The 50,317-nt window shown below is 65.6% G+C and carries 49 protein-coding genes (1 of these 49 running past the window's edge); 12 read left to right on the top strand and 37 right to left on the bottom strand.

Going from position 1 to position 50,317, the window contains the following annotated elements:
* A partial coding sequence (locus CXR02_RS17410; protein WP_146072562.1) for an HNH endonuclease signature motif containing protein occupies positions 1-836 on the top strand: 836 nt, incomplete at its 5' end.
* Between the two features lie 28 nt (positions 837-864).
* Here the strand turns inward: CXR02_RS17410 and CXR02_RS17405 are convergent.
* The gene (locus CXR02_RS17405) at positions 865-2,004 is read right to left on the bottom strand and encodes a helix-turn-helix transcriptional regulator (RefSeq protein WP_104063123.1); all 1,140 of its coding nucleotides are present in this window, start codon (positions 2,002-2,004) and stop codon (positions 865-867) included.
* A 209-nt stretch (positions 2,005-2,213) separates the two neighbouring features.
* Here CXR02_RS17405 and CXR02_RS17400 point away from each other — a divergent pair, with 209 nt between their 5' ends.
* A complete protein-coding gene (locus CXR02_RS17400; RefSeq protein WP_104063122.1) occupies positions 2,214-2,495 on the top strand; it encodes a hypothetical protein in 282 nt (93 codons plus the stop codon).
* A gap of 134 nt (positions 2,496-2,629) precedes the next feature.
* Here CXR02_RS17400 and CXR02_RS17395 read toward each other — a convergent pair whose 3' ends face one another.
* From CXR02_RS17395 to truB, 10 genes are all read right to left on the bottom strand, one after another.
* Entirely contained in the window at positions 2,630-3,091 is a 462-nt protein-coding gene (locus CXR02_RS17395; protein ID WP_104063121.1) for a DUF1579 family protein, read from the bottom strand.
* Between the two features lie 31 nt (positions 3,092-3,122).
* A complete protein-coding gene (locus tag CXR02_RS17390) occupies positions 3,123-4,466 on the bottom strand; it encodes a pitrilysin family protein (protein ID WP_056348420.1) in 1,344 nt (447 codons plus the stop codon).
* A gap of 124 nt (positions 4,467-4,590) precedes the next feature.
* Positions 4,591-6,843 carry a polyribonucleotide nucleotidyltransferase gene (locus CXR02_RS17385; RefSeq protein ID WP_104063132.1) on the bottom strand — a complete coding sequence of 751 codons (2,253 nt, stop codon included), beginning with the start codon at positions 6,841-6,843 and terminating at the stop codon, positions 4,591-4,593.
* Between the two features lie 249 nt (positions 6,844-7,092).
* On the bottom strand, positions 7,093-7,362 hold the full coding sequence (rpsO, locus tag CXR02_RS17380; protein ID WP_104063120.1) for a 30S ribosomal protein S15: 270 nt from the start codon (positions 7,360-7,362) through the stop codon (positions 7,093-7,095).
* A gap of 242 nt (positions 7,363-7,604) precedes the next feature.
* On the bottom strand, positions 7,605-8,840 hold the full coding sequence (kynU, locus tag CXR02_RS17375) for a kynureninase (protein WP_219816443.1): 1,236 nt from the start codon (positions 8,838-8,840) through the stop codon (positions 7,605-7,607).
* A 20-nt stretch (positions 8,841-8,860) separates the two neighbouring features.
* Positions 8,861-9,715, bottom strand: a complete 855-nt coding sequence (gene kynA / locus CXR02_RS17370) for a tryptophan 2,3-dioxygenase (RefSeq protein WP_104063119.1) — start codon at positions 9,713-9,715, stop codon at positions 8,861-8,863.
* A 40-nt stretch (positions 9,716-9,755) separates the two neighbouring features.
* Positions 9,756-10,739 (bottom strand): bifunctional riboflavin kinase/FAD synthetase, encoded by a 984-nt coding sequence (locus tag CXR02_RS17365; RefSeq protein ID WP_104063118.1) that lies wholly within the window; start codon positions 10,737-10,739, stop codon positions 9,756-9,758.
* Between the two features lie 185 nt (positions 10,740-10,924).
* A complete protein-coding gene (locus CXR02_RS17360) occupies positions 10,925-11,395 on the bottom strand; it encodes a hypothetical protein (protein ID WP_104063117.1) in 471 nt (156 codons plus the stop codon).
* 1 nt (position 11,396) lies between these two features.
* Positions 11,397-11,750 carry a hypothetical protein gene (locus CXR02_RS17355; protein WP_104063116.1) on the bottom strand — a complete coding sequence of 118 codons (354 nt, stop codon included), beginning with the start codon at positions 11,748-11,750 and terminating at the stop codon, positions 11,397-11,399.
* 2 nt (positions 11,751-11,752) lie between these two features.
* Positions 11,753-12,736 (bottom strand): tRNA pseudouridine(55) synthase TruB, encoded by a 984-nt coding sequence (gene truB, locus CXR02_RS17350; RefSeq protein WP_181037279.1) that lies wholly within the window; start codon positions 12,734-12,736, stop codon positions 11,753-11,755.
* 69 nt (positions 12,737-12,805) lie between these two features.
* Here truB and CXR02_RS17345 point away from each other — a divergent pair, with 69 nt between their 5' ends.
* Positions 12,806-13,969, top strand: a complete 1,164-nt coding sequence (locus tag CXR02_RS17345; RefSeq protein WP_181037278.1) for a pyridoxal phosphate-dependent aminotransferase — start codon at positions 12,806-12,808, stop codon at positions 13,967-13,969.
* Positions 13,970-13,979: 10 nt separating this feature from the next.
* Here the strand turns inward: CXR02_RS17345 and trxA are convergent, their stop codons facing one another.
* Both trxA and CXR02_RS17335 read right to left on the bottom strand, forming a co-directional pair.
* On the bottom strand, positions 13,980-14,417 hold the full coding sequence (trxA, locus tag CXR02_RS17340; protein WP_104063114.1) for a thioredoxin: 438 nt from the start codon (positions 14,415-14,417) through the stop codon (positions 13,980-13,982).
* Positions 14,418-14,427: 10 nt separating this feature from the next.
* On the bottom strand, positions 14,428-14,913 hold the full coding sequence (locus CXR02_RS17335) for a nucleoside deaminase (protein ID WP_104063113.1): 486 nt from the start codon (positions 14,911-14,913) through the stop codon (positions 14,428-14,430).
* A gap of 181 nt (positions 14,914-15,094) precedes the next feature.
* Here CXR02_RS17335 and CXR02_RS17330 point away from each other — a divergent pair, with 181 nt between their 5' ends.
* Positions 15,095-16,192 carry a ScyD/ScyE family protein gene (locus tag CXR02_RS17330; protein WP_104063112.1) on the top strand — a complete coding sequence of 366 codons (1,098 nt, stop codon included), beginning with the start codon at positions 15,095-15,097 and terminating at the stop codon, positions 16,190-16,192.
* 74 nt (positions 16,193-16,266) lie between these two features.
* On the opposite strand, the gene rbfA is transcribed toward CXR02_RS17330, so the two are convergent.
* The 5 genes from rbfA to rimP form a co-directional block, all read right to left on the bottom strand.
* Entirely contained in the window at positions 16,267-16,776 is a 510-nt protein-coding gene (rbfA, locus tag CXR02_RS17325; protein ID WP_104063111.1) for a 30S ribosome-binding factor RbfA, read from the bottom strand.
* A gap of 296 nt (positions 16,777-17,072) precedes the next feature.
* Complete coding sequence (gene infB, locus CXR02_RS17320) at positions 17,073-19,994, bottom strand: translation initiation factor IF-2 (RefSeq protein WP_104063110.1); 2,922 nt, start codon at positions 19,992-19,994, stop codon at positions 17,073-17,075.
* 152 nt (positions 19,995-20,146) lie between these two features.
* Complete coding sequence (locus CXR02_RS17315) at positions 20,147-20,524, bottom strand: YlxR family protein (protein ID WP_104063109.1); 378 nt, start codon at positions 20,522-20,524, stop codon at positions 20,147-20,149.
* Positions 20,525-20,693: 169 nt separating this feature from the next.
* Positions 20,694-21,674, bottom strand: coding sequence for a transcription termination factor NusA (gene nusA / locus CXR02_RS17310; protein WP_058929500.1), 981 nt, complete (start codon positions 21,672-21,674; stop codon positions 20,694-20,696).
* A complete protein-coding gene (rimP, locus tag CXR02_RS17305; protein WP_104063108.1) occupies positions 21,674-22,288 on the bottom strand; it encodes a ribosome maturation factor RimP in 615 nt (204 codons plus the stop codon). Before rimP ends, nusA begins: the two co-directional genes overlap by 1 nt.
* Positions 22,289-22,394: 106 nt before the next feature.
* Here rimP and CXR02_RS17300 point away from each other — a divergent pair, with 106 nt between their 5' ends.
* From CXR02_RS17300 to CXR02_RS17290, 3 genes are read left to right on the top strand one after another with little or no spacing between them, the layout of a single operon-like run.
* Positions 22,395-23,555 carry a DUF4439 domain-containing protein gene (locus tag CXR02_RS17300; protein WP_104063107.1) on the top strand — a complete coding sequence of 387 codons (1,161 nt, stop codon included), beginning with the start codon at positions 22,395-22,397 and terminating at the stop codon, positions 23,553-23,555.
* Positions 23,556-23,606: 51 nt separating this feature from the next.
* Entirely contained in the window at positions 23,607-24,335 is a 729-nt protein-coding gene (locus tag CXR02_RS17295) for a VIT family protein (RefSeq protein WP_104063106.1), read from the top strand.
* A complete protein-coding gene (locus CXR02_RS17290; RefSeq protein WP_104063105.1) occupies positions 24,332-25,363 on the top strand; it encodes an aminoglycoside phosphotransferase family protein in 1,032 nt (343 codons plus the stop codon). Before CXR02_RS17295 ends, CXR02_RS17290 begins: the two co-directional genes overlap by 4 nt.
* A 366-nt stretch (positions 25,364-25,729) precedes the next feature.
* Here CXR02_RS17290 and CXR02_RS17280 read toward each other — a convergent pair whose 3' ends face one another.
* Both CXR02_RS17280 and CXR02_RS17275 read right to left on the bottom strand, forming a co-directional pair.
* Complete coding sequence (locus tag CXR02_RS17280; RefSeq protein WP_104063104.1) at positions 25,730-26,524, bottom strand: TSUP family transporter; 795 nt, start codon at positions 26,522-26,524, stop codon at positions 25,730-25,732.
* A gap of 9 nt (positions 26,525-26,533) precedes the next feature.
* Positions 26,534-28,342 (bottom strand): proline--tRNA ligase, encoded by a 1,809-nt coding sequence (locus tag CXR02_RS17275; protein ID WP_104063103.1) that lies wholly within the window; start codon positions 28,340-28,342, stop codon positions 26,534-26,536.
* A gap of 412 nt (positions 28,343-28,754) precedes the next feature.
* Here CXR02_RS17275 and CXR02_RS17270 point away from each other — a divergent pair, with 412 nt between their 5' ends.
* The 3 genes from CXR02_RS17270 (at position 28,755) to CXR02_RS17260 (ending at position 30,948) form a co-directional block, all read left to right on the top strand.
* Complete coding sequence (locus CXR02_RS17270) at positions 28,755-29,543, top strand: ABC transporter ATP-binding protein (RefSeq protein WP_104063102.1); 789 nt, start codon at positions 28,755-28,757, stop codon at positions 29,541-29,543.
* Positions 29,544-29,551: 8 nt separating this feature from the next.
* On the top strand, positions 29,552-30,295 hold the full coding sequence (locus CXR02_RS17265) for an ABC transporter permease (RefSeq protein ID WP_104063129.1): 744 nt from the start codon (positions 29,552-29,554) through the stop codon (positions 30,293-30,295).
* 101 nt (positions 30,296-30,396) lie between these two features.
* Positions 30,397-30,948, top strand: coding sequence for a TetR family transcriptional regulator (locus tag CXR02_RS17260; protein ID WP_258061066.1), 552 nt, complete (start codon positions 30,397-30,399; stop codon positions 30,946-30,948).
* Between the two features lie 53 nt (positions 30,949-31,001).
* Here the strand turns inward: CXR02_RS17260 and CXR02_RS17255 are convergent, their stop codons facing one another.
* The 9 genes from CXR02_RS17255 to CXR02_RS17215 all read right to left on the bottom strand — a co-directional run bounded on the left by CXR02_RS17255 (position 31,002) and on the right by CXR02_RS17215 (position 38,762).
* A complete protein-coding gene (locus tag CXR02_RS17255) occupies positions 31,002-31,892 on the bottom strand; it encodes a GNAT family N-acetyltransferase (RefSeq protein ID WP_104063100.1) in 891 nt (296 codons plus the stop codon).
* The gene (gene ispG, locus CXR02_RS17250; protein WP_104063099.1) at positions 31,855-33,021 is read right to left on the bottom strand and encodes a flavodoxin-dependent (E)-4-hydroxy-3-methylbut-2-enyl-diphosphate synthase; all 1,167 of its coding nucleotides are present in this window, start codon (positions 33,019-33,021) and stop codon (positions 31,855-31,857) included. Before ispG ends, CXR02_RS17255 begins: the two co-directional genes overlap by 38 nt.
* Positions 33,022-33,067: 46 nt before the next feature.
* Positions 33,068-33,361, bottom strand: coding sequence for a YciI family protein (locus CXR02_RS17245; protein WP_104063098.1), 294 nt, complete (start codon positions 33,359-33,361; stop codon positions 33,068-33,070).
* A 55-nt stretch (positions 33,362-33,416) separates the two neighbouring features.
* Positions 33,417-33,941, bottom strand: a complete 525-nt coding sequence (locus CXR02_RS17240; protein ID WP_104063097.1) for a hypothetical protein — start codon at positions 33,939-33,941, stop codon at positions 33,417-33,419.
* The gene (locus tag CXR02_RS17235) at positions 33,938-34,603 is read right to left on the bottom strand and encodes a helix-turn-helix domain-containing protein (protein WP_104063096.1); all 666 of its coding nucleotides are present in this window, start codon (positions 34,601-34,603) and stop codon (positions 33,938-33,940) included. The genes CXR02_RS17240 and CXR02_RS17235 overlap by 4 nt, the downstream gene beginning before the upstream one ends.
* An 87-nt stretch (positions 34,604-34,690) precedes the next feature.
* Positions 34,691-35,386: a hypothetical protein gene (locus CXR02_RS17230; RefSeq protein WP_104063095.1), complete on the bottom strand. Its 696-nt coding sequence runs from the start codon at positions 35,384-35,386 to the stop codon at positions 34,691-34,693.
* 48 nt (positions 35,387-35,434) lie between these two features.
* Positions 35,435-36,766 (bottom strand): RIP metalloprotease, encoded by a 1,332-nt coding sequence (locus tag CXR02_RS17225; protein WP_104063094.1) that lies wholly within the window; start codon positions 36,764-36,766, stop codon positions 35,435-35,437.
* An 18-nt stretch (positions 36,767-36,784) separates the two neighbouring features.
* The gene (gene dxr, locus CXR02_RS17220; RefSeq protein WP_104063093.1) at positions 36,785-37,969 is read right to left on the bottom strand and encodes a 1-deoxy-D-xylulose-5-phosphate reductoisomerase; all 1,185 of its coding nucleotides are present in this window, start codon (positions 37,967-37,969) and stop codon (positions 36,785-36,787) included.
* A 46-nt stretch (positions 37,970-38,015) separates the two neighbouring features.
* A complete protein-coding gene (locus tag CXR02_RS17215; protein ID WP_258061061.1) occupies positions 38,016-38,762 on the bottom strand; it encodes a sulfite exporter TauE/SafE family protein in 747 nt (248 codons plus the stop codon).
* A gap of 46 nt (positions 38,763-38,808) precedes the next feature.
* Between CXR02_RS17215 and CXR02_RS17210 the strand changes: the two genes are divergently transcribed.
* Complete coding sequence (locus CXR02_RS17210; RefSeq protein ID WP_104063092.1) at positions 38,809-40,275, top strand: lipase maturation factor family protein; 1,467 nt, start codon at positions 38,809-38,811, stop codon at positions 40,273-40,275.
* A gap of 78 nt (positions 40,276-40,353) precedes the next feature.
* On the opposite strand, the gene CXR02_RS17205 is transcribed toward CXR02_RS17210, so the two are convergent.
* The 7 genes from CXR02_RS17205 to CXR02_RS17175 all read right to left on the bottom strand — a co-directional run bounded on the left by CXR02_RS17205 (position 40,354) and on the right by CXR02_RS17175 (position 48,461).
* Positions 40,354-41,193: a CoA ester lyase gene (locus CXR02_RS17205; RefSeq protein ID WP_104063091.1), complete on the bottom strand. Its 840-nt coding sequence runs from the start codon at positions 41,191-41,193 to the stop codon at positions 40,354-40,356.
* Entirely contained in the window at positions 41,190-41,804 is a 615-nt protein-coding gene (locus CXR02_RS17200) for a MaoC family dehydratase (protein WP_258061060.1), read from the bottom strand. The genes CXR02_RS17205 and CXR02_RS17200 overlap by 4 nt, the downstream gene beginning before the upstream one ends.
* The gene (locus tag CXR02_RS17195) at positions 41,801-42,568 is read right to left on the bottom strand and encodes a CoA transferase subunit B (RefSeq protein ID WP_104063090.1); all 768 of its coding nucleotides are present in this window, start codon (positions 42,566-42,568) and stop codon (positions 41,801-41,803) included. Before CXR02_RS17195 ends, CXR02_RS17200 begins: the two co-directional genes overlap by 4 nt.
* A gap of 2 nt (positions 42,569-42,570) precedes the next feature.
* Complete coding sequence (locus CXR02_RS17190; protein WP_104063089.1) at positions 42,571-43,365, bottom strand: CoA transferase subunit A; 795 nt, start codon at positions 43,363-43,365, stop codon at positions 42,571-42,573.
* 104 nt (positions 43,366-43,469) lie between these two features.
* Positions 43,470-44,633 (bottom strand): acyl-CoA dehydrogenase family protein, encoded by a 1,164-nt coding sequence (locus CXR02_RS17185; RefSeq protein WP_104063088.1) that lies wholly within the window; start codon positions 44,631-44,633, stop codon positions 43,470-43,472.
* Between the two features lie 2 nt (positions 44,634-44,635).
* Positions 44,636-46,846, bottom strand: a complete 2,211-nt coding sequence (locus tag CXR02_RS17180) for a biotin carboxylase N-terminal domain-containing protein (RefSeq protein WP_104063087.1) — start codon at positions 46,844-46,846, stop codon at positions 44,636-44,638.
* Between the two features lie 7 nt (positions 46,847-46,853).
* The gene (locus tag CXR02_RS17175; protein ID WP_104063086.1) at positions 46,854-48,461 is read right to left on the bottom strand and encodes a carboxyl transferase domain-containing protein; all 1,608 of its coding nucleotides are present in this window, start codon (positions 48,459-48,461) and stop codon (positions 46,854-46,856) included.
* 161 nt (positions 48,462-48,622) lie between these two features.
* On the opposite strand from CXR02_RS17175, the gene CXR02_RS17170 reads away from it, so the two are divergent.
* On the top strand, positions 48,623-49,339 hold the full coding sequence (locus tag CXR02_RS17170; RefSeq protein WP_104063085.1) for a TetR/AcrR family transcriptional regulator: 717 nt from the start codon (positions 48,623-48,625) through the stop codon (positions 49,337-49,339).
* 214 nt (positions 49,340-49,553) lie between these two features.
* Here CXR02_RS17170 and CXR02_RS17165 read toward each other — a convergent pair whose 3' ends face one another.
* A protein-coding gene (locus CXR02_RS17165) for a dihydrolipoamide acetyltransferase family protein (protein WP_258061059.1) crosses the window boundary here: on the bottom strand, positions 49,554-50,317 show its 3' portion. It continues 646 nt past the right edge of the window; the window shows 764 of its 1,410 coding nt (coding positions 647-1,410); the start codon falls outside the window, past its right edge; the stop codon is at positions 49,554-49,556.

Raw genomic sequence — 50,317 nt, 5'->3', positions numbered from 1 at the left:
ACGGCATGGCCTGGCTCTCCGCCTACCTCCCGGCGGACACCGCCGCGGGGATCTGGAACCGGACCACCTCTGCGGCCCGTGCCCTCCAAGGGCCTCATGAGGACCGGAACCTCAGCCAGCTCCGCGCTGACACCGTCGCCGCCTGGCTCCTCGGCGGCACAGATAATGCGGCCGGGGATGCAAATGGGAATGACCGTGTTCCGTCACCGCGGGCACAGGTCCTCGTTACCGTCCCGGTGTTCTCGCTGCTGGGTGTCACGGACGAGCCGGCCATGTTGGATGGGTACGGCCCGATCCCGCCGTCCATGGCCCGGAAGCTCATCGTCGACGGCGCCGAATCCTTCCACCGCGTCCTGATCGATCCCCGCGACGGCGCACCCCTCGAGATCGGGCGGACCAGCTACCGGCTCACCAAAGCCCAACGCCAATGGCTACGACTACGGGACGGGAGATGCCCGTTCCCCGGCTGCAGCAACCACTCCCTCGACAACGAAGCAGACCACCTCCTCGCCTGGGCCCACGGCGGCACCACCGGGATCAGTAACCTCGGCCAGCCATGCCGCAAGCACCACAGACTCAGACACATCACCGGTTGGAAACCCACCACCGCCACCAAGAATGAACCACCAAGCTGGATATCACCCACCGGACGCCACTACCAAAGCGAACACCCCGACTGGGAACCAACCCACTGGCCAGCCAACATCCCCATGCCCGGCGCCGGCACCACCACCGGTTCGGTGTTGGACGCGGACCTGGACTTGGAACTCGAGCTGGACTTGGACCTGGACCTGGACCTGGACCTGGACCTGGACACAAGCCTGCCACCTGCATGAAGCTGAATGGAGGTGAATCGCGTTTCGGTTACTGGGCCGTTCCCATCGCCAGGGCCAACAACGTCGCTCGGCTATGGACGCCGCATGTCTCGAAAATCTGCTTGAACTGATCCTGGACGGTATAGGCCCCGATCCCCAAGGCGTCAGCCATGGCGTTAGTGTCGGCGCCACTGGCGGCAAGCTCAAACAATTCCCGCTGGCGCGTTGTCAGCCCGAAGCTCCGGGCGAACATATCAAACCTCGCCGCCGGAGGGCAGGCCTGGATGGTGACGGCCAATGGCGGAATGGCCGCCGTGCCGGTGGAGTCCATCCGGCTGGCCTGGAGGAGGGCCCACTGGCCCGACCCTATGTACACGCGGGCGGACGCAGGATGACGATCCACGCCCGCCTCACGCGCCAGCAACTGGGCAGCGACGTTGAGGACCTCGGCCGGTACGCGTTGAAAGGGACGCGGGCCGGCCTGGAGCAATCCAAGCCACTCCTCCACCGAAGCGGTTCCACCCACCACCGCCATATCCGCATCCAGAGTCAGCACAGCATGCTGAGGCAAGTCCGGCCCAGGACGTTCGCCGACGGCTGACGCCCGCTTACGGACCACCTCGTGTCCTACGGGGTCGCGTCCGTCAGACACCTCCAGGAGAAATTGCCGGGCTATCGAACGACGAAGGGCGGGCATGACCTCACGCGTCACGGCAGCGACGTATCCCACTTCGTCGGCAGTAAAGGGACTTTCCTGCGCCGTTCGCCAGAGGTCAAGCCAACCCCAGCAGCCGTGTTTGTCCGCCAGCACTGCGAACAGGACATCGGTCACTCCGTAGCGCTTCATCAGGCCATCCCATAGGAGGCTCCGTGATGGATCGCCGGCCGTTTCGCGCAGCAGCGTCGTCACCGGCGACGGGCTGATCGCCAACTGCGTCCACCGACCTGCCGGCGTCAGATACTTGAGGCGGATCAGCAACGGCAGCTCGTCCGGGCACGGTATCCGGGCCATGGGCGACATGCCCGTCGCCGTCAGCGGATCTGAGAGCGGCCACACGAAAGCACTGAACGGAAGCACCCGGCCCAACTCAGCGAGCACGGCAGTGCGTAACGCGTGGTGATCCGGGGCGGAGTCGCCGATGAGCCGGATCCGTTCAAGGCTCCTGTTCCAGGGCCCGCCGGAGGTCATTCCCCCAGTATGCCCTCTGTGGACAGCACCGGGGTTGTCTACCAAAACCCCAGATTTCTGGGATACCGGCCACATCGGCAGGCAGTTAACGTGACAGTACGCGACCCAGCGGACCCGTGCAGGCTGTCCCAGGACAGGAGCCATGGGTTGGACAGCACGGAGGCAAATAAGTGCGATCAACTAACACGATGAGCTAAGGAGAATCAGCAATGTACACACTGCAAATCGAACATGGCATTAAGGACTTTGGCATGTGGAAAGAAGCCTTCGACCGGGATCCGGTGGACCGCGCGGCCTCCGGAGTCGTCGGCCACCGGATTTCCCAGCCTGTGGATGATTCCCACTACGTGGTGGTGGAACTTGATTTCAACGAACGGGGCCAAGCTGAGAAGTTGCTGGCGAACCTGAAAAGTAAGGTGTGGAATTCGCCGTCCGCAGCACCAGCCTTGAACGGCGCACCGCGGACGAGGATTCTGGAATCAGCCGGCTGACGGTCGGAATTCTGCACGGGCCCCAAGTGTCCGTTCGCGCAGAAGCAGCGGTCTTAACTGTCCTCTCGCGCCAAAACGTGCAGTGCCCCAAGTGTCCGTTCGCGCGGCAGGTGAGACGAAGAGTCGGGATGGGGTCAGACGCGGCGGCACTCGGAGGTCATGAACGGGACAAAGTCCTGGCCGTCGCCGAGGCGCAACTCGGCGGTGTGGATCAGCACGTCGTTGTCCACACGGAAACTATGGCGGGCAGTCCCCCGGTCACTGTGGCGCTCGACGCGCAACACACCGTCAACCCACGTGCAGCGGGCCGGAGCTCCCGGCGGCTGGCCCATGCTGTCCACGTGGTACCAGAGGATGTCGTTGTGGTCGCGGTCGACAGTAAATACGCCGTGGCCTTCAAAGTGCGTGCCATCGGCTTCGGTGTGTCTGTAACTTTGCACGACGGCGTAGCCCCCGGCAGCCCTGGTGTAACTGATTTCCGCCGAGGCCGTGCGCTTGGGCCCCCAGGCCGACGCGTCCAGCCAGGTGGTGCCGCGCCAATGTCCCAGGAAGTTCTCCAGGACGGCGTGCACCGTGCCCGGCTGCGGAAAGTTCATAGGTTCATTATGGCGGGCGCAGGCCTGCCGGTCAGAGACCGAAGGTTTCGGTCTCCTCGAATGGACCCACCACGGTGACAGTCCGCGGGGCGGCTGCCAGTTCCCTGGCAAGCTCCTGGACCTCCTGCGCGGTGACCGCCTTGATCTGGCGCAGGGTCTCGTCGATGTCCTGGTATTCACCGGACACGAGTTCAGCGCGGCCCAGGCGGGACATGCGGGAACCTGTGTCCTCCAGTGCCAGGACAATTCCGCCGCACAGCTGGCCCACGGCCTTGCGCAGTTCGTCGTCGGAGATCCCGCCTTCGGCAAGCTTGTCCAGCTCCAGCCCCAGCAGGTCCAGCACCTGGCGGACCTTGGACGGAGTGCACCCTGCGTACATCCCGAAGTAGCCGGCGTCCGCGTAGGAGGAGGCAAAGGAGTACGTGGAGTACACCAGGCCACGCTTTTCGCGGATTTCCTGGAACAGCCGCGAGGACATCCCGCCGCCCAGGACAGCGTTGAGGACGCTCATGACGTAGCGGCGTTCATCGGTGGCCACAATCGTGGGGCAGCCCATGATGATGTTCGCCTGTTCCACCGCACGCTTGACCACATGCAGCCCGGCTGTGCCTGTGATGTCCGCCCGCTCGGTGGAGCGGCGATCCACAGGGGCGGCATCCGGCTCAAGTGACCACCCGGCAGTGTGGAGGGCGTCCACCACAAGGCTGCAGACGACGTCGTGCTCCAGGCCCCCGGCGGCGGTGATGACCAGCTCATCCGGGCGGTAGTAACGGCGGTAGTGCTCCCACACGGAGTCGCGGGCGACGGCGCGGATCGCGGCGGGCGTACCGCCGATAGGGCGGCCCAGCGGGTGGGTGCCCAGGACGGCAGCCACAAAGTTTTCATGCGCAACGTCCGTGGGGTCATCGCTGTCCATGGCGATTTCCTCCAGGATGACGTCGCGCTCCTGCTCCATCTCGGCCGGATCCAGGACGGCACCGGTGATCATGTCGGCAATGACGTCGATGGCCATGGGCAGGTCCGTGTCCAGCACCCGCGCGAAATAGCACGTGCTCTCCTTGGCCGTGGCGGCGTTGGACTCCCCGCCCACCTCGTCAAAGGCCGAGGCGATTTCCAGGGCGGTGCGGCGCTTGGTTCCTTTGAACAGGAGGTGCTCCAGGAAGTGCGTGGAGCCGTGCTGGCCCGGGGCTTCATCGCGTGACCCGACGCCCACCCAGAAACCGATGGTCGCCGAACGCTGGCCCGGCATCGCTTCGGTGAGCACCCGCACGCCGCCCGGCAGCACTGAACGCCGGACTACGGAGCCGCCGTCGGAGCCGTGGACCAGGGTGTCGCCGGGCTGGTTCTGCTCAAGCGGCAGGGGTACAACAGTCATTGAAGCCTTTCAGGAGCGGCAGCCGGATCTGGCTGCCATCGTAACAGCGGCGGGGCCGGTGGATCATCCACCGGCCCCGCCGATTCATGCTGTGTGGAGCAGGATGCTACTCCGCGTCAGTGGACTACTCCGCTTCGGCAGCGCCCTCTGGGGCGGAAGCGTCAACGAGCTCGACGCCCTCTTCTTCAGCCACTACGGGGGACAGCGACAGCTTTCCACGGTCATCGATCTTGGTGATTTCCACCTGGATCTTCTGGCCGACGGAAACCACGTCATCAACGTTGTCCACGCGCTTGCCGTTGGCCAGCTTGCGCAGCTCCGAGATGTGCAGCAGGCCGTCCTTGCCCGGAGTCAGGGAAATGAAGGCACCGAAGGTGGTGGTCTTAACGACCGTACCCAGGTAACGCTCGCCAATTTCCGGGATCTGCGGGTTGGCAATGGCGTTGATCGCGGAACGTGCTGCGTCAGCAGACGGACCGTTTGTGGCGCCAATGTAGACCGTGCCGTCGTCCTCGATGGAGATGTCCGCGCCGGTGTCTTCCTGGATCTGGTTGATCATTTTGCCCTTGGGCCCAATGACCTCGCCGATCTTGTCAACCGGGATCTTGACCGCGATGACGCGCGGCGCGAACTCGGAGAGCTCATCCGGGGTGTCGATCGCGGAGTTCAGGACGTCCAGGATGTGCAGGCGGGCTTCGCGGGCCTGCTTCAGTGCTGCTGCCAGCACGGAAGCGGGGATGCCGTCGAGCTTCGTGTCCAGCTGGATGGCCGTAACGAATTCGGCGGTGCCGGCAACCTTGAAGTCCATGTCGCCGAAGGCATCTTCGGCACCGAGGATATCGGTCAGGGCTGCGTAGCGGGTCTGGCCGTCAACCTGGTCGGAGACCAGGCCCATGGCGATACCAGCAACAGCTGCCTTCAGCGGCACACCTGCATTGAGCAGGGACAGCGTCGAAGCGCAGACGGAACCCATCGACGTCGAACCGTTGGAGCTGAGAGCCTCAGACACCTGGCGGATCGCGTAGGGGAATTCCTCGCGGGACGGCAGCACCGGCATGATGGCGCGCTCTGCGAGGGCACCGTGGCCGATTTCGCGGCGCTTGGGCGAACCCACGCGGCCGGTCTCACCGGTGGAGTACGGCGGGAAGTTGTAGTTGTGCATGTAGCGCTTGCGCGTGACGGGCGACAGCGAATCGATCTGCTGTTCCATCTTGAGCATGTTCAGCGTGGTGACACCCATGATCTGGGTTTCGCCGCGCTCGAAGATTGCCGAGCCGTGCACGCGGGGCAGAACCTCAACCTCGGCGGTGAGCTGGCGGATGTCCGTCAGGCCACGGCCGTCGATGCGGATCTGGTCCTTGAGGATGCGCTGGCGCACGACCTGCTTGGTGACGGAGCGGAATGCTGCGGACAGCTCCTTGTCGCGGCCTTCGAACTGGCCGGCCAGGGAAGAAGTGACTTCGTCCTTGAGCGCATCCGTTGCAACGTCGCGTTCCTGCTTGTCAGCGATCTGGAAGACAGCGGCCAGCTTTTCAGCGGCAGCTGACTCAACAGCGGCGTAGACGTCATCCTGGTAGTCCAGGAAGACCGGGAACTCAACGGTGGGCTTGGCAGCGCGTGCGGCCAGGTCAGCCTGGGCCTCGCAGAGTGCCTTGATGAACGGCTTGGCAGCCTCGAGGCCCTCGGAGACAACCTCTTCGGTGGGAGCGGTGGCGCCCTGTTCCTTGATGAGGTTCCAGGAGTTGTCGGTTGCTTCGGCTTCGACCATCATGATGGCGACGTCGTCGTTCTTGACGCGGCCGGCAACGACCATGTTGAAGACGGCGTTCTCGAGCTGGGAGTGCTTCGGGAACGCAACCCACTGCGAACCGTGCTCGTCCGCGATCAGAGCAACGCGGACGCCGCCGATCGGGCCGGAGAACGGCAGGCCGGAGAGCTGGGTGGACATGGAGGAGGCGTTGATGGCCACCACGTCGTAGAGCTCGTCAGGGTTGATGGCCAGGACGGTCACCACGATCTGGACCTCGTTGCGCAGGCCCTTGACGAAGGCCGGACGCAGCGGGCGGTCCATGAGGCGGCAGGCCAGGATGGCCTCGGTGGACGGGCGGCCTTCACGGCGGAAGAACGAGCCCGGGATACGGCCGGCGGCGTACATGCGCTCTTCAACGTCAACCGTCAGCGGGAAGAAGTCGAAGCCTTCGCGCGGGTGCTTGCCTGCGGTGGTGGCGGACAGCAGCGCGGTGTCTTCGTCGATGTACACCATGGCTGCGCCGGCTGCCTGCTTGGCAAGACGGCCGGTTTCAAAGCGGATTACACGCTTGCCAAAGCGGCCGTTATCAATGACTGCTTCTGAGAACTGGATTTCGGGACCCTCCAAGAGAGTCACCTCCGTTTCTTGTTTCACGGAGCCCAGCCGCATCAACCCAGCCCAGCATCTGTCTACTGGCCTGCACTGCACCCGGTCATCGATCGAGACCCACGGGCCGAGGGCTACATTCTTCGAAGCCGTTCCCGGGGATCACTACCGAGGACCGCGAATGCGTGATGCGGTTGATCCTCCTGTTTAATTTTCGTCTGAAGAAGGGCGGCCCTTTCCGTCACGGAAGGGGCCGCCCCTTAAAGCTGACTAGCGGCGCAGGCCGAGACGCTCGATGAGCGCACGGTAGCGGGTGATGTCAGTGTTCTTGAGGTAGGTGAGCATACGCTTGCGACGACCAACCATGGCCAGCAGACCGCGCTGGGTGTGGTAATCGTGCTTGTGCACCTTCATGTGCTCAGTCAGATCCTTGATCCGCTGAGTCAGGACTGCAACCTGGACCTCCGGCGAACCGGTGTCGCCCTCGGACGTTGCGAAATCCTGGATGATGGACTGCTTTACAGCGGCTTCAAGTGCCACAATAACTCCTAGAGATGTGCCGTGAGGCCCGAATCAGTACTTCACTGCCGGGTCTGCCCGCGCGGGAATCCCCCGGAAACCAGGGTCTTTCCACACATGGCAGGAACCAGCCGCCACGGACTGCAGCCGGAACCAACCCTTAGTTTACCGGCCCCGCCGCAATCTTGTCGAAACAGCCCCCGCCGTCGCCAAGCCCCGTCACCAAATGCCGTCACCAAAAGCCGTCAGCAAAACGTGGCGGCTCAGCGGCGCAGCTGATCCCGAATGGCGGCCATCCCCCGGAACAGCTCAGCGAAGCTGGTGCTCAAGGGCGACAGCCCCACGCGGATCCCGTGTGGCGCGCGGAAGTCCGGGATGACGTCCTGTTCCCACAGCGCCGCCGTCACGTTCCGGAACGCCGGATGATCCAGGGTGATGTGGCTCCCGCGGAGCTCCGGATCGCGCGGCGATGCCAGCTCCACCCCCGCCGGCTCCAGCCATGCCTCATACAGCTGCACGGCGTAGGCGGTGAGTTTCAGGGACTTCTCCCGGATGGCAGCCATGCCGGCCTCTTCGATGAGGTCAACGGTTCCGCGCATGGCCAGCATCCCGAAGATGGCCGGCGTTCCGCTGAGGAAACTCCGGATCCCGGGCGCCGGCTCGTAGCCCGCTGCCATCTCGAACGCGTCCTTGCGTCCCATCCAGCCCCAGATCGGCTGCTGCAGTCCGGGCAGGTGCCGGCGGTTGATGTAGGCGAACGCCGGCGAGCCCGGTCCCCCGTTGAGGTACTTGTAGGTGCAGCCCGCGGCAAAATCCACGTCTGCCCCGTCCAGGTCCAGCTCCACCGAGCCGGCGGAGTGGCACAGGTCCCAGACCACCAGCGCCCCCGCGCTGTGTGCAACTTCCGTGATGCCCGGAAGGTCGGCCAGGAAGCCTGAGCGGTAGGCCACGTGGCTCAAAAGTACGACGGCGGTGGCCGGGCCGGTTGCGTCCCGCACCTGTTCGACGGTGACCCCGGACGCAGGATCGGCTTCGATCCACCGCAGGGTGAGTCCCTCCTCGCGGGCGATACCCTCGACCAGGTAGCGGTCCGTGGGGAAGTTATCCGTGTCCAGGACGATCTCTGTGCGGGCGGGGTCAGCCACGGTGGCCAGCGCGGCGCGGATCAGTTTGTAGAGCACCACCGTGGTGGAGTCGGCGATGACGGTCTGGCCCGGGGCTGCGCCGAGGACAGCGCGGCCCAGCTGATCGCCGATGGTCTGGGGCAGGTCCAGCCATTCCTCATCCCAGCCACGGATGAGCCGGCCGCCCCAGCCTTCCCCGATAAAGGTGCTGATGTCCCGTTGCGTCCGCTTCAGCGGGCGGCCCAGGGAATTGCCGTCGAGGTAGGAAAGGTCCGTGTCCGTCCCGATGAAGAGGCCGCGGTAGCGCGCCAACGGGTCGCCTGCATCCAGTTGCGCGGCCTGCTCAAGGAGGTCGGCGGCGTCGTGATTCTCCATGTTCGCGTCCATTGCGCTGCTCACTGGCCGATCTCCGTCCGTACCGCGAACAGTTCCGGGAAGAAGGTGAGCTCAAGGGCCTTTTGCAGGAAGGCAGCGCCGCTGGATCCCCCGGTTCCCGATTTCATCCCGATGGTCCGCTGGACGGTTCGCAGGTGCCGGAACCGCCAGAGCTGGAAATTATCCTCTAGGTCCACCAGTTCCTCGCACGCCTCGTAGGCACCCCAGTTAGCGCCGGCGTTTTCGTAGATGTGCTTGAACAGCGGCACCAGCTCAGGGCAGAACTCGTGGGCACGGGTGACGTCCCGCTCCAGGACGGACTGTGGCACGTCGAAGCCCTGCCGGGCCAGGTAGGCAAGGAACTCGTCGTAGATGCTGGGCGCCTTAAGCACGTCCTCCAGCATGGCGTGCGCTTCCGGGTCAGATTCGAAGACCGGCAGCATTTTGCGGTTTTTGTTGCCGAGGATAAACTCCACGGCCCGGTATTGGCTGGACTGGAATCCGGAGGAGTTGCCCAGGAACCCGCGGAACTGTGAGTACTCCGTGGGCGTCAGCGTGGCCAGGACGGACCATTGCTCCGTCAGGGTTTTTTGGATGTGCTTGACCCGGGCGATGCCCTTGAGCGCGGAGCCGAGATCGTCTGCGCGCAGCCACGCCGCGGCGCTGCGGAGCTCGTGCAGCACCAGCTTCAGCCACAGCTCGGTGGTCTGGTGCTGGATGATGAACAGCAGCTCGTCGTGGTGTTCGGGCGTGCTGACAGGTCGCTGTGCACTGAGCAGGGTGGGCAGCTGGAGGTAGGACGCGTAGCTCATCCGGGAACTGAAATCGCGGACTATGCCTTTGTCCAGTTTGCGGGTGTTCTTCTCGACGGCCACGGTGCTGCCTCTCTGGGTGTTTGGTGCGGGTGGGACCGGGTCAGCGCCGCACCAGGAGATCGTGGGCCTGAATAACGTCCAGACGCATCTGGTCAACAAGCGCCTCCGGCCCACGGTATGCCACCATGCCGCGGAGCCTGGCCACAAATTCGACCACTACTGTCTGGCCGTACAGATCGAAATCCTCCACGGCCTCGTGCGGACGGTCAATCACATGGGCTTCGACCTGACGGCTGACGCCGTCGAACGTGGGATTGGACCCCACCGAGATGGCCGCCGGCCAGCGAGTGCCGGCCTGGTCCACCAGCCAGCCGGCGTAGATGCCGTCCGCGGGGATGAACCCGGTGGCCTCGTGGGCAAGGTTTGCGGTGGGGAACCCGAGTACGCGGCCGCGGGCAGCACCGTGGACAACCTCGCCGCGCATACGGTGTGGTCGTCCCAGCACCGCGGCGGCGGTGGCGACGTCGCCTTCCTGCAATGCTTCACGCACCCAGGTGGAGGAGCAGCGGCGGTCGGTGCCGTCGTCGTCATGCAGCGGGTAGCCTTCCGAACCGAATTCGCTGATGACCTGGACGTCGAAGTCGAACTTTTCGCCGAGTTGCTTCATGGTGTCAAGGTCACCGGAGTTGCCGCGGCCGAACCGGGAATCGTGTCCGATCACCACGTGGCTGGCGTGCAGGCTGTCCACCAGGACCTGGCCCACAAATTCCTCAGGGGTGAGGCTGGCCAGGTTCAGCGAGTACTTCATCACCAAAATGGCATCCAGGCCCAGCTCCCCCAGCGCCACCAGTTTGTCCTGCAGGCCCATGATCATTTCGGGCGCGGACTCCGGGCGGTGGATCAGGGCCGGGTGCGGGTCAAAGGTGACGGCAACGGCCTTCGTCCCGTTGAAGCGGGCCGAGCGGATTAGCTCGGAAAGCACTTGCTGGTGCCCGCGATGGACGCCGTCGAAGTTGCCAAAAGTGACAACGGAGGGACCAAAGTCCGCCGGGACCTCGGACGGATCGTTCCAGATGTAGACCATCACCCTCGCCTTTTACTGCCTAAAACTGACATCTCTCCGAACGCACCGGCGCCGGAACTCTCTAAGATTACCCGCATTCAGTACTGCTGCCGGACGGCGCCGGGCCAAACGGAGGGCACGCGCGGACGTGTCCGGAGGCCCGACCGCGGCGGCCGATCGCTGGTGCTGTTTGCTGCTGGTGCGGTCTACCGTTGGTTCGGCCGGCGCCGGTACAGCCACACCAGTCCCAGGACAGGCAGCAGCAGCGGAATAAACGCGTACCCCCGGCCAAAAAGGGACCAGACGGTCTCATGCGGGAACGCCACAGAATCAAACACACTCAACGCCCCCACCACCAGCACTCCGACGAGCTCCACCAGGACGGCGGCCAGCGAGATCTTGAACCAGGTGCGGCCGGGCTTGGCCAGGGACACCGTTGCCACCACGTAGACCAGCGCCGCGAACGCGGAAAGCAGGTAGGCGAGCGGGGCTTCGGAGAACTTGGTCAGGATCTGGTAACCGGCGCGTGCGGTGGCCGAAATGGCAAACACTGCATAGACGGCGATGAGCAGGCGTCCGGGGCCGGTGTTCCGAGTGTCCTTGACGCCGGCCTTGGCATCTGCCTTGGCCCGGGCGGCTTCGGAACGAGGTGCTTTCACGTTGCGTGCTTCTTCCATTTCAGTACCAGATCTGGTTCATGCGGGCGGCCATCACCAAGGCCGTGACACCGACGGCGGCGAGGACAAAGTTGCTCCAGCGGGTCCGTTCCAGGATGGACCAGTACACGGCTGCCGGCGGCAGGAGCATCGCCGTGGCCAGGTATCCCCAGAATTCCCAGGCTTCCCCAGCAATCGGTTCGCCCGCGATCACCCGCACGATCGAACCCACCAGGTAAACCAACAGTGCCAGCTCGACGGCGGCAACGGACAGGATGGTGAGATCGTTGGGGGCTTTTTTCAGGATGCCGGCACCGAGGCAGATTCCGCTGGAGATCACGCCGACCACCATGATGATGTAGAAATAGGCGTCCATGCCTAGGCGTCCCCGCCCGCAGCATCTTCAGGCACAACATTCTCGGGCACAGCATTCCGGGGCGCAGTCTTTTCGGAAGCACCGTTGCCCGGCGCGAATACCAGGACAGGCTTGGCAAAGTTTCCGGAGTCCGCCAGGAGCGCCACGAGGCTGCCGTCCGGCGCGAACGCTGCCGCGGGGTGCTCGGTGGTGGCAGCCGCGGGATCTCCTGCTTCCGATCCCGCCGCGATCCGGCGTCCGAAGGAAATCTCGGTGGCCTCCTCGGCTGTGAGTTCGCGGTTGGGCATCAGTGCCCGGGCAGCCTGGGACATCTCCAGGACATTCAGCTCCTCGGCCAGCTGTTCCAACGTCCGGGCCTGGTCCAGCGAGTAGGGGCCAACGTGGGTCCGGCGGAGGGCGGTCAGGTGGCCGCCCACTCTCAGTCCGTCGCCGAGGTCACGGGCGAGGGCGCGGATGTAGGTACCGGATGAGCACTCAACGGTGACATCAATGTCCACGACGTCGCCGCCCGCTTCCCGGTTGATGGCGTGAACTTCGAAACGGTGGATGGTGACCGGGCGCGCCGCGAGCTTTACCTCTTCACCGGAGCGGACCCGGGCGTAGGCGCGTTCACCGTTGACTTTAATGGCGCTGACGCTGCTGGGCACCTGCTGGATTTCACCCGTGAGGGCGGCGACGCCGTCGTGAATTGCTTCATCGGCGACGGCGGCGGCGCTGACGGCGGCAATCACGTCACCTTCGGCGTCGTCCGTGATGGTGGACTGGCCCAGCCGGATGGTTGCCGTGTACGTCTTGGACGTGCCCACGATGTAGGTCAGGAGCCGGGTGGCCTTGTTGATGCCGACCACCAGGACGCCGGTAGCCATGGGATCAAGGGTGCCGGCGTGCCCCACTTTCCGGGTCCCGGCGAGACGCCGCATCCGACCAACCACATCATGGCTGGTCCATCCCTGCGGTTTGTCCACTATCACCAGTCCAGAAAGCACGCTTCCCAGTATATCGGCGCTGGCGACGGTCCCCGCCCAGGTGTGCGGGTGGCGGCTAGGATGGCATCCATGCCTGAGCTTGCGGCGCACGCGCGCGACGTCCCCGTCAACCAGATCCGCGAAATCACCGAGGCCGCCTGGCATACTCCCGGGGCCATCGTCCTGAGCATCGGCGAGCCGGGCTTCGCGCTCCCCCGCCACATCCTGGAAGCCGGCATGGCGTGCCTCGACCGGGACGAAACGAACTACACCCCCAACGCCGGCATCCCGGCCCTCCGTGAAGCGTTCGCCACCCGGTTCCGTGAACGCGCCGGACTCAACACCAGCCTCGGTGCCGAGCGCGTCTACGTGGTGGACGGAGCGCAACAGGGCCTGCACTTCGCCATGAGCCTCCTGCTCTCCCCCGGCGACGAGATCCTGATCCCGAACCCCGGCTACCCCACGTTCGCCATGACCAGCCGGCTCCTTAATGCCGTGCCGGTGGGCTACCCGCTGTATCCCGAGCATGACTTCCAGCCGCGGATCCAGGACATTGAAGCGCTCATCACGGACCGGACCCGGGTGCTCATCCTGAATTCCCCGTCCAACCCGCTGGGCGCCGTCCTCGGCGAGGACCTGACCCGGCAACTTGTGGACCTGGCCCGCAAGCGCGATCTCTGGATCATTTCCGACGAATGCTACGAGGCCTTCACTTACGACGTTCCCCACGTCAGCCCGGCCCGGTTCGACAGCGGCGTGCCCGGCGAGGCTCGCGTGTTCACGTCGCTGACTCTCTCGAAGACGTACGGCCTCACCGGCCTGAGGATCGGCGCCCTGGTTTGTCCGCCGGGGCTGGAGCAGAAGATGAACAACGTGATGGAAGCGATTGTCTCCTGCGTTGCCTCGCCGTCGCAGTATGCAGCGCTCGCGGCACTGACAGGCCCGCAGGACTACGTCCGACACGCCCATGACCACTACCGGGCCAACCGGGACGCGGCCTCAGCAGTACTGGAGGCCAAGGGAATCCCGTACCTGAGTGCACAGGGAGCCTTTTATCTGTGGGCCAACGTCTCCCATGTCAGCGACGGGGACGTCCGCAGCTGGGTCCGCAGGTTCCTGGCCGATTCCGGCGTTGCGCTTGCGCCGGGAACTGCCTTTGGCTCGATCGGCGAGGGTTGGGTACGGATCGCGCTGTGCGGTACCCGCAACGACTTGGTGGAGGGTATCGGCAGGCTGCCGAAGCGGGTCGGGTAATCCCGGAAGCCTAGGCGTGGCTGGCGCCCAGCACCCCGTCCACCCAGGACCGTAAAACCGCAGCAGGTGCCGCCCCGGCCTGTCTGGCCAGTACCCTTCCGCCGTCGATGATCATCAATGTGGGGATGGCCTGGATATCGAACCGGCTGGATAGTCGCGGGGACTGGTCAACGTCAACCTTGACCAGCTTGATCCGGCCGGCCCGTTCAGTGGCCAACGTGTCCAGAACCGGACTCACCATCCGACACGGGCCACACCATTCTGCCCAGAAGTCAACCAGCACGGGAACCGGCGACTGCTCAGCCACCACCGCGAAGTCATCGTCCGCAGCGGCTGTAATCCAGGGAAGGCCCTTCTTGCAGTTTCCGCACCGCGGCCGGCCGGACGCTGCGGCCGGGACGCGATTGGTCTTTCCACAGGTCGGGCATTTGATCAGTCCAGTTTCCATAAGGAGCGGCTCAGTATCTCTTTCGCGTCGCGTTGCTACGCCACGCGTCAAACGGAGCGTCCGACGCCGGAATGGCGGTATGGGCGACAGGCAGAAGTTCCGGACGGGTGCCGTTGAAATACTCGTAGAACACGGCGTCGTCGAAACCGGCCGCGGTTGCACCATGGCGGTCGGCCGCAAAATAGACGCGATCAATCCGCGCCCACAGCGCGGCTGACAAGCACAGCGGGCACGGCTCGCAGCTGGCGTAGAGCACGGCGCCGCTCAGGTCGAACGTGGCGCCTGCGGCCGCCGCAGTGCGGATTGCCACCACTTCGGCATGCGCGGTGGGGTCGTTGTCCCGGGTGACCCGGTTGGTGCCTTCATGGACCCGGCCATCCGGGGTCACCACCAGCGCACCGAACGGCCCGCCGCCGTCGGAGACGTTCCGGACAGCCAGCTCAATGGCCTGTTCCAGGTATCGGGTGGCCTCGTGGTTGTCGCTCGCCTGCGTCATAACTAGATCCTAGCCATGACCCAGGTTTTCGGTTCAAAATAGGGGGCACATTAGGGGGCAATGCTGTCGACGTCATTGCTTTCGCGGGACTAACCTAGCGCCGGGGGGCAGTTCGGATCGCTTTGACTTGGTCTCAGGCCAGGCCCCGGCGACGGGGTGCACGTCAACTCCGGAGGATCCAATGAACAAGAAGTTTCCGATCGTCGCGTGCCTGGCAGCAGCGGCGATGATCATCCCCGTCGCGCCCGCCACGGCTACGCAGAAACCGTCCGGTCCCGAAACCCTGGCGGAGCACCTGATGACGCCGTTGAGCCTGGCCTTGGGTCCTGGCAAGAGCGTCCTCGTCACGCAGAACTTTGCGGGCACGCTGGACCGCGTCGAGGATGACGGGCAAACGACAAACGTTTACACGAATGCGGGCTGGGACGTTGGCGGTGTTGAGACACGGGGCGCGACCACGTTTTTCGTCGAAAGCGTCGGGGGAGGCGGCGGAGATCCCACAGCGCTGGCCGGCTATTTGAAGTCAATTGACAGGCGCGGGCAGGTCAGGACCATTGTGGACCTCGCGACCTACGAGCGTCAGAACAACCCGGACGGATTCCAGGACTATGGCTTCGGGTCCGACGTGACCGACGAGTGCCTGGCCCAAATTACGGCGCCGTTCCCGCCGGCACAATACTCCGGGGCGGTCGACTCACACCCCTATGCCACAGCGGTTCACGGCAATACCGTCTTCGTGGCCGACGCCGGGATGAATGCCATCCTCAAGGTCAACGCCGCCACCGGGGAGACTTCCACCCTCGCGGTCCTGCCTCCGCGTCCGGCGGAAGCCACTGCAGAGGCTGCCGCGGCTGTTGGCTTCCCGTCCTGCGTTGTCGGACACGACTACGCATTTGAACCGGTGCCCACCGATGTAGAGATCGGCCCCGACGGCTGGCTGTACGTCTCGTCGCTGCCGGGCGGTCCGGAGGATCCTTCCCTGGGCCACCGCGGCGCCATTTTCCGGGTCAATCCATGGACGGGGGCGATCCACCTGTGGGCCGATGAGATCCTGAGCCCCACGGGCATCGCCGTATCCGGCAGTGGGGACGTCTACGCAGCGTCGATGTTCGGCAATGAGATCGTCAGGATCGACGCCTGGACCCGCGAACAGTCACAGTTCCTGGCCGTCGACGGTCCTGCCGCGGTGGAACTGAGAGGGAAAACCCTCTATGCCACAGCCGGCTTCAGCTTCGCTGACCTCACCGCTGGAACGGTCCTCAAGGCCAGTATCCAGTAGGAAACTCAGGAAACATCCCGCAGACGAAAAAGACCCGGACCCCAACTTCGGGTTCGGGCCTTCTTCGCGTGAAGCTACTTGTTGGCGTCTTCGTCGAGGTCTTCGTCGTCGGTGAGGTCAATATCTTCTTCGTCGAAGTCGTCCTCATCGATCTCCACATCGGCGGGAATGTCGCTCTTGTACGGATCGGCCTCGCCGGCGTGCTTGGCGTTTTCTGCCAGCGCAGCCACCTCGGCGTCGCGCTTCTTGGCGGCCCGGAGCAGGTCCTCCAGGTTTGAGGCAACGACGGGGATCTGGTCCGCCACAAATTCCAGCGTCGGCGTCAGGCGGACAGTCACGTTGCGCCCCACCTCCTGGCGGAGCACACCCTTGGCCTTCTCCAGGCCTTTGGCAGCATCGGCCTGCACAGCCTGGTCGCCGAAAACTGTGTAGTAGATCGTGGCATGCTGCAGATCATTGGTCACCCGGGCATCGGTAACAGTAATGCCCTCCAGCCGAGGATCCTTAACCTTCCGGCCCAAGGCCTCAGCAACAACAACCTTAATCCGCTGCGCCAACTTGGCAGCCCGTGCGGGATCAGCCATTTCCACTCCTAAAAATTTGGGATGTACGACGTCGGCCACTTGGGCTGCGTCGCACGCTTCAGTTATCTGCCACGCACTAAAGGCGAGTCTACGATGGACTCCCGCTGGGTTTTCCGGCAGCCTGGGTGGCATCCAAGGTGGTAGCCGAGGGTCCCGATGCGAGCTTGCGAGCATTGGGAAGGCTGACACCGCTATCGGAGCCGGACGGTTTGCGATCGAAGATCGAAAACCGTCCGGCGAAGGGGCGGGGCCGCCGGGAAAACCCAACGACCCCGACCCTGTGGAACTAGAACGACTTAGACGCGCGGCTTTTCGCGCATCTCGAAGGTTTCGATGATGTCGCCCTCGGTGATGTCGTTGAACGAACCAAGACCGATACCACACTCGAAGTCCGTGCGGACCTCCGTGGCGTCGTCCTTGAAGCGCTTGAGCGTCTCAACGGTGAGGTTCTCACCGATGATCTTGCCGTCGCGGCTGATGCGGGCCTTCGTGTTGCGTCGGATGATGCCCGAGCGAACGATGGAACCGGCGATGTTTCCGAACTTGGAAGAGCGGAAGACTTCGCGGACCTCGGCGGTGCCCAGCTGGACCTCTTCGTACTCCGGCTTGAGCATGCCCTTGAGGGCCATCTCGATGTCATCGATTGCTGCGTAGATGACGGAGTAGAAGCGCATGTCCACGCCTTCGCGGTCTGCCAGTTCAGCAACCCGCTCGGCAGGCTTGACGTTGAAGCCGATGATAACGGCGCTGTCGACCGTTGCCAGGTTGACGTCGTTCTGCGTGATGGCACCAACGCCGCGGTGGATGACGCGCAGCTGCACGCCTTCGCCGACGTCGATCTTGAGCAGTGCGTCTTCCAGGGCTTCCACGGCACCGGACACGTCACCCTTGAGGATGAGGTTGAGGGTGTCGATCTTGCCGTCGGCCACGGCCTGGTCGAAGTCTTCCAGGCTGATGCGCTTGCGGCGCTTGGCGAGGGCGGCGTTGCGGTCGGCTGCTTCACGCTTCTCGGCGATCTGGCGGGCGGTGCGCTCGTCAGCGGTCACAAAGAAGGTGTCGCCGGCGCGCGGCACGTTGGACAGACCCAGAACCTGCACGGGGCGGGACGGGCCGGCCTCGGTCAGGACACTGCCGTCGTCGTCGAACATGGCGCGGACGCGGCCGTGAGCCGTACCGGCCACGATCGTGTCACCGACACGCAGGGTGCCGGACTGCACCAGGACGGTGGCCACGGAACCGCGGCCCTTGTCCAGGTTGGCTTCGATCGCGATACCGCGGGCGTCCTTGTTCGGGTTGGCGCGCATGTCCAGGGCAGCGTCCGCGGTGAGCAGGACAGCCTCGAGCAGCTCGTCAATGTTGAGGTTCTGGCGGGCAGAGACCTCCACGAACATGGTGTCGCCACCGTATTCTTCGGGAACCAGGCCGTACTCGGTCAGCTGGCCGCGGACCTTCTCCGGGTTGGCGCCTTCCTTATCGATCTTGTTCACAGCCACCACGATCGGCACATTTGCTGCCTGCGCGTGGTTGAGTGCCTCAACGGTCTGCGGCATTACGCCGTCGTCCGCTGCGACCACCAGGATGGCGATGTCGGTGACCTTCGCACCACGGGCACGCATGGCGGTGAACGCTTCGTGGCCCGGAGTATCGATGAAGGTGATCTTACGATCGATGTCTTCGTGGGTGTGCGTGACCTGGTAAGCACCGATGTGCTGCGTGATGCCGCCGTGCTCGCCCGCCATAACGTCGGACTTGCGGATGGCATCGAGCAGGCGGGTTTTACCGTGGTCAACGTGGCCCATAACGGTGACAACCGGAGGACGTGCCTCAAGGTCTTCGTCGCCTTCGGCTTCGAGTTCTGCTTCGAAGTCGATGTCGAAGCCGGAGAGCAGCTCGCGCTCCTCGTCCTCCGGCGACACAACCTGGAGCTTGTAGCCAAGCTCCTCGCCGAGCAGTGCGAAGGTTTCCTCATCCAGCGACTGCGTGGCCGTGGCCATTTCGCCGAGGTGGAAGAGGACCGTCACCAGTGCTGCGGGGTTTGCCTCGATCTTGTCGGCAAAGTCCGTAATGGACGAGCCACGGCGAAGCCGGACTACGGTGTTGCCGTCGCCGCGGGGTACGCTCACGCCACCCAGCGACGGAGCACTCATCTGCTCGAGTTCCTGGCGCTTGGCACGCTTCGACTTGCGCTGCTTGCCGCGGCCTGCGCCGCCCTTACCGAAAGCACCCTGGGTGCCACCGCGACCGCGGCCACCCTTGCCGAAGCCACCGCCGGCCGGAGCGCCGCCACCGGCACCCGGTGCGCCCCCGGTGCCTGGAGCGCCACCCGGACGTCCGGGACCACGGGCACCGCCACCGGGACGGCCTGCACCAGCGGGTGCGGGACGCTCAGTGCGGTTGGGCATCATGCCCGGAGTAGGACGGTTTCCACCAGCACCCGCGGAACGCGGACCACCAGCGCCGCCGGCGCCTGCTGCGGGACGCGGACCACCCGGACGGGGGCCACCGGCACCGGCTGCGGGACGCGGACCACCGGGACGGGGGCCGCCTGCACCGGCTGCGGGGCGCGGACCACCGGGACGGTCGCCGTCGGGACGGCCACCGGCGCGGGGCATGCCCTGCGAAGGAGCGAACGGGTTGTTACCCGGACGGGGAGCACGCTCTCCGTCGCCACCGCGGCCGCGGGGCATGCCCTGGGACGTGGCGAACGGGTTGTTGCCCGGACGGGGACCGCCGGGACGCGGTGCGGAGCCGCCCTGCGAACCACCCTGTGTTGATCCGCCAGAGCGGGTCGGTGCGACCGGGGCTTCAGCCTTCGGTGCCGGACGGGCACCGGGCTTGGCGCCGGTGGACGGTGCGCTTGCGGCCGGGGCTGACGCAACCGGTGCTGCGGCAGGTGCTGCCGGAGCTGCGGAAACGGCAGCGGGTGCAGCCGGAGCCGCAGCAGCTGGTGCCGCCGGGGCTGAGGGAGCTGCGGGGCCCGGAGCAGGTGCTGCGGGTCGTGTGTCGGCCGACGGGGCAGGCGCCTTGGGCGCGGCTGCCGGAGCTGCGGTCTTGGCAGCTGCGTCGGGGTAGGCGTTGCGGAGTTTCCGCACTACCGGGGCCTCAATGGTTGAAGAGGCGGAGCGAACGAATTCGCCCAGTTCCTGCAGTTTGGTTACTGCATCTTTGGAAGTAATACCGAGCTCTTTAGCAAGCTCGTGTACGCGGACCTTGGCCACATTTCTCCTGTCTCGGTCCGCACCGAGCCAGGCACGAACCGTCTACTTCTTACTGCGGGCCCCAGCCGCGGTTGCAACTACAGGGCCCATTGCAGAGCGCAACAAAGTTGTCATCGTTGCGCACTCATCGCTGGGAACTCATCGGGTTTCCATCAGTTTTCTGACCCGCTTTCAGGTTGGACGGTTTTTGCTGCAGCTACCAGGGGTACTTGCAACGGGCCGGCGTCCTGCTTGCTTGCCATGATCCGGCGTTCGACGGCGGTGGACCCGGTTGCGCCGTTGAGGGCCCTTCCGAATGCTCGCCGCTTGACCGCCAGGGCCAGGCACGCTTCGCTGGGGTGCAGCCATGCACCCCTGCCAGCCATCCGGCGTCGTTCGTCTACCAGCACTGCGGTGGAACCGCTGCCTTCGGCGACGAGCCGGAGTAACTCAGACCGCGGCGCCTTCTTCCGGCATCCGATGCAGGTACGCTGCGGTTGATCCTCGGTGTGAAGCACTTCTGCCACGGTGAGTATCTTCCTGACGTTCATAACTGCCGGCCCTGAGGCCCCGACCACATCGGCGGAACGGGAATTCTCAGGGCACACGAATACCGGCCGTTAGGCGCGGTCATGTCTATTCTAGCCCCTCGGGGCACTTCTGCCCGAAACCGGGCTTCGGCCGGAGGCATCCGCCGCCCGCCGCCGCCCCGGAACCGGATTAGCTTTCGCGCGCCGGGGCAGCGTCCGAGACGATATCGATTCGCCAGCCCGTCAGCTTGGCCGCCAGCCGGGCGTTCTGGCCCTCTTTGCCGATGGCCAGCGAGAGCTGGTAGTCCGGGACCACCACACGCGCGGAGCGGGTGGCCTCGTCCACGATGGTGACCGAATTCACACGCGATGGGGAAAGTGCACTGGCAATAAACGTTGCCGGATCCTCGCTGAAGTCGACGATGTCGATTTTTTCGTCGTTCAGTTCCGTCATAACAGCGCGGACGCGGGAACCCATTTCGCCGATGCAGGCGCCCTTGGCGTTGATGCCCTGGGTGTGGGCCTTGACCGCGATCTTGGTACGGTGGCCGGCCTCGCGGGCCAGTGCCACGATCTCCACAGAGCGGTCCGCGATCTCCGGGACCTCCAGTTCGAAGAGCTTCCGGACGAGGCCCGGGTGTGAACGGGACAGGGTGACGGACGGGCCCTTGGTGCCGCGGTGGACATCGATAACGATGGCGCGGAGCCGGTTGCCGTGGATGTACTTCTCCCCCGGCACCTGTTCGGGCGGCGGCAGCAGAGCCTCCACCGAACCCAGGTTGACCTGGATCATGTGCGGGTTGTTGCCCTGCTGGATCAGGCCGGCCACAAGTTCACCCTCGCGGCCCTTGAACTCGCCCAGGATGGCGTCGTCCTCGACGTCGCGCAGGCGCTGCAGGATGATCTGGCGTGCGGTGCTCGCCGCGATACGGCCGAAGCCGGCAGGCGTGTCCTCGAACTCGCCGATGGGGGCGCCGTCGTCGTCGATCTCCACTGCCCAGATGGTTACGTGGCCGCTCTTGCGGTCCAGCTCGGCCCGGGCCTTCTCGAAGGCGCCGGGCGATTTGTGGTACGCCACCAGGAGCGCCTGCTCGATGGTGGGGATCAGGAGGTCCAGCGGAATTTCGCGCTCACGCTCCAGTAGTCTCAGCGCGCTCATGTCAATATCCATCAGGCCTCCTCAGAAGGTCCATTGTGCTCAGGTTCCAGACCAGCTTCTTCGAGGTGGCTGAATTCGATCTCGACTTTTCCGTTACGGATCCTGTCGAAAGGAAGAATCTGGGGCTCGCCCTGCTTGGGCTTCATGCCCTTCTTGACGGCGATCTCCGGGATGATAGTGACGCCGGAATCGTCCACGGACTGGACCCTGCCGGTGACGTTTTCGCCCTGGATGACGTTGACCTTGACCATCCGGCCCCGGGCGCGGTGCCAGTGTCGGACCTCGGTGAGTGGACGCGCGACGCCTGGGGAGGAAACCTCGAGGTCGTAGGGGCGCCCGTCGTCTGCGGGATCATTGTCCAGGACGTCGGAGAGGACCCTGGAGATGTCCGCGATGACATCGAGGTTTACGCCGCCGGTTTCCTCCTGCGGCAGGTCAACCACCACGTGGACTACGCGGTGTGAACCGGCCAGGATGGATACGTCCTCGAGGTACAGGCGGTTGGCCTGGACCGCCGGTTCCAACAGCGCCCGGAGCCTGACGGCTTCGGGATTGTTGGCGGGCGCAGCAACAGCGGTACCCGTTCCGGTAGCGTCTGATGAAGTCGTGGCTTCTGCATTACTCACGATGCCGGCCGCCTTCCAATAGATGATGTTGTGACTACTAGCCTAACGATTTTCCGGCCACAGTGGTGCACGAAGATCCGCATCAGGCGTGAGAACATGGTCTGTTGTGAAAGACGACACGCAGGAATCCGGCCGCCGCAGGCGTTATTTCCAGTACGCCGTTTTTGCGCTGGCCGCCCTTCTGGTGGTGAGCCTCGGATTGGTGCTCATCCCCCGTGAACCGTCCCCGCCTGCGGCGCCGCCGTTTTCCGAGCAGGCAAGGGCATCCGCGTTCGCGGATTCCCTGACCCTCAGGGCCGCTGGCCTGGACCTCGAAGTCACTGCCGGCGCCACTGCGCCGGCCCCACAAGCGGCCGCCCTGGCCCGGATTGTGACTTTGCTGACTGTCCAGGCCCGCGCGTTGATGCTGCCGGCTGATGCGGCCGGCGATCCTGCCCTGGACCGTGCGGCTACTGCCCCCGTCCCTGCCCCGTCCACGGCGCTGGCCACCGTAACGCGGCCGTCCACCACCGCGAACTTCGCCGCTGCCCTCCACGCAAGCGGGGCACGGCGGCTCCGGGACGCTGAAACGGCCGACGGCGGCATGGCCCGCCTTCTCGCCGGCACCGGTACTGCCCAGCTTCTGGCTGCAGAGGACCTGGCCTCGGCGACCGGGATCGCGTTGGCTGCACGCCCGGGTTCCGACCCCTCCTCGCCCGCATCGCCGGCGCCCACCCTGCCTGTTTCGGCCTCAATAGCCGCCGGCTGTGCCAGCGAAGCAGCCGACCCCGCCGCCGGCACTGGCGTGGAACTTGGCTCAGCCTTGGCCTCGGCCGTGCAGGGCGAGCTGGAACTGGTCTACGCGTACCAGGCCGCGTTGACCAGGCTTGACTCCGGGTCCGCTGCTCCGGCGTCGACCTTCCTGGCCCAGCACGGCGTCCTCCGGGGCGAAGCGGAGGCCATGGGCAGGTCCCGCTGCGCCACGGTACCTCCGAGGCAGCCCGGCTATGTCCTGAGCCAGGCGTTCCTGGCCGACCCTGCAGATGGGCTGGGAACCCTGGAGGCGGGGACCCTTCCGGTGTTCGGCGACGTGGTGGCGCTCAGCGCGGGGCGCGAACGCGTGTGGGCACTCTCGGCACTTCAGTCGGCGGCCCGGCGGACCGTACATTGGGGTGCGTCGCCAGGCCCGGTCCCCGGCATGGTCCTGGACGAAGCACTCCTGCCGCACCTGCCGGAGCCTGTATCAACTCCGCAGACTTCCACAACCAGCACTCCCGGCAATTCGTAGCCAAGGCACGGCACACTGGCCAGCCGCAGGCACTAATGCTTTGCTGGAGGCATGGACAGTGCCGGCGCCCCCGCCCTTCATGAGAATGAGCCCCACCAAAACGACGTCGCCCAGCGCCTGAACTGGCTGCGCGCCGGCGTGCTGGGTGCCAATGACGGCATCGTCTCGGTCGCCGCAATCGTCGTGGGAGTCGCCGGTGTCACCACACAGTCCGGACCGATCCTTGTCGCCGGCACGGCCGGCCTGGTGGGTGGGGCGGTATCCATGGCCTTGGGCGAGTACGTGTCCGTCAGCAGCCAGAAGGACAGCCAGCGGGCCCTGATCGAAAAGGAACGCCTGGAACTGCAGGAACAGCCGGAGGAAGAACTGGAGGAACTTGCAGCGATCTACCAGGGCAAGGGCCTGAGCCTGGACACAGCCCGGGCCGTGGCCCGGGAGCTGACAGCCCACGACGCCCTGGGCGCGCACCTATCTGCCGAACTGAACATCGACGAGACAGACATCGTCAGTCCGTGGCACGCCGCCATTGCCTCCGCCTTCGCGTTCCTCATCGGCGCCATCCTTCCGATGCTGGCTATCCTCTTGCCTCCGGAGAACATCCGGGTCCCCCTGACCTTCGTGGCCGTACTCGTGGCACTCGCTGCCACCGGGGCGCTGGGCGCCTGGATCGGCGGCGGTTCGAAGCTGCGGGCCGCCGCCAGGGTGGTAGTGGGCGGGGCTTTGGCCTTGGCTGCCACGTTCTCGATCGGCAACCTGCTTGGCGCAAGCGGCGTCCTGTGAGTGTCCAGATTGGCGTGCCGATCCCGCCAGCGCTCAGTGGGCGTTACAGCCACAGCAGCGCGGGACGGGCCTGGCTTTCCTCCCTCCCGGGACTGGTGCAGGGGCGGCTGGAGCATTGGGAACTGGCTGTTGACCTGGAAGACGGCGCCCTCCCGTGGCATGGCCACGGCGGCGTGGTGGTTCCAGTCCGCCGGACGGACGGGACTCCTGCGGCGCTCAAAATCGCGTTTCCCCACGATGAGGCACGGGTGGAACGCCATGCGCTGGCGCTGTGGGGTGGCTCCGGCGCCGTCCGGCTGTTGGAATCCGACGCCGGAACGTGCGCCATGCTGCTGGAGCGGCTGAATCCGGACTCCTCGCTCCAGACCCTTCCGCTGGATCAGGCGGCGGTGGCCTGGGGCGGCACCATGCGGCAGTTGGGCCTGGTGCCGGACGGCCGGCCGCAGTGGCAGGAGTTCGATCACATCGCCGGGCGGGCCGAACAATGGAGCGATGACCTGCCCGCCGACTGGGAACAGCAGGGCCGCCCGTTCCCGCGCTGGCTACTGGAGGCGGCCCTGGAAGTCTGCCAGACCCGCGGCGCCGTTGGCCGCCGCTCGGGCCGCGATGTCCTGGTCCATACGGACCTGCATTTCCTGAACATCCTGGCCCGGCCCCACACCATCAGCGGAGGGCTGCCCGGGGAAGCTTTCGTCGCCATCGACCCGCAGCCCATGATCGGCGAACCGGAGTTCGCGGTGGCACCGCTGCTGTGGAACCGCCTCGGCGACCTGCCCAGGAGCGATCCGGCCGGAGGATTGAGGCGGCGGTGCCAGGACTTCAGCGCCGCGGCCGGCCTCGACGCCGAAGCTGCGCGCCAGTGGGCCGTGGCACGCGAAGTGGAGAACGCCCTCTGCTACGCGTCCTTGCCGCGCCACAAGGGAGATCTGGCCCGGTCACTCTGGGTGGCCAGCACCCTTGCCGGGCGGACCCTCGATGGTCTCCCCTCGGCGCACGCCCTGCCTGAGCCGGGGCAGAGCGACAGCTGAGCGACGGGTGCCCTCCCGTGCAGTACGGATATCTTCCGTGCGGGACAGTGCCTCCCCGGTGGTCGGGTGGGGCCTCGCTGGCGGTCAGCCCGCTGCCCGGACAGCCGCCAAAGCGGAGCTGACCGCCTCGACGTCAGTGCCGACGTCGTCCACGTCAGTGCTCCAGTTTCTGACCGAGACGCGCAGGACATCCCCCTGCCCTGCCAGTGTGAACCGGACATCCAGACCTTGCCGTCCTCGATCACGCGGGCTGTCACGGCGCGCGTGGTGGCATCGTCTGCCAAGGCGAGCGAAACCTGCGTGTACAGGCATGCCCTCTTTGCAGGGCTGCGACGGATACCGGCTGCGAGGGTTTCCGCTACCCTGTCAGGCGAAGTTTTCCTGCCAGACATCGGCGCCGAGTTTGATGATCAGGGCGCCCACCACCAACAGGAATACAACGCGGATGAAGCGGCTTCCCTGCTTCACGGCAGTCCGCGCGCCCAGGTAGCCGCCGGCCATGTTGGCCAGGCCCAGCAGCAGCCCGACACCCCAGAGGATTGACCCATGGGGCAGGAAGAACAGCAGGGCGCCGGCGTTGGTGGCCATGTTCACGATCTTGGCTTTGGCGCTTGCCTCCAGGAAGGCATAGCCCATCGCCGAGACGAGCGCGATGATGAGGAAGGAGCCGGTGCCCGGACCAATCAGGCCGTCATAGAAGCCAATCACGGCCCCGATCATGCATGCCACCACGTAGTGCGTGCGGCCATCGTGCCGCAGCACGGTGAGGTCACCGACGTTGGGCTTCAGCGCCGTAAAAAGCGCGACCACGACCAGAGCCACCACGATGATCGGCTTGAAGACACTCGCCGGCAGGGTGGCGGCCAGCACCGCCCCGGCGAAGCTCCCGGCAAGGGCGATCACCGCCATGGGCACGGCTGTCCGAAGGTCCGGTTTCACCCGCCCGTAGTACGTCACCGCACTCGTGGCGGTGCCGAAAATTGACCCCATCTTGTTGGTGGCCAAGGCCTGGACCGGCGTAATCCCGGGTACCAGCAGCATGGCCGGCAGCTGGAGCAGACCGCCGCCGCCCACCACGGCGTCCACCCAGCCGGCAGCAAATCCAGCCACCACAATCAGGATGATTGTGGTGAACTGGATCGACTCGAACCCGGACATCACCGCCGCAGGTCAGCTGCGGACGGCCGTGACCACATAGTCAACAGCCTTGTCCACGGCCACGTTCTCCGCTTCGCCGCTTCGGCGGTCCTTGATTTCCACGACGCCGTCCACCAGGCCGCGGCCGACGGCCAGAATGGTGGGGACGCCGACGAGTTCCGCGTCGCCGAACTTCACGCCCGGGGAGACCTTAGGCCGGTCGTCATAGATGACATCCAGGCCGGCGGCCTCGAGTTCCAGGGCCAGCTGCTCGGCTGCGGCAAAGATTTCCTCGCCTCGGCCGACGGCCACCACATGGACATCTGCCGGAGCGACGGCGCGGGGCCAGATCAGGCCTTTGGCATCGTGGTTGGATTCGGCGAGGGCGGCGACGGCGCGGGTGACACCGACGCCGTAGGAACCCATGGTGACCACCACCTGCTTGCCGTTCTGGTCCAGGACCTTCAGGTCCAGTGCCGCGGCGTACTTGCGGCCCAGCTGGAAGATGTGGCCCATTTCGATGCCGCGGGCAGTCTCGAGCGGACCGGAACCGTCCGGGGCTTCGTCGCCGGCGCGCACGTCGGTGCACTCGATGACGCCGTCCCAGCCGAAGTCGCGTCCGGCTACGAGGCCGAAGACGTGCTTGCCGGCCTCGTTGGCGCCGGTGACCCAGGCGGAGCCGCTGACGACGCGGGGATCCACGAGGTAGAGGAGCTTGGACGAGCCCTCGGTGCCGAGCAGCGGCGCGTCAAGGGACATACCGGGGCCGAGATAGCCCTTCACGATCAGGGGCTGCTTCTTGAGGTCGTCGTCGTTGGCGGCTTCGAGCGTGATTTCGCCGGCAATCGGCAGGAAGGACCCGATGTTCGCTTCGACGCGCTTGAGGTCAACCCCGCGGTCGCCGGGGAGACCGATGACAACGAGCTGGCGCTCCCCGGTGGGCAGCGTCACGGCGAGGACGACGTTCTTGAGCGTGTCAGCGGCGGTCCAGGCGCCGCCGTCGGCTTCTGTCCGCGGAGCGAGGACGTTGGCGGCGTCGACGAGCGTGTCGATAGTGGGCGTGTTCGGGGTATCGAGGACCTCGGCGGCAGGGGCGTTGCTGAAGTCGATGTCGGCCGGAACAACGGTGGTGACGGCCTCAACGTTCGCTGCATAGCCGCCGGCGGAGCGCACGAAAGTGTCTTCGCCGATCTCGGTGGGGTGCAGGAACTCTTCGCTCTTGGACCCACCCATGGCGCCGGCGGTGGCCGCGACGGGAATGACTTCCAGCCCCAGGCGCGCAAAGATCTTCAGGTAGGCGCCACGGTGGGCGGCGTAGCTGGCGTCCAGGCCTGCGTCGTCCACATCGAAGGAGTAGGAATCCTTCATGATGAACTCGCGGCCGCGCAGCAGGCCCGCGCGGGGGCGTGCCTCGTCGCGGTATTTGTTCTGGATCTGATACAGGCTCAGGGGCAGGTCCTTGTAGGACGAGTACAGGTCCTTGACCAGAAGCGTGAACATTTCCTCGTGCGTGGGGGCCAGCAGGTAGTCCGCACCCTTACGGTCCTGGAGCCGGAACAGACCTTCGCCGTATTCGGTCCAGCGGTTGGTGACCTCGTAGGGCTCTCGCGGCAGCAGCGCCGGGAAGTGGACTTCCTGGGCACCGATGGCGTCCATTTCCTCGCGGACGACGGCCTCGACCTTGCGCAGCACACTCAGCCCCAGCGGAAGCCAGGTGTAGATGCCGGGCGCCGCGCGGCGGATGTAGCCGGCCCGGACCAGGAGCCGGTGGCTGGCGACCTCAGCGTCGACGGGATCTTCACGCAACGTTCGCAGGAAAAGCTTGGACATTCTTGTGACCACGGGTGGGTTATCCGTTTCTGGAGAGTAGCTGCTGGAAAGCAGAGCCGGGCAATTCTTCTGGGTACTAATCTACCGGCTATCCACGGCACGCCAGGCGGCGGAACCCGAGCCGGGCCAGAGACCGCGCGGGGGCGGGACGCAATAGAGCCACGCCCTGCATGCAAAGCCCCTGGCCGTAAACGGCTGGTCATTACATGCGGACGTGGCTCCATGGCCGTTGACGCCTAGGTACTGGTGAGGACTGGTGAGACCGCCCACCCACTCCAGCGCAGCTAGATCGAACATATGTGATAGCCGACACATCCACAAGGGTTTTTCCATTCGAAGTAATTGACGGCCGCCTTTGGCAGGTCTAGTTTGAATTCATCACCTGGTGAATTCAAACGCGGACTCCCAGCATTCGGAGGCATTAATGTCCCATTCAGCAGCTACCGCCCCGGCCGTCACGGAAGCCAGCATCGCTGTGGCCGCCACTGCCCTGCACGTCACACGGGGAAAGGTTCCCGTCCTCCGCGGCTTGGACTTTGCCATCCATGCCGGCGAGATCACCGGGCTGCTGGGCCCGTCCGGCAGCGGCAAGACTACGCTCATGCGGGCCATCATGGGCGTCCAGGTGCTCACGTCCGGTTCGGTCCAAGTGCTGGGGCTGCCCGCCGGGCACCCTGACCTGCGACACCGGGTGGGTTACGTGACCCAGTCCCCCAGCGTGTATCCGGACCTCACGGTCGAAGCCAACGTCCGTTACTTCGGCGTCATGCACCGCAAGGGCCGCGCTGAGGCCGCGGAGGCGATCGCCGCCGTCGGGCTTGAACCGCAGGCGAGGCAGAAAACCGGTGACCTCTCCGGCGGAGAGCTGAGCCGGGTGTCGCTGGCCTGTGCCCTGGTGGCTCGCCCCAGCCTGCTGGTCCTGGATGAGCCAACCGTGGGCCTTGATCCGGTGCTCCGGGCTGACCTGTGGGACCGCTTCCGGTCCATGGCCGAGTCCGGGACCACCCTGCTGGTTTCCAGCCATGTGATGGAGGAAGCCAGCCATTGCGGATCACTCCTCCTGCTGCGGGAAGGAAAGCTCCTGGCGCAGCTAACGCCGGCGGAATTGAGCCGGCGCGGGCACAGTGCCGATCTGGAGAAGGCTTTCCTGCACATCATCCAGGACACCGCCGAAGTGCCCAGCGGTTCCCCCAAAAGGACGGTACGGTCATGAACCTGTTGATGCTGTTGGCCACCACCCGGCGCGTCCTGGACCAGCTCCGGCACGACCACCGCAGCATTGCGCTGATCCTGGTGGTCCCTGCGCTGCTCCTCACCGCCGTGTACTTTCTCTATGAGAATGAAACGCTGCCGCCGGGCGTGCCCAGGACTTTTGACCGGGTTGGCCTGATGATGCTGGCGATCTTCCCGTTTGTGGTTATGTTCCTGGTTACGTCCATCACGATGCTGCGGGAACGCACCTCGGGGACCCTGGAGCGGCTGCTGACCACTCCCATCCACAAAGCGGACCTGCTGTTCGGCTACGGGCTGGCATTTTCCATCATGGCCGCCCTGCAGTCGCTGGTGGCGACCGCCGTCGCCTACTGGATCTTCGGGCTCGACATCCAAGGCAGCCCTGGACTGGTGGTCATGATTGCCGTGATCAATGCCGTTCTTGGCGTCGCGCTGGGGCTGCTCTGTTCGGCCTTCGCCCGGACGGAATTCCAGGCCGTGCAGTTCATGCCGGTGGTGGTGGTCCCGCAGATCCTGCTCTGTGGCCTCTTTGTGGCCCGCGAAAGGATGAACGAGGCCCTCGAGGCTGTGTCGAATGTCCTTCCACTGACTTTTTCGGTGGATGCACTCCAGGAGATCGCCGCCAACACCGCGCCCACAGACCAGCTGTGGATGGATGCCGGAGTCATCGTGGCCATTGTCCTGGCTGTCCTGGTGCTCGCATCCCTGACCCTGCGGCGGCGGACCGCGTGAACGGACAGCATGATCCGGCGGACGCCCCGGGTCCCGCAGGCAGCGCGGCTGGTACCGGCCGGCGGGGCCGGCGCGGCGGGGCCACCGAGTCGAGGGAACAGATCCTGGACACAGCCCGGCGGCTTTTCGCCGAACACGGTTTCGAAGGGACCAGCCTGCGCCAGATCGCCCGGGAAACCGGCGTGGACCCCGCCATGATCCACCATTTCTTCAAGGGCAAGGACGAGCTTTTTGCGCTGAGTGTGGCACTGCCGGCCGACCCGGAGAAGGTCCTGGCGGGCGTCGACGGCTACTCGCCAGAGGACCGGGCAGAGGCGATCGTGCGGGCCGTGCTGCGCTTGTGGGAGAGCCCGGCCCAGCACAGCCTGGTGGCCTTCCTCAGGGGAACCATCGGCTCTAAGGCCAAGACGTTGCTGCTGCGGGAACTGGTGCAGCGGACCATCCTCGGCCGGATCATGGCAGGAGTCCCCGGCCCGCCTGAAGAAGTGGCCATGCGCGGAAACCTTGTGGCCACGCAGATGGTTGGGGTGATGCTGGTCCGGTATGTGGTGCGGCTGGAACCACTCGCGTCTGCCTCGCCCAACGACATTGTGCGGCTCGTGGCTCCGAACGTCCAGCATTACCTGACGGGTGACCTGAAAGCCGACGGGTGAACCGGCGACGTGTGGCCTGAAAGGCGGTGACGCTGAGGCCAGCGACCTGGCGGCTAGAACAGAACCGTAGCGAAGGTGCCAACCTGGCGGAAGCCCACGCGCTCGTACGTGGACCGCGCCCGGAGGTTGAAGCCGTTGACATACAGGCTGGTGACGGGGGCAAGCGTGCGCGCCTTCTCCACCACGGCAGCCATGTAGCCGGCGCTCAGACCCTGTCCGCGGTAGCCGGGGTTCATCCATACGCCCTGGATCTGCGTGACGTCGGCCGTCACAGCTCCCAGCTCGGCCTTGAACACAACGTCGCCGGAGTCGTTGATGTGTGCCAATGAATGGCCTTGCCGGATGAGGCCTTCCACGCGGCGGCTGTAGAACTCCTTGCCCCCGAGGAACGGCGAGTAGCCCACTTCCTCTTCGAACATGGCGGCGCAGGCGGGAAGGATCCGGTCAAAATCGGCCAGCCGGCCAAGCCCCAGATCCGCGTTCGGCTCCACCGACGGCGGCCCGCACAGCGTCATCAGCGGCTGTTCATCCCGCACCTCGTGGGCCGCATGCCCCAGTTCAGCCAGTTCGGCATGGATGGCCAGGACGGCATCTGCGGGGCCAAACGCGGAGGCGAAACGGCGGCCGGAATTGCTTGCTGCGGCAGCGACAAGCCCGGCAAATTCGGGGTCAAGCTGGACCGGGACCAGGTTTGCCCCTGCCCAGCACGCGCCTACCAGGATGCCGTCGTCGAAAACTCCCAGGACGCCGGCACCACCAGCGGTGGGCGCGGCAGAGCCCGCCGCCCGGAGGTGCGCCAGGATAAAGACATTGGCCACCGGATCCTGCGACGCTAGGCGCCGCAGGGCAGCGGTGTCCGCGCCGGCGAGGGTCCGGACGGATATTCCCGCCGGCGCGGCGTCCTCTTTATGAGACGCTAACCACGGGGCTACCCTTGACAGCATCTTCGCCATCGGCCTCCCCCATCTCTTCAGCTATGCGCATGGCCTCTTCGATCAGTGTCTCAACAATCTCGCTCTCAGGCACAGTCTTAATGACTTGGCCCTTCACAAAGATCTGCCCCTTGCCGTTGCCGGACGCCACACCCAGATCGGCTTCGCGGGCTTCGCCCGGTCCGTTGACAACGCAGCCCATCACTGCAACGCGGAGCGGAATTTCCATGCCTTCCAGCCCTGCGGTGACCTGTTCGGCAAGGGTGTACACGTCCACCTGGGCGCGGCCGCATGACGGGCAGGAGACGATTTCCAGTTTGCGCGGGCGCAGGTTCAGGGACTGGAGGATCTGGTTGCCCACCTTGATTTCCTCCACCGGAGGCGCCGACAGGGAAACCCGGATGGTGTCGCCGATGCCCTTGGCCAGGAGCGCCCCGAAGGCTGTGGCGGACTTAATGGTGCCCTGGAAGGCGGGCCCTGCTTCGGTGACGCCCAGGTGCAGGGGCCAGTCGCCCTGCTCGGCCAGCATCTCGTAGGCAGCAACCATAATGACCGGGTCGTTGTGCTTGACCGAGATCTTGAAGTCGTTGAAACCGTGCTCTTCGAACAGCGACGCTTCCCAGACGGCGGATTCCACGAGTGCCTCGGGGGTGGCCTTGCCATACTTCTTCAGTATGCCGGGCTCCAGCGATCCGGCGTTGATGCCGATCCGGATGGAGGTCCCGTGGTCCTTCGCGGCGCGGGCGATTTCCTTGACCTGGTCATCAAACTTGCGGATATTGCCCGGGTTCACCCGCACTGCCGCGCAGCCGGCCTCAATCGCTGCGAAGACGTACTTCGGCTGGAAGTGGATGTCCGCAATGACAGGGATCTGGGACTTGCGAGCGATGATTGGCAGGGCCTCTGCATCATCGGCCGACGGGCAGGCGACGCGCACGATGTCGCAACCGGAGGCGGTGAGTTCCGCGATCTGCTGCAGGGTGGCGTTGATGTCCGTGGTGGGCGTGGTGGTCATGGACTGCACACTGATGGGCGAGTCCGAACCGACCCCGACGGAACCCACCTTGATCTGCCGCGTCTTGCGGCGGGGGGCGAGAACGGGCGGCGGTGCTGACGGCATTCCCAGGCTGACCGAGGTCACGTGGACTCCTTGGGTAGGTGTTTCGGTAGTGAAAAAGGTCCGGGAATCAGGATGCGTGCGCGGCCAGGAGGCCGATCACGGGAGTCCACTCGGTTGTCCGGATCCCGGCAATGGTGCCGGCGACGGCGAACGGGTCCTGCTTGAGGAGATCGTTCAGCTGGGTTTCGTCCTGGACCTTGAAGATCAGCAGGGCGCCTGCCCCGTCACCGTAGGGTCCGCTGGTCAGCAGCTGGCCCTCGTCCGCCAGACCCGCCAGCCAGGCCCGGTGCGCGGGGCGGTGATCATCACGGACGGCGGAGGAATCGGCGGTGTACACATACTCAACGGCAAAAACAGTCATAAGGACACACTATCCCCAGGGGTGGGCTGGCGCCGATCCGGGCAGTCAGCAAGACTCACTGCAGGAACACGACCTTGATCACTGCCGCAGTTCCCGCAGCCCACAGCATGGACGTGAGCGTTCCGATGATGAACCGCTCCGCAGCCACGGGGGTCTCTTTCAATTCGGCGAACCTGCCCAGGCCCTTGATGGCCACGATGTAGGCAATGGCCACCGGCTGTCCGGTCAGGATGGCCACGCAGACGCCCAACCGTTCCAGGACTCCGATGATTGCCCCACCCCGCAGGATCCGCTGGGCCGGCAGCGCCGGCGCCACCTGAGGAACGTCCGACGGCGGCTGGCCGCCACCTGTGGTCAGCTCGCCGTCGACGGTTTGCCCCGTACCGGCCCGCGGGGCTTCCGAAACGGTGTCTACCGTGACGTCGGCTGAAGGGTCCTGGGCTGATGCGTCCTGGTCCGATTTGGTGGCCGCGTCCGCTTTGTCGTCAATGGTCCTGGCGAGCCGGAACACCAGTGCGGTCACAGGCCATCCTGCGAATCCGGCCACCAACAGGGCAACTGCGATCCAGAGTGCGTTCACCGGTCTCCTTCAATCTGGGAATGGGCGTAGTCGAGGAGCATGGCCGCGGCAGGCCTGGCGGCCCATTCCTCAAGCCAGCCGGACCTGAGTACAGCACGGCTCACCGACTGCTCCGTGATTCCCAGTTCCTGGGCCACATGTTTCTGGCTGCCGTGCTTTCCATCGCCGCCCTGGAGCGCGCGCAACCGGTCCACCACCCGCCACTGGGCTGGTGTGCGTTGCTGCACCACCCGTCCGATCAGGCGAAGCACCGCCTGGGCATTTGCAGTGGTCATGGCTCCTTCCTTGGCGTGGGGAGGCATCTCCCGTCCACGGCCAATACTGCCGGACACCACCGACAACGGCACCTGACCAGCCGAGCCCTTGGCGAGTTCCACGGCCTTTCGCGCTGCCACAAAGCCGCTCCCGGAACCTTCCCGGGGGCTTCCGCCCGGGGTGAGCTGTACGGCCCCGATCCCGATCCCGACGTACCAGTGCCCGCTCCGGAGTGCGTACAAGGCGATCTCCACTACGTCCTCGGCATGTTCCACCACACCCTGGAGTTCATCACCCACGGACCGCTCGAAGGGCGCCGGTGTGAGGCTGCGCAGTGCGGCGATCAGATCGGGAACACGGTCGACGTCGGCGGTGCTGCCTCGCTGGTCGATGGTCAGTACGTACATGCCTTAACCGTACGCAGGTGATCACCCATAATCAATCAAAAATAGCTGATTATTAAATATCAGCCAATAACGGCTGATTTGCGAGAATCACCCGATCCGATCAGGCGCTGTCGTGGCCTGCCGGGATCCGCTCCAGGCGATCCACCCACCGGCGCCTGCCATCAGTACGGCCCCGGCGGCCTGGGACGGCAGGCTGCTTCCCGTAGTTGCCTGCCCCAGGACAACGCCCAGGACGTAGAACACCACAGCGCCGGCCGCCCAGAGGGCCCCGGCCCAGCGCGGCAGCACGTGGGAACGCCATACAGCAATCCCCAGCAGCACCGTGCCAACGAATGCGAGCAGCAGGCCCAGCAGGAACGCCCCGGTCATGGACGCCGGGAATTCCAGCTGCATCACGTCCTGGTTTCCTCCCAGGTATGCCTTTCCGATGGCGGGGGTGGCAAACGTGGAAATCACCGCCGGCACAAGCAGCAAAGCCGTGCCGGCAACAGCTGTGACCATCGAGGTCATTGCCAGGCGCCCCGTCCTGCTGTTGGCCATGGAACAGCCCAAAGCAAAGAGACCGAACAGGGCCAGGATGGTGCCTGCGGTACTGCCGACAAGATGGCTGAACTGGTACCCATCGGAGCTGACAAAACGGGCCCAGGCCTCCGGGTCCTTCGCCTGGTCCGGCTGCGGGTCCAGCGTGGACCAGGCGGTGACAAGCCACGAGACAGGCAGCGCCCACAATCCGGCCCGGATCCAGCGGCTGATGCTCTTTGATTGGACGGCGAACGTGGCCATGTTTCATGGTAGATCCGGGACATCCGTCCAGCCAGACGTCCGCAGGAGTCAGCCGAACAGGTTCACCGGCTTCACGATGTCGGCATAGATCAGCAGCAAACTCATGCCCATCAGCAACGTGGCCACCACGTAAGTCACGGGAAGCAGTTTGGCGATGTCGAAAGCGCCAGGATCCGGTTTGCCGAACAGCTTGGCCACCCGTCGCCGCGCCCCCTCGTACAGCGCTCCGGCCACGTGGCCGCCGTCGAGCGGAAGCAGCGGGATCAGGTTGAAGACCGCCAGCGCAAAGTTCAAGCCGGCGAGCAGCCCTACCAGTGCCCCAATCCTGGACTGCAGCGGCACTTCCTCCATGGCCGCCACTTCACCGGCCACGCGCCCCACGCCCACCACGCTGATGGGGCCGTTGGGGTCGCGCTCTTCCTCGCTGAAGGCCGCCTTGGCAACGCCCACCACCCGGGCGGGCAGATTGAAGACGACGCCGGCCACTTGCTTGATGTTTTCGCCCGCCATGGGCAGGACGGACGACGCCGGCTGGGGAACCAGTTCGGTCTGCGCGCCGATGCCCAGGAAGCCGACGTCCTGGTACAGGAGGGTGCCGGCGTCGTCCTTTGCCTGGCGTCCGTCCACGCCGACGACGGGGCGGGCGGAGAGCACCGGCGTCACCGTGGTGGTAACGGGCGCGCCGTCGCGCTCCACAGTGATGCTGACTTCCCTGCCCGCGGAGGCCCGGATCCATTCGGTCAGCTCGTCCCAGCCGGTGACAGCTTTCCCGTCAAAGGAGGTGACCACGTCGTTGGGCAGGAGCCCGGCAGCGGCCGCGGGGGTCAGCTTGCAGTCCGGGGAATCGGGATCAACGGTCTCGCCGGCCGCCACCTGGCATTTGGAGACGTCGGCGATGGTGGTGGTGGCCGTGGCCATGCCGAAGCCCATCAGCAGGACGGCGGTCAGGACCACGCCGATCAACAGGTTCATGGCCGGCCCGCCCAGCATCACGATGATTTTCTTCCACACCGGCAGCCGGTAGAACACGCGGTTTGCGTCCTCCGGGCCCACTTCCTCGTGTGCCATGGACCGGGCTTCCGTGGCCAGTGTCTGGAACATGCCGGTGCTGGAGGGGCGGACGGTTCCGTCGTCCTTGTTGGGCGGATACATGCCGATCATGGACACGTAGCCGCCCAGCGGGATCGCTTTCACGCCGTATTCGGTCTCGCCCTTCCGCTTGGACCACAGGGTGGGGCCGAAGCCGATCATGTACTTGGTGACACGCACCTTGAACAGCTTGGCGGGCACCAGGTGCCCCACTTCGTGCAGCGCAATGGACACGGCAATGCCGATCGCCACAAAGACGACGCCGAGGATAAAGAGGAGGACGGGGCTCATGCGTGGATCTGCTGCTTCCTAGAGACTGCTGACTGCTAAACGTTCGTGGGCGCGCGTGCGTGCCCAGTCTTCAGCATCCAGTACCGACTCAAGCGTCAGCCCGGAGGATCCTGAATGTTCGCTGAGGACAGCATCGATGGTGTCCACGATTTCGGTGAAGCGGATGCGTCCCGAGTGGAACGCCATGACCGCTTCCTCGTTTGCCGCGTTGAAGACGGCGGGAAAAGTACTCCCCTGCTTGGCGGCGTCCTTGGCCAGGTCCACGGCCGGGAAAGCGACGGTGTCCAGGGGTTCGAACGTCCAGCTGGTGGCTTTGGTCCAGTCACACGGGGAGGCCGCTTTGGGGACCCTGTCCGGCCAGCCCAGCCCTAAGGCAATGGGGAGGCGCATGTCCGGCGGGGACGCCTGGGCGATGACGGACCCGTCAATGAACTGGACCATGGAGTGGACCACCGACTGCGGGTGGACCACAACGTCGATCCGGTCCAGCGGCACGTCGAACAGCAGATGCGCCTCGATAAGCTCAAGGCCCTTGTTGACGAGCGTGGCCGAGTTGGTGGTGACCATCAGCCCCATGTCCCACGTGGGGTGCGCCAGGGCCTCTTTCGGCGTCACGTCGTGGAGCTGTTCTCTTGTCCGGCCGCGGAAAGGCCCTCCGGAGGCCGTCAGGATGAGTTTCTCAACTTCGGCCGCGGAGCCGGAGCGCAGGCACTGCGCTATCGCTGAGTGCTCGGAATCCACCGGCACGATCTGTCCCTCGCGGGCGGCGGCCTTGACGAGCGCTCCGCCGACGATCAGCGATTCCTTGTTGGCCAGCGCCAGCGTTGCACCTGATTTCAGGGCGGCGAGGGTCGGGGCGAGCCCGATGGAGCCGGTAATGCCGTTGAGCACTACGTCCGCGTCTACCGCGGCGACGCGGGCCGAGGCATCCGGGCCGGCGATGATTTCGGGGCGGTAGTCCTGCCGCCCGGCGAGGCGGGCAGCCTCGGAGATCAGGTCCCGCAGCTTGCGCGGATCCCCCGCAGCGATGCCCACAGCGGCGGCACCGGTGTGGACGGCCTGGCGGGCCAGGAGCTGCAGGTTCCCTCCGCCGGCACTGAGCGCCACTACCTCAAAAAGGTGCGGGGCGCCGTCGACGACGTCAATCGCCTGGGTGCCGATGGAACCGGTGGATCCGAGGATGACGATTCTGCGAGGCTGCATTGGTTAAGTATCCCGCACCACGGCCCGCACGTGGCCCGCGGTCCGGTCAGCCCGCCGCCAGCTCGATGAAACCCTTGGCAAGCGTGGACACGGCTCCGATGTAGGCGATGGCCACAACGATCCGCCGCACGGCAGCCGGTTTGACCTTGCCGGACAGCAGATCGCCTGCGATGATTCCCGCCACCATGGCGGCCAGGATGCTGAGCCATTGCCAGCCGTCCAGGCCGGGAACATGTCCACCGGATAGTACGTACTTGATCACCAGGGAAGACAGTCCGGTGGTCACGAAATAGGGCTGGAGGGTGGCGCCGAAACTCTTCTGCTCCCACCGGGTGGCAATGGCGTACGCGGTGATGGCCGGTCCGCCGACGCCCGCTGCCGCGTTCATCAGTCCGCTGGTGAAGCCGAGGGAGACCATGGGAACGGGGCCACTGGCGCGCCAGGAGCTGCGGGTCAGCCGTTGCGAAGCCAGCAGGGCGATGATGAGGAGGATGCCGATGCAGATCTCCAGCGGCGCTTCGGCCACGTTGCTGGCCAACCAGGCACCCGGCACTACCCCTGCGAGGGCCGCGAGCGCCAGTCCGAAGTAGCGCTTCCACTCCACATGCCGCCAGACCCTGGAAAGGATCAGGAGGGATGAGGCTGCGCCGCACAGGTTGATGATCATAACGCCGTCGAAGGGGCCGAGCAGCACCACCAGGACGGGAGAGACGAGAAGGCCGAATCCGAGGCCGGCCAGCCGCTGGGCCAGTGCCCCTGCAACGACGGCAATGAGCACCAATGCAAACACCATCCGATCCTAGTGGGCGGACAGCGACGCCGGGCGTAACGTGGATTGCGTGGACTGGGTTTCCTGGTTCGATGCGCCGGAGTACGGATTCGCCCGGCAAGTGCTGCAGCGAGGTGTGGCGGCACTGTTCTTCGTTGCGTTCCTGTCCTCCCTGAACCAGTTCCCTGCGCTGCTGGGCGAACGTGGCCTGTTGCCGGTTCCGGACTATCTGGAGGGGTTCAGCGCGCGCCGGCGGCCCACGCTGTTCCGTTGGCGCTATTCGGACCGGCTGCTGCGTGGTGTCTGCCTCACCGGACTGGCAATTTCCGCCCTCCTGGCGGCCGGCATCCCCCAGCTTGGGCCGCCGTGGGTTCCGCTGATCGCATTTCTGGCCCTGTGGCTGCTCTACATGTCGATCGTCAACGTGGGGCAGACGTTTTATGGCTTCGGCTGGGAAATGCTGCTCCTGGAGGCCGGGTTCACGGTGGCCTTCCTTGGTTCGGACCAGACGGAGCCGCCGCGCACCATCCTGATCCTGTTGGCCTGGCTCGTGTTCCGGCTGGAGTTCGGCGCCGGGATGATCAAGATCCGCGGCGGCCGGGAGTGGCGTGACCTGACCGCCCTCTACTATCACCATGAAACGCAGCCGATGCCGGGGCCGCTGAGCCGCCAGGCTCATCTCCTGCCCAAACCCTTCCACCGACTGGAGGTCCTGGGGAACCATTTCGCCCAGCTCGTGGTGCCGTTCCTCCTGTTCGCTCCGCAACCCGTGGCAAGCGCCGCCGCCGGAATCATCATCTTCACCCAGCTGTGGCTGGTGGCCAGCGGCAACTTCGCGTGGCTGAACTGGATGGCCATTGTGCTGGCCTTCGCCGCGGTCAGCGACCCCGCGGCCCACGCCGTATTGCCGTTCCTGCCGCTGGACGGGGATCCTGAGGAAGGCAGCCTCGGCAATCCCCCGTACTGGCTTGCCATCACCCTGCTGGCCACAATGCTGCTGGTAGTCCTCAGCTACTGGCCCGTGCGCAACCTGCTCTCCAAGGGGCAGCTGATGAATGCCAGCTTCAACCGCTGGCAGCTGGTCAACACGTACGGCGCGTTTGGCACCGTGACCAAGCACCGCGTCGAGATCGTGGTGGAAGGCACGCTGGACGAAGAACCTGAGGACTCAGCAGACTGGCGCGAATATCAGTTTAAGGGCAAACCCGGGGATCTCCGCCGGTTGCCTCGCCAGTGCGCGCCGTACCACCTGCGGCTGGACTGGTTGATGTGGTTCCTGCCGTTGCGCACCGTCCACGAGGAGTGGTTTTACGCGTTCCTCACGAAACTGCTGGAGGCGGACCAGCGGACGCTGCGGCTACTCCGCGCCGACCCGTTCGACGGCGATCCGCCGCGCTGGGTGCGTGTCAACAGCTACCTGTACCGTTTCGCCACCAGGGCTGAGTTCCGGGAGACGGGCGAGCGCTGGGTCCGGATGCCGCTCTATGAGGCCATCCCGCCGCTTTCGCTCGGCGGTTCCCGCCGCCGGCGGCGGTGATTCGGTGCCCGGTGATTCGGTGCCTGATGATTCGGTGCCTGATGATTCGGGGCTCTTGTGATTCCTGCCGTCGTGGCCCTAGGAGCGGATGCCTGCCCGGCGGATGGTGGCTTCGGCGTGCTTGAGGATGGGGCCGTCGATCATTTTGCCGCCGTGCTGGAACACGCCGGATCCGGCAACAGCGGCGACCTGCAGCAGTTCTGTGGCGGCGGCGACGTCGGCCTCGGACGGGGCATAGGCGCCCCGTACAACGGCCGCCTGCGTGGGATGGATGCAGGCTTTGGAGCCGAATCCTGACGCTGCGGCATCAGCGGCTTCCAGCGCCAGCCCGTCAAGGTCCGGGATGTTGACGTACACGGCGTCCACGGCTTCTTTCCCGAAAGCCCGGGCGGCGAGCAGCACCGCGGACCGGGCATGCAGCGCCACGGCGCGGTAGCCGCCGTCGTCCGTTCTGCTGGACGTACCGCTGAGGGAAGCCAGGAGGTCCTCGGCGCCCCACATCAGGGCCACCACGTTGGGGGCCGCCGCGATGGCGGGCGCGTTCAGGACCCCGACGGCGGTCTCGCACAGGGCGATGACGTGGTAGTCCGCCAGGGCTTCGAGCTGGGCCGCACTCTCAGTCTTGGCCAGCATCACCGTGCGGTACGGGGTGTGGGCCAGGCAGTGCAGGTCCTTCTCGAACTCGTCGGTGCCCGCCGGATTGATCCTGATGATGGTGCGGCTGGGGTCAAGTTCGGGCCCGTCCCCGGCAGCGCCCAGCTGGGCCAGGATGGCGCCGCGCGCCCGCTGCTTGTCCGCGGGTGCCACCGCGTCCTCGAGGTCCACGATGACAGCGTCGGCGCGTTGGGCGGCCTTGGGGAAGCGCTCCGGGCGGTCGGCGGGGCAGAAGAGCAGGGCGGGACCCATCACAAATGTCATACGGACATTGTCCTCTTTTCGGGGCCCGGCACGCTCCCCTTTTCAGCTCCCGCAGGCTGCACGTTTTGTCCGGAAGACTGCGCCACATGGGCGTCCCGGGTCCACATCAGGCAGCTCCGTGTGGCCAGCGCCACCACGGTGCCGTCCTGGTTCCTGCCGGTGTGCTGCATAGTCACAATCCCCTGGCCGGGTCGCGATCCCGAGAGCCGTTTTCCGGTGATCACCGTCTCGGTGTAGAGCGTGTCCCCGTGGAACAGCGGGTGCGGGAAGGAGACGTCCGTCAGGCCCAACTGGGCAATGATGGTGCCCTGGGTGAGCTGCGATACTGACTGCCCCACCAGGGTGGACAGCGTGAACATGGAGTTGACCAGCCGCTGGCCAAACGGCTGCCCTGCGCTCCAGGCGGCATCGAGGTGCAGGGCCTGGGTGTTCATGGTGAGCGTTGTGAACAGGACGTTGTCCGCCTCGGTCACGGTGCGGCCGGGCCGGTGCGCGTAGACAACGCCTTCTTCGAGTTCGTCAAAGTACAGGCCGCGCTGCTCAATGGTGCGGGGGCCCTCGGCGGCTGCGCCCGGACCGTCGGAGGTTGAGCCCGCCGAAGCCCCGCTCATACGGTGAGCTCCTGGTCCTCTTCGAACAGCTCGGCGCCGGTGGCCGCGGCCACGTCCTCCACGGAGACGTTGGGGGCCAGTTCGCGGAGAACCAACCGGGAACGCCCGCCTTCGGTGACGACGTCGATCACGGCGAGGTCGGTGATGATCCGGTCCACGCAGGCTTTGCCGGTCAGCGGCAGCGAGCAGTGCTCCACGATCTTGGGGTTGCCGTTGCGGTCCACGTGTTCCATCATCACGATCACCTTCTTGGCGCCGAAGACCAGGTCCATGGCCCCGCCCATGCCTTTGACCATCTTGCCCGGGATCATCCAGTTGGCCAGGTCGCCGTTCTGCGCCACTTCCATGGCGCCGAGCACAGCCACGTCCACGTGCCCGCCGCGGATCATGCCGAACGACGAGGCGGAGTCGAAGAACGCGGCCCCCTTGTTAACCGTGACGGTTTCCTTGCCGGCGTTGATGAGGTCCGGATCCACCGCGTCCTCGCTGGGGTACGGTCCCACGCCCAGGATCCCGTTCTCCGAGTGGAGCACCACCTCGACGCCTGCCGGGATGTAGTTGGGAATGAGCGTGGGCATACCGATGCCGAGGTTGACATACTGCCCGTTGCTGAGCTCCCGGGCCACCCGGGCGGCCAGTTCGTTGCGCGTCCACCCTTTGGCCTCCGGATTGGTGCCTTCCGGATGGCCGACGGTGGCACGCCGGTATTCGGGCCGTACGGCTTCGGGACGGGGAGGCGCTCCCTGCGTGCTGCTGGACTCCATGGCTACGCTCCTGCCTGTTCGATGGCGCTTTCGGTTCCGGCAGCCCGGGCAAGGGCGACGGTCCGCTTTTCGATCCGCTTCTCACCGGCAGGCACAACCACCACACGCTGGACAAAGATGCCGGGAGTGTGGACGTGTTCGGGGTCCAGCTCCCCCGGTTCCACCAGCTCCTCCACCTCGGCGATGGTGATTTTTCCCGCCATGGCGCAGAGCGGGTTGAAGTTCATGGCGGTGGCGTGGAAAACCAGGTTGCCGTGGCGGTCACCCTTCCAGGCGTGGACCAGCCCGAAGTCGGGCGTCAGGGATTCCTCCAGGACGTAGTCCACACCGTTGAAAGTCCGCACTTCCTTGGGGGAAGAGGCGATGGCGATGCCGCCGTCGGCGTCGTACTTCTGCGGCAGGCCGCCGTCGGACACCTGCGTGCCGACCCCCGCCTTGGTGTAGAAAGCGGGAATCCCGGCGCCGCCGGCCCGGAGCTTTTCCGCCAGCGTCCCCTGCGGGGTGAGGACCACCTCAAGCTCACCGGACAGGTACTGGCGCGCGAACTCCTTGTTCTCGCCGACGTAGGAACTGACAGTCCGCCGGATCCTGCCGTCACGGAGCAGGACGCCCAGCCCCCAGTCGTCCACGCCGCAGTTGTTGCTCACGGTCTCGAGGTCCTTGGTGCCGTGCCGGTGCAGGGCATCGATCAAGGCCACCGGGATTCCGCAGAGGCCGAACCCTCCCACCGCGAGCGACGCGCCTTCGGGAATGTCCGCAATGGCTTCCTCGGCGCTGGCAACAACCTTGTTGATCATCGTTGGTCCTTTCAAGGGTCTCGACAGGCTCGACCACCGTTTTACAGCTCGACCACCGGGTAACAGACTCGACCACCGCGTGGCATTCCCGACCAGCGGGCTGGTTACAGTCCGAGTTCGCGGGCGATGAGCATCAGCTGGACCTCCGTGGTGCCCTCCCCCACTTCAAGGATCTTGGAGTCGCGGTAGTGGCGTGCCACGGTGAATTCGTTGATGAAGCCATAGCCGCCGAATACCTGGGTGGCATCCCGCGCGTTGTCCATGGCCGCCTCGCCTGCGACCATCTTAGCGATGGCCGCCTGCGTCTTGAACGGCTTTCCCGCCAGCATCCTCGACGCGGCGTCGTAGTACGCCAGGCGGGCCGTATGGGCCCGGGCCTGCATGCGGGCGATCTTGAACGAGATGGCCTGGTACTTGCCGATGTGATGGCCGAACGCGCTGCGTTCCTTGGCGTACTTCACCGACAGGTCAACACAGCCCTGCGCCGCCCCCGTCGCCAAAGCCGCGATGGCGATCCGACCCTCGTCCAGGATGGAAAGGAAATTCGCGTAACCCCTCCCCTCCGCACCGAGCAGGTTCGCTTCCGGCACCCGGACGTCCTTGAGCGTCAGCGGGTGCGTGTCCGAGGCGTTCCAGCCCACTTTGTTGTAGGCCTTCTCCGCCCTGAAACCCGCAGTTTTGGTGGGCACCAGGATGGTGGAAATCTGCTTCTTGAGGCTGCCATCCTTGCGTTCCTTCTGACCCGTCACCGCGGTGACCGTGACCAGACGCGTGATGTCGGTCCCGGAGTTGGTGATGAATTCCTTGTTGCCGTTGATCACCCAGTCGCCGTTCTCACGATGGGCGTGGGTTTTGGTCCCGCCGGCGTCAGAGCCTGCTTCCGGCTCCGTGAGTCCGAAGCCGGCGAGCGCCTTGCCCGAGGCCAGCAGCGGGAGCCACTCCTCTTTCTGGGCCTCGGTGCCGAACCGGTACACCGGCATTGCGCCGAGGGAGACGCCTGCTTCCAGCGTGATTGCCACGGACTGGTCCACCCGGCCAAGCTGTTCGAGGGCGAGTGCCAAAGCGAAGTAGTCCCCGCCCATCCCGCCGTGCTCTTCCGGGAACGGCAGCCCGAACAGACCCATGTCCGCCATCTGGGACACCACCTCGTACGGGAAGCTGTGCTCCTCATCGTGCTTGGCCGAGACCGGCGCCACCACGTTGTCCGCGAAATCCCGGACGGTGTCGCTGAGGTCCTGGTATTCCTCGCTGAGCTCAAAATCTGCCATGGCTAGGCTCCCTTGCCTGTGTCGTTGGAATCGTTGTTCGACTCCGTGTTGGAATCCTGAAGTGAATCTGCGTCTGAATCGGTGGTTGACGGGTGGATGGTGGCCAGCACCTGGTCCGCTTTGACCGGCTGACCAGCCTTGATGCTGATATGGACCGTGCCGGCCACCTCTGCCACCAGCTGGTGTTCCATCTTCATGGCTTCCACGGAGAGGAGAACCTGGCCGGCTTCCACGGTGTCGCCGTTGCTGACGGCAACGGATACCACCGTGCCGGGCATGGGCGAACGCACCTCCGGGTCCGCGGTGCCTTCCTCGCGCTCGACGGCGGCGAGCACCCGGACAAGCCGTGACTCCCGCGTCAGCGCCTCCAGCCGGCATGACCAGCCTCCGTTGCCGAGGAACAGTTCCGCGGGAACTCCTGCGGGCAGGTTATCCGGATCCGGGCTGCCGGAACCCCACGTCACCGGGGCCAGGGAATACTCAGTGGTTTCGCCGTCCAGGGTAAGGACCAGGCTCCCGCGGCCCGGCAGTCGCAGCGAGGCCGTCCGCCAGGGCCCGTCACCCACACAGACCTGGACCGGGCCAGCGGCCACGCGGCCTGTGACACTCACTGTTGTGATGCCGCCGTCGGGCGTTCCCAGGCTGATCCGCCGTGGTGCCGGCCCGCCGATCCGCCAGCCGTTGCCGGCCTGCCACGGACCGGGTGGCGTCCCCGTTCCGTCCTGTTCCCCGCTCACAACGGCGTACAGGGCGGCCGCGACCAGTTCGGCGTCGTCAATCCGCCGGAAGGCGAAGGCCGGCATCTTGCGCTCGATCAGGCCGGTATCGAGATGCCCGGCGCGGACGTCGGCGTCGTTGATCAGCAGCCTCAGGTACTCAACATTCGTGTCGATGCCAAGGGCCGTGTAGCCGGCGAGTGCCGCGTCCAGCGTATCCAGGGCAACGGTCCGGTCCGGGCCCCACGCGATGACTTTGGAGATCATCGGATCGTAGCTGGAGGAGATCTCGAGCCCCTCGAGCAGTGCCGAATCCACCCGGATCATGCCGGCTCCGTGATGGGGCATTTCGTCCAGCAGGAGCACGGTCCCGGTGGACGGCATGAAGTTCCGCTCCGGGATTTCCGCGTAGACGCGGGCTTCCGCGGCGTGCCCGTTGAGTTCGACGTCGGCCTGGCGGACGGTCAGTGCCTCACCGGCGGCGATCCGCACCTGCCATTCGACCAGGTCAACGCCGGTGACCATTTCGGTCACCGGGTGCTCCACCTGGAGGCGGGTATTCATCTCCATAAAGAAGAACTCGTCAGGGGCCTCGTCGGAGACCAGGAACTCCACAGTTCCCGCGCCGCTGTAGTGGACGCTGCGGGCCGCCTGGCAGGCGGCCTCGCCGATCCGGGCCCGAGTGGCCCCGCCGTCGTGCAGCGATTCCAGCAGCGGCGACGGCGCTTCCTCAATCACCTTTTGGTGGCGGCGCTGCAGCGAGCATTCCCGCTCCCCAAGATGGATCACGTTGCCGTGGTTGTCCGCCAGGACCTGGACCTCGATGTGCCGCGGCGTGCGGACCAGCCGTTCAAGGAAAAGGGTGTCATCGCCGAAGGCGCTCGCGGCGACGCGGCGGGCGGTGGCCAGCGTGGCTTCGAGGTCCTCGGGGCGCTCCACGATGTGCATGCCCTTGCCGCCGCCGCCCGCTGACGGCTTGATCAGGAGCGGGAACCCGACGGCGGGCGCGGCCTCCATGAGTTGCGCGTCAGTCATGCCCGGTTCGGCGATGCCCGGAACTACGGGGACTCCGTAGCCGGCCACGTGGTTCTTGGACCGGATCTTGTCGCCCATGACGTTCAGGGACTCAACGCCGGGGCCGATGAAGGTGATGCCGGCGGCTTCGAGGGCGCGGGCAAAATCGACGTTCTCGCTGAGGAAGCCGTAGCCGGGGTGGACTGCCTCGGCGCCGGTGTCGCGGCAGGCCTGGAGGATCGCCTCGATCCTCAGGTAGCTTTCTCCTGCGGCGGCAGGGCCGATCCGCACGGCGGTGTCAGCCTCGCGAACGTGGCGGGCCCCGGCGTCGGCGTCGCTGTAGACGGCAACGGAGCGGATGCCCAGGGCACGCAGTGTGCGGATGACGCGGCAGGCGATCTCCCCGCGGTTGGCGACGAGCACGGTGCTGAACAGCGGCTTCTGCCGGATTGCGGAAGGAACGGCGGGCATGGAAACGGTCATGGCTGGCTCACATCCGGAAAAGGCCGAAGGAGGTCTCCGGCAGGGGGGTGCGGGAGACGACGTCGAGCGCCAGTCCCAGGACGGTGCGGGTATCCGCGGGGTCGATCACGCCGTCGTCCCAGAGGCGGGCGCTGGAATAGTACGGGCTGCCCTGGTCCTCGTATTGCTGTTTGATCGGGGCCTTGAAGGCTTCCTCGTCCTCTGCGGACCATTCCTCGCCACGGGCCTCGTACTGCTCACGCTTGACGGTTGCGAGAACGCCGGAGGCTTGGTTCCCGCCCATCACCGAGATGCGGCTTGCCGGCCACATCCACAGGAAGCGCGGCGAGTACGCCCGCCCGCACATGGAGTAGTTGCCGGCCCCGAAGGACCCGCCGATCACGACGGTCAGCTTTGGCACCCGGGCGGTGGCGACGGCGGTGACCATCTTGGCGCCGTTTTTGGCAATGCCGCCCTGCTCGGAGTCCTTGCCCACCATGAACCCGGAAATGTTCTGCAGGAAAATAAGCGGAATGCCGCGCTGGTCGCAGAGTTCGATGAAGTGCGCGCCTTTAAGCGAGGACTCGCTGAAGAGCACGCCGTTGTTGGCCACGATCCCCACCGGGTGCCCGTGCAGCCTGGCGAAGCCGGTGACCAGGGTGGTGCCGTACTCCTTCTTGAACTCGTGGAACCTGCTGCCGTCCACCAGCCGGGCAATGACCTCGTGCACGTCGTACTGCGCGTTGACGTCCGTCGGGACGGCGCCGTACAACTCCTCCGGATCCGCGAGGGGCTCGACGACGGTGTCCACATCCCAGGCAGGGGCAGCCGGCCTCGGCAGGGTGGAGACGATGTCCCGGACGATCTGCAGGGCATGCTCGTCGTTCTCCGCCAGGTGGTCGGTGACACCGGAGATCTTCGAGTGCACGTCACCGCCGCCCAGTTCCTCCGCCGTGACGATCTCCCCGATGGCAGCCTTCACCAGAGGCGGACCGCCCAGGAAGATAGTGCCCTGGTTCCGCACGATCACCGTCTCATCGCTCATCGCCGGAACGTAAGCGCCGCCTGCCGTGCAGGAGCCCATCACCGAGGCGATCTGGGGGATCTTCGCGGCAGACATCTTCGCCTGGTTGAAGAAGATCCGGCCGAAATGCTCCTTGTCGGGAAAAACTTCGTCCTGCTTCGGGAGGAACGCCCCGCCCGAATCCACCAGATAGATGCACGGCAGCCGGTTCTCCAGCGCTATCTCCTGGGCGCGGAGGTGCTTCTTCACGGTCATCGGGTAGTAGGTGCCGCCCTTGACGGTGGCGTCGTTGGAGATCACCAGCACCTGGCGGCCGTGGACCAGACCGATGCCGGCAATAACCCCGGCTCCCGGCGAGTCGTTGTTGTACATGCCGTTGGCTGCCAGCGGCGCGATCTCCAGGAACGGGCTGCCATCATCCAGCAGCCGGTCAATGCGCTCCCGGGGCAGCAGCTTCCCGCGCCCCACATGGCGCTCCCGCGACTTCTCCGGCCCGCCCAACGCGGCCTCAGCCAGCCTGGTCCGGAGTTCGGCGGCCAGCGCGAGCTGGGCAGCGTTGTTTGCAGCAAACGCTTCACTTGCGGCATCAAGCCGGCTGGCGAGAGTCTCCATCGACTGCATCCGTTCGTCATCTATTGAAAGCCACCAAGGCTCCGGCCGCAAAAGCCAGCTCGGTTAATGCTTTATAACTGGAATTCAGGTTAGTCTTTATTAACTGTGATGTCCAACACAACAGGACATTGCTAGAATCGGCTGTTCCTAGGAGGAAAAGCGTGCCCACCACCCGACCGGTCAAGCCGTCCTCACCGGCCCAGTCTGAGCATCCGAACTCGGCAACACGACCCGTTTCGTCAGCACGGGCCGCGGCGGCGACGCCGGCAGCTCCAGGAACACCCCGCAGCCAGGCGAAGGAGAACCGCCGCCAGGCGCTGCTTGCCGCCGCCGCGGCACTCTTCGCCCTGCACGGATTCAACCGGGTATCGCTGGAAGATCTGGGCGCCGCAGCCGGTGTCAGCGGCCCGGCCGTCTATCGCCACTTTCAGGGCAAGCAGGCGGTGTTGGGAGACCTGCTGCTCACCGTCAGCCGCGAGCTGCTAGACGGCGGCCGGCGCGTCATTGCCGAGACCACGGACCCCCTCGCAGCGCTCCGCAGGCTGGTGGGGTTCCACGTGGCGTTTGCCCTTGGCAAGCCCGACGTGATCCGGGTGCAGGACCGGGATTTCAGCAACCTCAGCCAGAAGGACCAGTCCGAGGTACGGGCACTGCAGCGGAACTACGTGGAGATTTGGGTGGAGGTCCTGGCGCTGCTGCATCCGGGCACCGACGCCGTCGAACTGCGGATGCGGGCGCACGCTACGTTCGGCCTGATCAACTCCACACCACACTCGGTGCGGAACCACGGACGGAAAATCGCGCCCAAAACGGCCCGGCCGCTTCTCGAAAGCATGGCGCTGGCGGCACTCACGGTGAACGTTCCCCCGGCTTCCTGACCAGGACACGATTTCAAGTGCGGCCCTCACAGGTTTCTGGACGCAAGAGCTGCCCTGCCCCGCTTGACCGGTGCTGGGCAGCACCGGTTAAGCGGGCCTGGGCAGCTCGTACGGGTCGTGCGGCCAGCCGCGGGTGCAGGCCCTAGAGTTTTTTGTCCAGTTAAACCGAGCTAGACCGCCCGAAACCCGGATTATCTGGACAAAAACTCGTGGGTTAGACCATCGTGAGCACCATGCCTGGTTCAGCCAGGATGGCGCCAACATCGGCGAGGAACCGCGAGCCCTGCTCGCCGTCCACCAGGCGATGATCAAAGGACAGGCTCAGCGTCATGACCTGGCGCAGGGCCACCTCATCCTGGAATTCCCAGGGCATTTTCCGCACTGCCCCCATGGCGAGGATGGCTGCCTCGCCGGGGTTCAGGATGGGCGTGCCCGCGTCGATGCCGAAGACCCCGATGTTCGTGATGGAGATGGTGCCGCCGGACAGGTCTGCCGGCGCGGTCTTGCCGGCCCGTGCCGTCTCGGTCAGCCCGGTCAGGGCTTCGGAGAGTTCCAGCAGCGACAGGGTGTCGGCGTCCTTGATGTTCGGCACGGTGAGCCCGCGGGGAGTCGCGGCGGCGATGCCCAGGTTCACGTAGTTGAACTGCACGATCTCCTGGCTTGCCTCCTCCCACCGCGAGTTCAGCGACGGGTTCCGCCGCAGCGCGATCAGCACCGCCTTGGCCACCAACGTCAGCGGCGTGAGCTTGTAGCCGGAAAAGGCCCGGCTCGTCTTCAGCTTGGCCAGCAGGTCCATCGTGGGCGTGACATCCACCGTGAGGAATTCCGTCGCATGGGGAGCAGTGAACGCACTCGCCACCATCGCGGCCGCCGTGAACTTGCGGACACCCTTGATGGGAGTGCGGACTTCCCGCCCGCCCTGCGCCGCCAGTCCCGCGCGGGACGCCGTATCCGATACGGCGGAAAGATGGCGCACCG

The organism is Arthrobacter sp. 4R501 (assembly GCF_002929755.1).
In the GTDB taxonomy this organism is placed as follows: domain Bacteria; phylum Actinomycetota; class Actinomycetes; order Actinomycetales; family Micrococcaceae; genus Arthrobacter.
This window is presented reverse-complemented; position numbering and strand designations above follow the sequence as displayed.

Coding starts and splice junctions, on each gene's coding strand:
- CXR02_RS17405 (WP_104063123.1), bottom strand. CDS start 2,004: ATGACCTCCGGCGGGCCCTGGAACAGGAGCCTTGAACGGATCCGGCTC.
- CXR02_RS17400 (WP_104063122.1), top strand. CDS start 2,214: ATGTACACACTGCAAATCGAACATGGCATTAAGGACTTTGGCATGTGG.
- CXR02_RS17395 (WP_104063121.1), bottom strand. CDS start 3,091: ATGAACTTTCCGCAGCCGGGCACGGTGCACGCCGTCCTGGAGAACTTC.
- CXR02_RS17390 (WP_056348420.1), bottom strand. CDS start 4,466: ATGACTGTTGTACCCCTGCCGCTTGAGCAGAACCAGCCCGGCGACACC.
- kynU (WP_219816443.1), bottom strand. CDS start 8,840: ATGGAGAATCACGACGCCGCCGACCTCCTTGAGCAGGCCGCGCAACTG.
- CXR02_RS17365 (WP_104063118.1), bottom strand. CDS start 10,739: ATGGTCTACATCTGGAACGATCCGTCCGAGGTCCCGGCGGACTTTGGT.
- CXR02_RS17360 (WP_104063117.1), bottom strand. CDS start 11,395: ATGGAAGAAGCACGCAACGTGAAAGCACCTCGTTCCGAAGCCGCCCGG.
- CXR02_RS17355 (WP_104063116.1), bottom strand. CDS start 11,750: ATGGACGCCTATTTCTACATCATCATGGTGGTCGGCGTGATCTCCAGC.
- CXR02_RS17345 (WP_181037278.1), top strand. CDS start 12,806: ATGCCTGAGCTTGCGGCGCACGCGCGCGACGTCCCCGTCAACCAGATC.
- trxA (WP_104063114.1), bottom strand. CDS start 14,417: ATGGAAACTGGACTGATCAAATGCCCGACCTGTGGAAAGACCAATCGC.
- CXR02_RS17335 (WP_104063113.1), bottom strand. CDS start 14,913: ATGACGCAGGCGAGCGACAACCACGAGGCCACCCGATACCTGGAACAG.
- CXR02_RS17330 (WP_104063112.1), top strand. CDS start 15,095: ATGAACAAGAAGTTTCCGATCGTCGCGTGCCTGGCAGCAGCGGCGATG.
- rbfA (WP_104063111.1), bottom strand. CDS start 16,776: ATGGCTGATCCCGCACGGGCTGCCAAGTTGGCGCAGCGGATTAAGGTT.
- CXR02_RS17315 (WP_104063109.1), bottom strand. CDS start 20,524: ATGAACGTCAGGAAGATACTCACCGTGGCAGAAGTGCTTCACACCGAG.
- nusA (WP_058929500.1), bottom strand. CDS start 21,674: ATGGATATTGACATGAGCGCGCTGAGACTACTGGAGCGTGAGCGCGAA.
- CXR02_RS17295 (WP_104063106.1), top strand. CDS start 23,607: ATGGACAGTGCCGGCGCCCCCGCCCTTCATGAGAATGAGCCCCACCAA.
- CXR02_RS17270 (WP_104063102.1), top strand. CDS start 28,755: ATGTCCCATTCAGCAGCTACCGCCCCGGCCGTCACGGAAGCCAGCATC.
- CXR02_RS17265 (WP_104063129.1), top strand. CDS start 29,552: ATGCTGTTGGCCACCACCCGGCGCGTCCTGGACCAGCTCCGGCACGAC.
- CXR02_RS17255 (WP_104063100.1), bottom strand. CDS start 31,892: ATGCTGTCAAGGGTAGCCCCGTGGTTAGCGTCTCATAAAGAGGACGCC.
- CXR02_RS17245 (WP_104063098.1), bottom strand. CDS start 33,361: ATGACTGTTTTTGCCGTTGAGTATGTGTACACCGCCGATTCCTCCGCC.
- CXR02_RS17235 (WP_104063096.1), bottom strand. CDS start 34,603: ATGTACGTACTGACCATCGACCAGCGAGGCAGCACCGCCGACGTCGAC.
- CXR02_RS17230 (WP_104063095.1), bottom strand. CDS start 35,386: ATGGCCACGTTCGCCGTCCAATCAAAGAGCATCAGCCGCTGGATCCGG.
- CXR02_RS17225 (WP_104063094.1), bottom strand. CDS start 36,766: ATGAGCCCCGTCCTCCTCTTTATCCTCGGCGTCGTCTTTGTGGCGATC.
- dxr (WP_104063093.1), bottom strand. CDS start 37,969: ATGCAGCCTCGCAGAATCGTCATCCTCGGATCCACCGGTTCCATCGGC.
- CXR02_RS17215 (WP_258061061.1), bottom strand. CDS start 38,762: ATGGTGTTTGCATTGGTGCTCATTGCCGTCGTTGCAGGGGCACTGGCC.
- CXR02_RS17205 (WP_104063091.1), bottom strand. CDS start 41,193: ATGACATTTGTGATGGGTCCCGCCCTGCTCTTCTGCCCCGCCGACCGC.
- CXR02_RS17200 (WP_258061060.1), bottom strand. CDS start 41,804: ATGAGCGGGGCTTCGGCGGGCTCAACCTCCGACGGTCCGGGCGCAGCC.
- CXR02_RS17195 (WP_104063090.1), bottom strand. CDS start 42,568: ATGGAGTCCAGCAGCACGCAGGGAGCGCCTCCCCGTCCCGAAGCCGTA.
- CXR02_RS17190 (WP_104063089.1), bottom strand. CDS start 43,365: ATGATCAACAAGGTTGTTGCCAGCGCCGAGGAAGCCATTGCGGACATT.
- CXR02_RS17185 (WP_104063088.1), bottom strand. CDS start 44,633: ATGGCAGATTTTGAGCTCAGCGAGGAATACCAGGACCTCAGCGACACC.
- CXR02_RS17180 (WP_104063087.1), bottom strand. CDS start 46,846: ATGACCGTTTCCATGCCCGCCGTTCCTTCCGCAATCCGGCAGAAGCCG.
- CXR02_RS17175 (WP_104063086.1), bottom strand. CDS start 48,461: ATGGAGACTCTCGCCAGCCGGCTTGATGCCGCAAGTGAAGCGTTTGCT.